The organism is Pseudomonas sp. NPDC087612, assembly GCF_044743505.1.
In the GTDB taxonomy this organism is placed as follows: domain Bacteria; phylum Pseudomonadota; class Gammaproteobacteria; order Pseudomonadales; family Pseudomonadaceae; genus Aquipseudomonas.
Map to the genome: position 1 here is coordinate 113,539 of NZ_JBIUWO010000003.1, position 45,260 is coordinate 158,798.

Here is a 45,260-nt window from a genome sequence, read left to right on the forward strand (position 1 = left end):
GCCTGCACCAGCGCCTGGGTTTCACCCTCAACGGGCAGATGCCCCAGGTCGGGGTGAAGTTTGGCCGCTGGCTGGACCTGACCTTCATGCAGTTGATCCTCAACCCCGATGCCCCGCCGCCGACAATGGAGTGACGCCTGTGAATGCTGCGCAGCTCAACCGTGTAACCCATGAAAGCTTTGCCTATTACCGCGACGGCCTGGTGGCGTTGCTGCTCGATGCCGTGCAACACGGGGCTTCGGTGGGGTTTCTGGCGGATATCGATGCGCAGCAGGCCGAGCACTACTTCGAAGAGGTGCGCCAGCGCCTGGTCAGCGGCGAGCTGTTGCTGTGGGTGGTGGGCAAGGACAAGGAAGTGCTCGGCAGTGTGCAGCTCGGGTTATGTCTGAAACCCAACGGCTTGAACCGCGCCGAAGTGCAAAAGCTGCTGGTGCACAGTGCCGCGCGGCGTCGCGGCCTGGGCCAGCAACTGATCCAGGCGCTGGAACTGACGGCGCGGCAAAAACAGCGCGGCATGCTTTACCTGGATACCGAGGCCGGCTCCGGGGCCGAGGACTTTTATCGCTCGCTGGGGTACAGCAAGGCTGGCGAGCTTCCCGACTACGCCTGTGGGCCGGATGGGGTTTATCGGCCGACAGCGTTGTACTACAAATTGCTTTAGGGACTCATCGCGGGGCTAGCCCGCTCCCACAGAGATTGTGTGATCCTGTAGAAGCGCCCCGCGATCAGCCCTGCACAAACCGCCCCAGGCGCTGCCTGAGCATGCTGTTCTCGCTACGCAGCTGCTGCACTTCTTCCAGCAGCTCCAGCGCCAGCGCCACTCCTTCCCACTCCAGTTGCAAATCGTGATGCAGTTTGGCCGCGCGCTTGGCCAGCACCGGCGCCTGATCGTCAAACAGCCAGTCTTCCGGCGTTCGCCCGGAAGGCTCGACAATGCCGTGTTCGACGATTTCGATCACGTAGGCCGCCGGCAGATCGGCTTCCTGACAGAGGGTCTGCATGTCCAGTTGAACGATCAGGGTACTGCTCATGATCAGCTACTCCATTGTGTCCTCGGGTTGAACGCGGCCTTTTCCGACAACTTGCTCCACAGCTCACGGGCAGCGGCATCGGACTGGCTCGGCATCACCACTTTCAATTGCGCATACAGGTCGCCACGCTGGCCCTGCTTGTTGCTCAGGCCCATGCCCTTGATCCGCAGGCGCTGGCCGTTCTGGCTGTCCGGACGGATGGTCAGGTTGACCTTGCCGGTCAGGGTCGGCATCTCGACCTTGGTGCCCAATGCGGCTTCCCACGGAGCCAGCGGCACGGTGATGATCAGGTCATGACCTTCGACATCGAACAGCGGGTGCGGTGCCATGCGAATGGTCAGGAACAGGTCGCCATTGGCGCCGCCACCAACGCCCGGGGCGCCCTGGCCCTTGAGGCGGATCTTCTCGCCGTCGCTGACGCCGGCCGGGATCTTCACGTTCAAGGTCTTGGTGGTGAAGCCGGTGCGCTGGCCGCTGGCGTTGTGCTGCGGCACCTGGAAGCTGATCTGCTTGGATTCGCTGGACAGGGTTTCCTCAAGGAAAATCGCCAGTTCCATTTCCACGTCCTGCCCCCGCCGTCCGGCACTGCGTTGCTGGCCGCGGCCAAAAGGATTGCCGTTGCCACCGCGCGAACCGAAGATCGAGCTGAAGAAATCGGAAAAATCGCCACCGTCGCCGAAGCCCTCGGCACCTGCCGAACCACGGCTTTGCCAGCCCGGCGGGCCCTGGAACGGCCGGCCATGCTGGCCGTACTTGCGCAGCTCGTCGTACTCGGCGCGTTTTTCCGGGCTGCTCAGGGCTTCATAGGCCTCGTTGGCCTCCTTGAATTTCTCCTCGGCGTCACGCTCTTTGCTGACGTCGGGGTGATACTTGCGCGCAAGCTTGCGGTAGGCGGTCTTGATCGCCTTGTCATCCGCAGTGGGCTCAACGCCAAGAATCTTGTAATAGTCTTTGAAGTCCATCTAAGGAATCACCATGGGTTAATCGAATGCTTGTGTAGATTGGGGTCAAGCATAGCCTTTCAAGGTGCCCATGGGTTTGCCGCAAAGCAGATAATCGGTCTTGATTCTGCTGCCAGCTGGCATAAACTGCGCGGCCGTTTTTCCCCGGAAGTACAATCCATGAGTCAAGCATCCCCGGCCCGTGCCTGCGGCATCGACTTCGGCACCTCCAACTCCACCGTCGGCTGGCACCGCCCGGGCGTGGAGTCGTTGATCGCCCTGGAAGACGGCAAGATCACCCTGCCGTCGGTGGTGTTCTTCAACATCGAGGAGCGCCGCCCGGTGTACGGCCGCCTGGCCCTGCACGAATACCTCGAAGGCTATGAAGGCCGCCTGATGCGCTCGCTCAAGAGCCTGCTGGGTTCCAAGCTGATCAAGCACGACACCAGCGTGCTGGGCACCGCGCTGCCGTTCAAGGACCTGCTGGGCATGTTCATCGGCGAGCTGAAAAAGCGCGCCGAGGCCAATGCCGGCCGCGCCTTCGACGAGGTAGTGCTGGGCCGCCCGGTGCATTTCGTCGATGACGACCAGGCCGCCGACCAGGAAGCCGAGGACACCCTGGCAGAAGTGGCGAAGAAAATCGGCTTCAAGGACGTCTCGTTCCAGTACGAACCGATTGCCGCCGCATTCGACTACGAGTCGAGCATCCAGGGCGAAGAGCTGGTGCTGATCGTCGACATCGGCGGTGGTACCTCGGACTTCTCCCTGGTACGCCTGGCCCCGGAGCGGCACATGCTCGACGACCGCCAGCAGGACATCCTCGCCACCGGCGGCGTGCACATCGGCGGTACCGACTTCGACAAGCAGCTGAGCCTGCAGGGCGTGATGCCGCTGTTCGGCTACGGCAGCCGGATGAAAAGCGGCGCCTTCATGCCCACCAGCCACCACATGAACCTGGCCACCTGGCACACCATCAACTCGGTGTACTCGCAAAAATCCCAGCTGGCCCTGGGCAGCATGCGCTACGACATCGAAGACACCGACGGCATCGACCGCCTGTTCAAGCTGATCGAACAGCGCGCCGGGCACTGGCTGGCGATGGAAGTGGAAGAGACCAAGATCGAACTGACCCACAACGACCGCCGCCTGGTCGACCTCAAGCGGGTGCAGCCGGGGCTCAGCGTCGATCTGACCCGGGCGCTGTTCGAAGAGTCGATCGACAACCTGCTCGAGCGCGTGCGCGGCAGTGTCAGCGAGCTGCTGGCCAAGGCCGGCGTGGGTGTGGCGCAGGTCGATACGGTGTTCTTCACCGGCGGCTCCAGCGGCATTCCGGCGCTGCGCCAGAGCGTGGCGGCGATGCTGCCCAATGCCCGGCATGTCGAAGGCAACATCTTTGGCAGCATTGGCAGCGGCTTGGCGATCGAGGCGCGCAAGCGATACGGTTGAGATAGCCGGGGCCGCGTTGCGGCCCTTTCGCCGGCAACGCCGGCTCCCACAAAGTATTGCTGCACACTATCCCTGTGGGAGCCGGCGTTGCCGGCGATAGCCTTCAGATCACACCAGCTCTTGCTGGCGCAACTCACTCTTCAAATAGGCGTAATAGATCGGCCCGGCCACCACCCCCGGCAGCCCGAACGCCGCCTCGCACACCAGCATCGCCAGCAGCAACTCCCACGACTTGGCACTGATCTGCCCGCCAACGATCCGCGCGTTGAGGAAGTACTCGACCTTGTGGATAACGATCAGATAACCCAGCGCCGCCATCGCCACCCAGATCGACAACGACAGGCCGACGATGGTGATCAGGGTGTTGGACATCAGGTTGCCGATCACCGGCAGCAGGCCGAGCAGGAAGGTCAGCACGATCAGGGTCTTGGTCAGCGGCAGGTGCACACCGAACAGCGGCAGCACCACGGCGAGGAAGATGCCGGTGAAGAAGGTGTTGAGCAGGGAAATCTTGATCTGCGCAAAGACGATGTTGCGAAACGCCTGCACCAAAAGCGCCAGGCGGTTGAACAGCGCCGCCGCCAGGGGCTTGCGCTTGGAGATGTCGGGAATGCGCTGCAAGGCGACGATGGCGCCGAGGATCATGCCGATCAGCAAGGTGACGAACATGTGCGCCGCGCCCTTGCCCACCAGTTGCAGCTCGCCCAGGTGGGTCTTGAGCCATTCGCCGATGGCCACCTTGAACTCCGAGGCACTGGCCGGCAGGTAGGCGTCGATGAACGGCGGCAGTTGCCCGCGCGCCTGGTCGACCAGGAGCATGAACTTGTCCAGCGATGCCCCGGGGTTTTCAGCCTCGTGCAGCAAAAAACTGATGGCGCCGGCAAACAGCAAGGTCAGGGTGCTGACCACCAGGGTGCCGAGCAGCGCGACCGCCAGCCAGCGCGCCCGTTGCCCGGCAATCAGGTGCTGCAGCTTGGGCGTGAGCATGTTGACCAGTTCGAACACCAGCAGCCCGGCCAACAGGCTTGGCAGCAACTTGAGCGGCAACACCAGCAACAGGCCGGTGAAGACGATGATCCAACTGGCCAGGGTGATCTGGCGCTGAGTAAAGGTCATACAACCTCGAAAGGCGACGGCATGGAAAACCGGCAGTCTGCCAGCCTTCGCCCGGCAGGCATAGTGGCACGCAGCGGCGTTGCGGCTGGTAATGCCGCCCTGATGTTTCTATGATTGCCGCCCCCAATGGAATGGCGGCGCCGCGCTGGCGCATTCGCAGGCAGGCGAAACAGGAATCCCTCTGTGCCTTCCCACCTTCAAGGCACAGAGTTCAAAACCATGCGCAAACTGCTTGTCCTGCTTCCCCTGTTGCTGCTTGGCGGCTGTTCGGAAGATTTCGCCACCCTGCATTTCGCCCAGCCGGTAAGCGCCTACTATGGCGACCTCAAACAGCAGTACGGCGATGACCTGTACCAGGCCATCCTGAAACTCGGTATCGACCCGAAAGACGTCGAGGTCGAACTCGACAATGACCACCGCCAGGACTTGCTCATCAGCGTCTCGCGCTCGCTCGATGCCGGTAAGCGTCAGGCCCTGCGCGAGTTGTTCGACGAAATCCCCCGGGCCCGAGCGGCCACGTCCTGGGAAGTCGACGTCACCCTTGAACCGCAGTCACTGGAGCCCCAGTACCAGGTCTGGCGCGAGGCGCTGGAAAAGATCAAGGGCCCGGTCACCCTCGAGATCAAGCTTGGCAGCCGTATCGAAGCGCTTTCCACCGCCACCCTCATGGACAGCATCCAGGCCGCCGAGAAAAAAAGCGAAGTGGCGAGCATCATCACCTGCCACGTGCTGGCCGAAGTCTCGCGCGGACCATTCAAGCTCAGGTCGATCGTGCAGCTCGAGGAAGGCCCGTCGGAACGTGCGCAGGTGGTCATCGAGTACGGTCAGATGCGTTATGCCACGGTGCCTGCACAGTTCGACTTCAAGGATCCGGTCCTGAAGGAACGAATCCGCAACGGCCAGATCAAGGCCTGGCAAGCCGAACGGATGCTGCAGCGCAATCCGTACGGCCCGTTCGAGATGGCCTTCGAAATCGGCTCGCTGGGCAAGCAGAGCGTTAACCTCTACTCAGGCACCGACCAGCGCATCAGCATGCTCCAGAGTGACTGCCGGGAGCTGGCCGACCACGCCGGCCGGCCGTTCTCGCTGTTTATCGGCCAGGGCCTGGACCGGCTGGAGTCGGTGACTTACGCCAACTGACGCAGGTTACTTTTTCTTCAGGCAGTCGCTCATGTACGCCTTGCGCTCATCACCCTTGAGCGCTTTGGTGGTGGCGTCGGCGTTGCAGGTTTTCATTTTGTCCTGCTGGGTCGCAGGCTTGGCTTTCAGGCAGGTGCTCATGAACGCCTTGCGCTCGTCGCCCTTGAGCGCCTTGGTGGTGGCATCGGCGTTACAGGTTTTCATTTTCTCCTGTTGCGCCGTGGCGGCAAATCCTTGGGAACACATCAGCAAACCGAGCAACAGCAACGGCACACGCACCATCTTCATGGCGTTTTCTCCTGGTCGCTGCGCACCACGCGCAGCCTTGGCCGAAGTGTAGACAAATATTCTTACAAACCTCCAGCGCGAGCCTGCCGCCGGTACTGCTCCGGGGTGCAATGGGCCTGGCGCTGGAACATGGCGATAAATGCCGAGGCGCTGCTGTAGCCCAGGTCGAAAGCAATCTGCTGGGTCGGCAGGTTCTGCTCCAGGGCCTCGATAGCACGCAAAAAGCGCAGGCGCAGGCGCCATTCGCCAAAGCTCATGCCCAGCTCGCGAATGAACTGCCGGGCCAGGGTGCGTTCACTGACATGCACGCTGGCCGCCCAATGGCCGAGCGGGCGATTGTCGCCAGGCTCGGCGTGCAGCGCCTGCAATACTTCAGCCAAACCGGCGCTTCGAGCGTAGGGCAGGTAACAGGTCTGGGCCGGGGCGCGGCGCAGTTGGTCAACCAGCACCTGGGCCAAACGCTGGTCGGCTTCATCTTCAGGCACCTTGACGTCACGGGCGGCAAAATCGCCGAGTATGGCTTTGAGTATGTCACTGATCACCAAGGTGCAAGGCTCGCCTGGCAGCCCTTTGCACACCTCGCGATCCAGGTACACCGAGCGATAGACAATGGCCTGGGGGTTGTAGCAGCTGTGCTCGGTATCGGGCGGCACCCACACCGCATAGTGCGGCGGCGAGATGAAGCGCTGGCCGGCGATCTCCAGGTGCATGATGCCGTGGGCCGCATAGTTGAGCTGGCCCCAGGCGTGCCGGTGGGCGGCGCTATGGGTGTCGGCGCCGAATTCGTCATAGCGAAAGTACACCGGGGCCGGCAAGGTCTCGAATTGCGGGATGTTCAGGTACTTTATCGGCATGCTGTCTGGATCTATGCGCAGGTTGTCTGGATACAAGTATAAGCAACGGGACAGACAAGTGGATAATTGCCGCCTGTATCCTCAAGAGTTCCCGTTTCATGAATTATGCGTTTCCGTTACTGGCAATCTTCATCTGGGCCGGCAATACCGTGGTCACCAAGATGTCCGCCGGGGCGATCTTCCCGGCCGAGATCGGCTTCTATCGCTGGCTGCTGGCGGGCCTGCTGTTCACCCCCTTCCTGCTGCGCCCGGTGTTGCGCAACTGGGCAGCCATCGGCCCGAACCTGGGCAAGATCTTCATCCTCGGCGTGCTTGGCATGGCGGTGTACCAGAGCCTGGCCTACTTCGCCGCCGCCATCACCAGCGCCACCAACATGGGCATCATCCTCTCGCTGATGCCGTTGATGTCCCTGGCCCTGGCGATCATCAGCCTCGGCCAGCGGCTGACCATCGGCGCGCTGATTGGCGCCGTGGTGTCGTTCGTCGGTGTGCTGGTGGTGGTCTCGGCCGGTGATCTGGCGGCGTTGGTGCAACACGGCGTAAACAGTGGCGATGCGCTGATGCTGATTGCCACCCTGGCCTATGCGGTGTACAGCACCCTGCTGAAAAAGTGGCAGTTGCGCATCGCGCCGCTGCAACTGCTGTACCTGCAGGTGCTGGTGGCGATCATCGTGCTGTTTCCGCTGTTCGTGCTCTCACCGAAGACCGGCCTGGGCGCTGGCAATATCGGCCTGGTGATCTATGCCTGCGTACTGGCCTCGATGATCGCGCCGCTGGCCTGGATGCAGGCGGTCAGCCGCCTCGGCCCGAGCCGCACGACGCTGTTCTTCAACCTGCTACCGGCAGTCACGGCAGTGATCGCCGCCATGGTGCTGGGCGAGCAACTGGCGCTCTATCACCTGGTCGGCGGGGTGTTGACCCTGGTCGGGGTGATCCTCGCCGAACGCTGGAAAACACCCCTGCACCGCCGCGCTACAGCCCCGCAGCCTTGAGCCTGGCGGCATGCTCGGTGAACAGCCGCACCGGCTCCGCGCCCTTGCCCACCGCCCCTAGCGACTGGTTGACGATGTCCAGGTGATCGAGCGGATAGTCATCGCCGATCACCTGGCCCAGGTGCGAACTGAAGCGCCCGACCATGCCGTCGCACTGGCCCTTTTCCCGTACGAAGGTGCGGGCGAACAGGCGGCAGAAGCGGTTGCTGCCATCCAGGCGGTTGAGACCGCGATCGGTCAGGCCCGGCTGCAAGGTGCCGGACCAGGAGTAGTAACGCACACCATTGACCTGGGCCGGGCCCTCGCCGCCCCAGGTCGTCGGCAGACCCTGTGGATAAGCCTGGTTGAAGCGCGCCACGCCGGCACTGGTGAGCGACTGGTGCGAGGCGTGCACGTCGATCGGCAGTTTCGGTCCGCGCCAGCCGGTTTCCAGCCAACCCATCAATACCGCCAACCCGTGCAGCAAAGCCTTGAGCACACGGCCGCGGGCAGAGTGGGCGGGGTAATAGTCATGCAGGTGATCGGCCAGCTCCGAGCCGTGATTGGGCCCGGCAATCGAGGTGACCGAGGCCACCCATTCCGGCCGTTTGGCCGCCGCATAACGCGCGGTCAGGGCGCCCTGGCTGTGGCCGAGCAGGTTGACCTTGTCGGCGCCGGTACGCTGGCGGATATCGGCGATGATCAGCAGCAACTGCTCGCCGCGCACTTCGCAGGAGTTCAGCGGCGAAACCTGCACGGCAAACACCTGGGCACCGCCCCGGCGCAACGCCGAAACGATCCCGAACCAGTAGGGATACAGCAGCAAGCGGACAAACCCGAGCATGCCCGGCACCAGCAGCAGTGGATAACGCGTGGCGAGCCCTTGGGCCATGGCTGCATTCCCCGTTCCGTGGACAGTCGGCCAACCCTACAGGCAATTCGATGGCAATCGCAATCGAACTCCCGCCGCTCGCTGGGGTTCCAAGCCAATAGACCCTCAGCAAGGAGCTCAACCATGTACAAGCATACCCTGGCCATTCTGCTGACCACCGCCACCCTGGCCGCCTGTGGCAGCCGGCCGGAGAACCCGGTGGACTACGTCACCTACCACGAGGAACCGCTGGTCAAGCAGGTCGAGAACGGCATGACCATGCAGCGGGTGATTGCCATTGGCGGCAGCCCCTCGACGGTGATCGACCTGCCCCATGGCGGTACCTGCAACAACTACATCCTCAACCGTGACGGCAAGCAGCAGGCCTACTACGTGCGCTTCGACGCCACCGGCCATGTCGACGCCAAGGGCTTCAAGACCTGCGAACAACGCCAGGTCGACGACGATGCCGTCGACAAGGCCAAGGCCAAGCTATAAAACTTTTCCGCGTGCCGGGGACTCACAGCTTAAGTAACCAGCGCGCCGACAGAGCGTGAAGATCGATCCGTTTTCAGCCTGGAGATGATGATGAGCAACGTTGAACTGACCGATGTTAAAACCTTGCGCGAACGCGCCCGCCAGCATGTCGAGCAGGGCGCGGTGACCGAGGGTTACAGCGCCGACCGGGAGAAAATCCTGCGCCTGCTCAACGAGTCGCTGGCCACCGAGTGGGTCTGCGCCCTGCGCTACAAGCGCCACTACTACATGGCCAGCGGGATCAAGGCCAGTGTCGCCGCCGACGAATTCCTCGAACATGCCACCCAGGAGCTGCAGCATGCCGACAAGCTGGCCGAGCGCATTGTCCAGCTGGGCGGCGAGCCGGACCTGAACCCCGACAACCTGAGCAAGAACTCCCATGCCCAGTACGTCGCTGGCAACAACCTCAAGGAAATGGTCCTGGAAGACCTGATCGCCGAGCGGATCGCCATCGATAGCTACCGCGAGATCATCCAGTACATCGGCGAAAGCGACCCGACCACCCGGCGCATCTTCGAAGATATCCTGGCCCAGGAAGAAGAGCACGCCGACGACATGGCGGATTTGCTGCAAGGCCTCTGATCCCCTCTTGCCAAAGGGCCGCGCCGCGGCCCATCGCTGACCTGTGGGAGCTGGCCTTGCCAGCGATGGGCCGCAAAGCGGCCCCGCCCCACACATTTACCCCGCCTTCACCGCCCGCGGCGCCTTGCCAGCCTTCATCTGCTCCAGCAACGGTGTGCACTGGTTGGGCACATCACCACTTGGCGCAATCAACGCCAGCAACCCCGCTGCCGGCCCGGCAACCACGCCCAACGCCACCATCCCCGCACCCCGCAGTGCCAGCGGCAGCGCCTGCACGCCGGCACTGGGCTTGGCAAACGGCCCGCGCACATACAGCGGCGAGCGCAACGAGAACAGGCGCACGCCCTTGGATTCGGGGTTGATCTTCAGGTCCAGTTGCTCGCTGGCAAAGTTGGCCGTGCCATCGATGTAGATGATCGCGTTCTCGGTATCGAAGACGAACACCCGGGTCGTGGCCAAACCGTCCTTGATGCCGAAATCGGCTGCCGCGCAGTTGATCTTCACTTCCTTGTCGCCAAACAGCTTGCCGACCACGTAGTTGCCGACGTTGAGCCCGGCGATTTCCATCAAGCCACGACTGATCGCACCGTCATTGATGAGCATTTTCAAGTCGCCATTGGCGGTGGCCAGCAAGGCTGCGACCGAGTTGCCGCGCCCACTGATGTCGGCGTCGCCATTGAGCTCGCCGAAGCTGGTCTTCATCGGCTCGAAGGTCGGGAACAGCTGCTTGAGCTTGAAGTTGCGCGCACTCAATTGCGCCCTGCCCTGCAACGGCACGCTACGGCCATCGAGGCGTACCTGGGCGTCGAGTTTGCCGCCGGCGATGCCAAAGCGCAGCGGCTCCAGGCGCAGCACACCGTCATCGAGGACGAAGTGGCTGGACAGGTCAGTGAACGGCAGCTCGGCACTGTGCACGATGCGCTTACCGCTGAAGGTCACGTCGGCGTCCATGGTCCGCCAGCGTTCGGTACGAAACTCCTCGACCGGCAAGACCTTGCCTGCCGGTTGCTTGCTGGCACCGCCGCGAGCTTTCTGCTGGGCATTGGAGTCGGCGCCGATCAGCGGTGCGAGGTCTTTGAACAGCAACTGGTTGGAAACCAGCTTGCCGGTCAGCTTCGGCCTTGGCTGGCTGGAGACGAACGCCAGGTCGCCATGGATATCGCTGTCGCCGATCTTGCCGTTGAAGCCTTCATAGCGAAACACCGCGCCACCGGGTTCATGCAGCTTGGCGGTCAGATGACCGTCGGTGGCGTAGGGCGGCGAATCGGGCAGGGTCACGCCGGTCAGCGGATACAGGTTAGCGAGGCTTGCGCCCGACAGGCGCAGGCGCAGGTCGAGGGCACCGAGGTTGCGTGGGTCGGTGAGGGTGCCGGCGACGGCGATGCGGGTATCGCCAATGGCCATGTCGGCCTGCAGCGGGAACGGTTGCGAGGCGTCCTGCAGGGCCAGCAAGCCGCCGATCTTGCCGGTACCGGCCAATGCCTGGCCTTTGTAGCGACCCTTGAGTTTGAGGCCGAAGGCGTAGTCCTGGGCGGCACCGGCCTTTTGTGCCGAAGCCTTGCCGACGATATCGCTGAACGGGATCGGCTTGCCCAGTGGGTCGATGAGCACGTCCAGCCGGGTTTTCAGGGTCTGGTCATCGAGGCTGACCTGGCCCTTGTCAAAGCCGATGGCGCCGATGTCCAACACCCACTTCGACGGTTCTGCCTGCTCATCCTTGGGCCCGAAGTCGAAGGTCCAGTTGGCGCGACCATCGGCCAGGCGCTTGAGGCTGGCGGTCGGCTGGTTGAGGTCGATGCGCGCAATGACGATCTGCTGCAGCAGCAGCGGCAGCGGCGCCAGGCGGAACTCAACGCGCTTGAGGCCGACCATCTGCGGCTCTTTGAGCCAGTCGGGGTTGCCCAGGGTCAGGTCTTCGGCGATGAAGTGCGGCCATGGCAGCCAGGCGCGCCAACCACCCTGCTCCGGCTCGCGCTGCCAGCGCACCGCCAGGTTGCCGTTGATGGCGAAGGGCCGGTGCAGCGCTTCGGACACCTTGGCATTAAGGGTGGGCTTGACCCGGTTCCAGTCGAAGGTGGCGATGACGACCACCAGCACCGCCAGCACCAGCAGCAGGCTGGCGAGGGTCCAGGTGATGATTTTGGCGGGGCGCGTCATTGCACGATTCTCCTGATGACTGCATGGCAAAAAGCGGGCGCGTTGAGGGCACTTATCTGTTCGGACTGATGAAACGCCGAGGGGTTTAATCGATTGGCCATGATAACCAGGTTTTTTCTGACCTTTTTCTCAACTTTTGTCGATTGTTAGCGTGTTCGCCGACCTCGGTAACGGCTCCGCCGCAGTTGCTCATGGCGCCACAAACCACGTTCTAGAGCGGCTGGCGCGAAGCATCAATTGCGTTGATTGTTACCATTATCTTTATGAACTTTTATCTGGCGTTTCCCGGCGTAGCATTGGCTCCGTACCCACTTTCCAGCCCCGCCGAGGAGCACCGAATCATGAAACGCCAATTACTGCTGAGCCTGTCCCTGTCCATCCTGGCCGCCAACGCCTTTGCCGTACCTGCCGCCGACCAGGCGCTGACCGCCGAAGCGCGTTCGAGCTCGACGGTCATTGCGCAACCGCTGAACCCGCTGGCCGAAGGCGGTTCCGATCGTCTGATCGACCGCAACAACCGCGTTGCCGAAGGTGGTTCCGATCGCCTGATCGACCGTAACAACCGCGTTGCCGAAGGCGGTGCTGATCGCCTGAACGACCGGGTCAAAGTCGCCGAGGGTGGTGCTGATCGCCTGAAACAGTATTACAAAGTAGCCGAAGGTGGTTCTGACCGTCTGAAAGCACGCTTCGAGGTCGCAGAAGGTGGCTCTGATCGCCTGATCGAAAACCAACGCGCGAGCTGAAGCCTATGCCAGACAACAAGACACACCAGCGCTGTAGCAGCTCCCCTCCCAGCCCGGTCCATTGACCGGGCTTTGTTTTTCTGGCGCCAGGCTATTAGAGTGCAGGGCTGTTTCACTGCCTGCCGATACTTGCCATGCTGCCGCGCGCCGAACAAAAGCAACAGACCCGCCACGCCCTGCTGGATGCCGCCCGCCACCTGATGGAGAGCGGTCGAGGCTTCGGCAGCATCAGCCTGCGCGAAGTGGCAAAAACCGCAGGCATCGTCCCTACCGGTTTTTACCGGCACTTTACCGACATGGACCAACTGGGCCTGGCCCTGGTCAATGAAGTGGGCGAAACCTTCCGCCAGACCATCCGCCTGGTGCGCCAGAACGAATTCGAGCTGGGCGGCATCACCGACGCCTCGGTGCGGATCTTTCTCGATGTGGTGGCGGCCAACCGTGCCCAGTTCCTGTTTCTCGCCCGCGAGCAATATGGCGGTTCGCAACCGGTGCGCCAAGCCATCGGTACCCTGCGCCAGGGCATCAGCTCGGACCTGGCCACCGACCTTGCGCGCATGCCGCGCTGGCAGCATCTGGACGCCGCGGCCCTGGCGGTGATGGCTGACCTGGTGGTGAAAACCGTGTTCGCCACCCTGCCGGAGCTGATCGACGAGCCAAGCGACAACGCCGGTGAACCGATCAGCGCCCAGGAGAAGATCACCCAGCAGCTGCGCTTCATCTTTGTCGGTGCCAAGCACTGGCAGGGGCTCAGTGCGCTGTAGGCAGCCTGCTGTGCTGGCTGTACTGGCCTCATCGCGGGGCAAGCCCGCTCCTGGCCCGCGATGAGGCCGGCAAAGTCAGCGCCTTTTCCTGCTACCATTGCGCGCAAACGCACCGACCGCGACGAAATTTTCCATGCCCGACCTTCATACTGCCCAGCCTGAACTGCCCGCCCTGCTCGCCGAGGTCCAGGCGCACTTTGACCAGCGCATCGTGCCGCTGTGGCAAGGCCCGGGCTGGAATGCAGAGATGGCCCTGCCCTTCGAAGCCCTCGACCCGCAGCCGCAACCCATGCCGGTGCAACGCTACCGGGCCATGGCCTGCGCGCGCCAGCTGTACCTGTTCAGCAGCCGCATCGAGCAACCCGGCGCCAGCGAACGCGCCGCCGCGCTGTTTCGCTCGTTGCAGCGGCATTTCCATGATGCCGAGCACGGCGGCTGGTTCTACAGCATCGACGCCCAGGGCAAGCCGCTGGACCGGCGCAAAGACCTCTACACCCATGCCTTCATCGTCTTTGCCTGCGCGCATTACTGGGGCAAGGTGCATGAGCCACTGGTCGAATCGGCCCTCAATGCCGCGCTGGAAGTGGTAACCGAGCAGTTCGCCCGTGATGACGGCCTGTACGAGGCGAGCCTTGGCGAAGACTGGTCGGACCTGGCCAGCGGCCCGCTGCAGAACCCGCTGATGCATCTGGCCGAAGCCTTCCTCGCCACCCTCTCGGTGCGTGACGACGAGGCCGTCGAACAAGCCCTGCAAAGCCTGGCTGCGGCGATGCAGGCACACTTCATCGACCCCGTACACGGGGTGATGCTGGAGAAACCACGCGGGGCTGTGGATAACTGGTTCGAACCCGGTCACCAGTTCGAATGGTTCTACTTGCTGGAGTCTTCACCGCTGCTACGCGGTAGCGAGCTGCATGCCTCGCTCAGCCGTGCATTTGCCTATGCCGAACAGTGCGGTGTAAAGGACAGCGCCGTGCTGGCCATGCTCAGCGCCGAGGGCCAGGTGCGCGACGCCACCCAGCGCATCTGGGCCCAGGCCGAATACCTGCGCGCCCTGACCTTGCGCCCGGCCAGCGCCGCCACGGTGCTGGCCCAGCTCAAGGCGATGCAGCAGAACTTCCTGCATGCCGGTGGCTGGCACGAGTGCCGCGATGCCAGTGGCAAGGTCAGCCGCGCCGATATGCCGTCGACTACGCCTTACCATCTGGCGACGTGCCTGGAAGGGTTGCAGCGTCAGGTCTGACGCTATCGCCGGCAAGACCGGCTCCCACAACGGCCCTGGTGGCCAGCCCCCCCCCTGTGGGAGCTGGCTTGCCAGCGATTAGGCCCTCACGCCTTGCCCGAACGATCGATCGAGAACCCTGCCCACGCCTGGCTCACCGGCATCAGCTCAAGGCTGTTGATGTTGATGTGCGCTGGCTGGTTCATGATCCAGAAGATGGTCTCGGCGATATCCTGCGGCTGGATCGCCTCAGCGCCGGCATAGGTGGCATCGTAACGCGCCTGGTCGCCAGCGAAACGCACCAGCGAGAACTCGCTCTCGCACAGGCCCGGCTCGATGTTGCTGACCCGCACGCCAGTGCCCTGCAGGTCGCAGCGCAGGCTCAGCGAGAACTGCCCGACGAACGCCTTGGTGCCGCCATACACATGGCTACCCGGATAGGGGTAGTTGCCGGCTACCGAGCCGACGTTGAGGATGGTCGCGCCACGGCCGTGGGCGATCAGCCGCGGCAGCAGCAGGCGGGTGCTGTACATCAGGCCCTTGATATTGGTGTCGACCATGGTTTCCCAGTCGTCCAGGTCGCACTTGGGCGCCGGGTCGGCGCCCAGGGCCAGGCCTGCATTGTTGATCAGCCCGCGCAGCTTGGCGAACGACGGTGGCAGGTTGTTGATGGCTTCTTCCATGGCCTTGCGGTCACGCACGTCGAGTACCAGGCCGTGCACTTCGGTTTGTTGCGACAGCTCGGCACACAGCGCTTCCAGGCGCTCCTGACGGCGACCGGTCAGCACCAGCGACCAACCGGCTTGCGCAAAACGACGGGCGCAGGCTTCGCCGAAGCCGGAAGTTGCGCCAGTGATGAATACGGTAGAGGTCATGCAGGTCTCCTTGATGAGGCTGATCACAGGGGTTGCAGCATGCCCGCGGCCGCGTTCGGCAGCAAGCAATTCGCATCGCTGTACAATAAACGATCAAAGCTGTGAAAGCCCCGGTATAGAAGGCCTGCGACAAGCTTTACGCATGTTATCCACAAGCCCTTCCACAAAATCCGGGGGCAACTCGAAAACCCTGCAAGCCGCGTAATCCGGGGCTTGCGCAAGTATTTCCCTTGACCTCTGGCGCCGGCCTTGACCTAAGGCCGGCAACAGGCGCCGAAGGCGTGGATTTCCATGATGGCTCCAGGCCTGTAACGACGCTGTCTTCGCCGATCTTTCCAAGGCTTGCCCACAGAGTTATCCACAGCCCGCAAGCGCGCTTTAATCGCCATTTGCGCTAAGGACAAAACACTTGACAAACCCCGAAGCGAAAGCCGCGAAAAAACCTGATCAAAAAACAACCACACCTCTGGAAGCCTTGTAAACAAAGGGCTTCAGCAAGCTGCACCCAAGTTACCCACAGTCGGTTCCACACCAATGGTGGACAACTCAAACCCCCATGAAAACGCCCGCTGAAGCGACGTTCTGTCGCGCCCAAAAGAATGTCTGGACAATGTTTTCCACAAAACTGTGGACAAAAAAACGCCCCGTCAGGCGGGGCGCTTTTTGTCACCAACGATCAGTGCCCGCCCAAGTAAGCGTTGCGCACCTCCTCGTTGACCAACAGCTCCTGGCCAGTACCGGTCATGCGGATATGACCGTTGACCATTACATAGGCGCGGTCCGAGAGCTTCAGCGCATGGTTGGCGTTCTGCTCCACCAGGAAGATGGTCATGCCGGTCTGCGCCAGCTCGCGCAAGGTGGCGAAGATCTGCTTGACCACGATCGGCGCCAGGCCCAGCGACGGCTCATCGAGCAGCAGCAATTTGGGCCGGCTCATCAAAGCCCGGGCGATGGCGAGCATCTGCTGCTCGCCGCCGGACATGGTCATGGCGCGCTGGTTGCGCCGCTCCTTGAGCCGCGGGAACAGTTCGAACATGCGCTGCATGTCCTCGCTGGCGAACTTGTCGCCGATCGGGATGGTGCCCATCATCAGGTTCTCTTCCACCGACATGTCGGGGAACACCCGGCGGCCTTCCGGCGACTGGGCAATGCCGTTGGAAGCGATGTAGTGCGACGACTTGTGGGTAATGTCGGTGCCACGGTAGATGATCTGCCCGGCTGCCGCCCGCGGCTGGCCGAAGATCGACATCAGCAGGGTCGACTTGCCGGCACCGTTGGAGCCGATCAGGCTCACCGTTTCGCCTTCATCGATGTGCAGCGAGACTTTCTTCAGGGCCTGGATCGGCCCGTAGAACACGTCGATCTCTTTCAGTTCGAGGATCGGTGTACTCATACCAGTTCCTCTTCATCGGCGCCCAGGTAGGCAGCAATCACCGTCGGGTTGTGACGGATGTCCTGTGGCGCGCCTTCGGCGATCACGTTGCCGTGGTCAAGCACCACGATATGGTCGGAAATGCTCATGACCATGCCCATGTCGTGCTCGATCAGCACCACAGTCAGGTCATGTTCGTCGCGCAGCACGCGGATCATTTTGCTCAGCGCTTCGGTTTCCTGCGGGTTGAGGCCGGCAGCCGGTTCGTCGAGGCAGATGATCTGCGGCCGCGTACACATGGCCCGGGCAATCTCCAGGCGCCGTTGCTGGCCGTACGACAGCTCACCGGCCAGGCGGTTGGCGCAGTCGACCAGGTCGACCACTTCCAGCCAGTAGAAGGCATGGTCGAGGGCATCGCTTTCGGCCTTGCGGTAGCCCTTGGTGTTGAGCACGCCGGCCAGCAAGTTGCGGTTGACCCACATGTGCTGGGCCACCAGCAGGTTCTCGACCACCGACATTTCCCGGAACAGGCGAATGTTCTGGAAGGTCCGCGCCAGACCTGCGCGGTTGACCAGGTGAGTACCGCCAAACATCTTGTAGTGCAGGCGGTTGATGAAGCGCTTGGGCGAGACGAAATCGCCCAGCTGAAAGCGTTCGCCCAGCAGCTGGATGACATTGGTGCGGGTGCCGCGCAGGTTCAGTTCGATCTTGCCGCCACTGGCTTTGTAGAAGCCGGTCAGGCAGTTGAACACCGTGGTCTTGCCGGCACCGTTGGGGCCGATCAGGGCGAAGATCTGGTTGCGTCTGACCTTGAGGCTGACATCGCTGAGCGCCTTGATGCCGCCAAACTGCATCATCAGGTTTTCAACCGAGAGAATCACGTCATCGCTCATGGCGCCACTCCTTTACGCGGGACTACACCGGTACGGCTGATACGAATCAGGCCGCGCGGTCTCCAGATCATCATCAACACCATCAGCACGCCGAACAGCAGCACCCGGTACTCGGAGAAGCTGCGCAATAGCTCCGGCGCCACGGTCAGCACGAACGCAGCAATCACCACGCCGACGGTCGAGCCCATGCCGCCGAGCACGACGATGGCAAGGATCAGCGCCGACTCGAAGAAGGTGAACGACGACGGGTTGACGAAGCCCTGGTAGCTGGCAAAGAACACCCCGGCAAGGCCGGCGGTAGAGGCGCCGAGGGTGAAGGCCGAGAGTTTCACCAGCACATGGTTCAGGCCCATGGACCGGCAGGCGATCTCGTCTTCGCGCAGCGCTTCCCAGGCGCGGCCGACCGGCATGCGGGTCAACCGGTGCTTGATGTACAGCACCGCCAGCACCACCAGGAACAGCACGATGTAGATGAACAGGAATTTCACGTTGGGGTTGTAGGCGATGCCGAAGAACTCGTGGAACGGCACCCCGCCGTCCTTGGCCCGACGGCCGAACTCCAGGCCCATGAAGGTTGGCGACGGCACCGGCATGCCGTTGGGACCGCCGGTGAACGACAGCCAGTTGTTGAGCACCAGACGGATGATCTCACCAAAGCCGAGGGTAACGATGGCCAGGTAGTCGCCATGCATCCTCAGCACCGGAAAGCCCAATATGCACCCGGCCAGCGCCGCAGCGATTGCCGCCAGGGGCAACACGGTCCAGAAGCCCAGGCCCAGGTACTGGTAACCCAGGGCCAGGCCGTAGGCGCCGATGGCGTAGAAGGCCACGTAACCCAGGTCGAGCAGGCCGGCAAGACCTACCACGATGTTCAGGCCCAGGCCCAGCAGTACGTAGATCAGGCCGAGGATGACCACAGTCAGCAGGTACTTGTTGGCGAAGAACGGGAAGACGATGGCAATCACGATCAGTGCCGGAATGATCCAGCGCAGCCGCGACTTGTAGTCCGGCGCCAGCACGTGCACGCCGGAACCACTGCCCTCGAAGCCCTGGAGAATCGACTGGCCCTTGGGCGTCTGCAGGAACAGGCTGAGGAAAAACCGCCCGACCATCACCCCGGCCACCAGCCAGGCGACACGGGTCGGTTCAAGGTTGAAGCTGTAGCCGTCGAGCACCACGCCGACGATGGGCCCGAAAACGATCAGGGAAATCAGCCCGGCGAGGACCGTATCGATCAGGCTGCGCTTGATATCGAATGTAGTTGTTTTGGCAGCAGACATACTTACACCTTCGCCACGAGTGGGCGACCCAGCAGGCCTTGGGGACGGAAGATCAGGATCAGCACCAGTAGCGAGAAACTGAACACGTCTTTGTAGTCGGAGTTGATCAGCCCGGAGAACAGCGACTCGGAAATCCCGAGGATGATCCCGCCGAGCATGGCGCCCGGCAGCGAGCCTATGCCACCGAGCACCGCGGCGGTGAAGGCCTTGATGCCGATGATAAAGCCCGCATAGAAGTCGAAGGTGCCGTAGTTCATGGTGATCAGCACGCCGGCCAGGGCCGCCATGACAGCACCGATGACAAACACATAGGAGATCACCCGGTCGGTGTTGATACCGAGGATCGAAGCCATCTTGCGATCCTGCTGGGTGGCCCGGCACATGCGCCCGAGCTTGGTGAACTTGATGATGTAGGTAAGCGCCGCCATGCCGACGAAGGCCGCCACCAGGATGAAGATCTTGGTGTAGGTCAGTTGCACGAAACCGGTGCCCACTTCGACGCGCCAGGCGCCTTCAAGCAGGGTCGGTACGCCTTGCTGGCGTGCGCCCTGGCTGATCTGCGCGTAGTTCTGCAGGATCAGCGAGATGCCGATGGCACTGATCAGCGGCGCCAGGCGGGTGGAGTTGCGCAGGGGTTTGTAGGCGATGCGTTCGATGGTCCAGCCGTAGACTCCGGTGACCACCACCGTGAAGATCAGCGTCCCGAGCATCAGCAAGGGGAAGGATTCGATACCGAAATACGCCAGCAATGCCAGGCTGATTGCCGCCAGGTACGCGGAAATCATATACACCTCGCCGTGCGCGAAGTTGATCATGCCGATAATGCCATAGACCATTGTGTAGCCGATGGCGATCAGGCCATAGACGGACCCGAGGGTCAGCCCGTTGACCAGTTGCTGCAGGAAAATACCATCCATAACGCAATCTCACGTATTTGAGATTGCACAAGCGCCGACTACGGTGAGCCCCGGATGAAGCGGCCCTCGCAGCGCAGGGTTGTGCAGATCTACGAGAAAAGACAGGTACGGCGCAAAACCGGGTAGCGACCCGGGCTCAGGCCCGGGTCGCCTACCGTTGTTATTTTTGTTTTTCCAGTTGGTGGTACTTGCCGTCCTTGTCCCACTGGTAGACCACATAGTCAGAGACCGTCAGGTCGCCCTTGCTGTCCCACTTTTTCTCGCCCATCACGGTTTGCACCGGGTTGGCCTTGAGCCACTTGGCAGCGTCTTCGCCCTTGTTCGACTTGGCGCCGTTGAAGGCTGCAGCCAGGGCCTGGACCGAAGCGTAGGCATACAGGGTGTAGCCTTCTGGCTCGGTGCCGCCTTTGCGGAACTCCTCGACCACCGCCTTGCTGTCTGGCAGCAGGCGCGGGTCGGCGCCGAAGGTCATGTACACGCCATCGACGTATTGCGCGCCACCGGCAGTGGCCACCAGTTCGTCGGTTACGATGCCGTCGTCGGACATGAACTTGACGTCTTTCAGGCCCGCTTCACGCAGTTGTCGCACCAGTGGACCGGCTTCCGGGTGCAGGCCACCGAAGTAGACGACGTCGGCACCGGCACCACGAATCTTGGTGACCACGGCGCTGAAGTCTTTCTCGCCACGGGTCAGGCCTTCGTACAGCACCGGTGTCACGCCGCGTTTGACCAGTTGAGCCTTGGTCGCATCGGCCAGGCCCTGGCCGTAGGTGTCCTTGTCATGCAGGACGACAACCTTCTTGCCCTTGAGCACGTCGACGATGTAGTCGCCGGCGACGATGCCCTGCTGGTCGTCACGTCCGCACATGCGAAACATGCCAGTCAGACCGCGTTCGGTAACCGCCGGGTTGGTCGAGCCCGGGGTGATGGCGATGACACCGGCTTCGTCATACACCTCAGACGCCGGAATGGTGTTGGACGAGCAGAAGTGCCCGACCACACCGATCACCTTGTCCTGGTCGACCAGGCGGTTGGCCACGGCCACGGCCTGCTTCGGCTCGCAGGCATCGTCGCCCTTGACCAGCACGATCTTCTCGCCGTTGACGCCGCCCGCGGCATTGACCTTGTCAGCCGCTGCCTGTGCACCTTTCATGTACTGCTCGCCAAACGCTGCGTTGGCACCGGTCATCGGGCCTGCTACGCCGATCTTGATGTCGGCCTGAACATACGAAGAAACGCCCAGCGCCGTAGCTACGGCGAGGGCCAGAAAGCCTTTCTTGTAAAACGTCTGCGACATGAGGTGGTGCTCCTGGAGTTTTTTTTGGTTGGCACTACAACTTTCAGCAATTGCTCTGAGCAAGGGCCGTGCCATTGGTTTTTTATTCTGGAAAAACTCGTGAACAAGTTGCGCAGCCAGGATTCACGGCCTTTTTTTACTGGTCGTGCAACCGTCTGCCTCACGACAAGCGCCACCGGACACGAGAAAAAAGAGCATCCGCGAAGTGCCATCATTGCAACCCTGGGTTGTGGTTACGTGCAACCAGCCTGTAACAGGATGCGTAACCGAACTGCACATCCTTGGTGCGCGACTGCTACAGCGGGCACCATTACAGGCTAGCCGCTGCCCGACAAAAGCGCCGCTACCTGTAGCCTGCTACCGAATTACCCCGGCCTCGGCCTGCCCGCGTGGCGGCAAAGGCTGGCACAATGCGCAGGTCTGTGCGCCGTCGCTGGCGGTGATGGCGCGCGCCCCCTTTGGAGCCCCCTATGAGCGAGAGTGCATTTGCCGATCGCATCGTGCAGAACCTGCTCGACACCGATTTCTACAAGCTGACCATGATGCAGGCCGTGCTGCACAACTACCCCAACGTCGACGTGGAATGGGAGTTCCGCTGCCGCAATGGTGAAGACCTGCGCCCTTATCTGGCGCAGATCCGCGAGCAGATCGAGCAGTTGTGCGAACTGAGCCTGGGTAATGGCCAGCTGGGCTTCCTCGAGCAGATCAGCTTCATGAAGCCGGACTTCCTGCGCTTTCTCGGCCTGTTCCGCTTCAACCTGCGCTACCTGCAACTGGGGGTCGAGAACGACCAGCTGTACTTGCGCCTGCGCGGCCCGTGGCTGCACGTGATCCTGTTTGAAGTACCTTTGCTTGCGATCATCAGTGAGGTGCGCAACCGCCATCGCCATCCCCAGGCCAAACTCAGCGACGCCCGCGACCAGCTGTACCGTAAGTTCGACTGGCTCAAAGCCAATGCCAGCAGTGAGGAGCTGGCCGAATTGCAGGTCGCCGACTTCGGCACCCGCCGACGCTTCTCCTACAAGGTTCAGGAAGAAGTGGTACGGGTGCTCAAGGAAGATTTCCCCGCGCGTTTCGTCGGCACCAGCAACGTGCACCTGGCACGGAAACTGGATATCAAGCCACTGGGGACCATGGCCCACGAGTGGATCATGGCCCACCAGCAACTGGGGCCGCGGCTGATCGACAGCCAGATCGCCGCGCTCGATTGCTGGGTGCGCGAGTACCGCGGGCTGCTGGGCATCGCCCTGACCGATTGCATCACCATGGATGCTTTCCTGACCGATTTCGACCTGTACTTCGCCAAGCTGTTCGACGGCCTGCGCCATGACTCGGGCGATCCGGTGCAGTGGGCGGAAAAGGCCATCAGCCACTATCGCAAGCTGGGGATCGACCCGATGACCAAGACCCTGGTGTTCTCCGACGGCCTGAACCTGACCAAGTCGCTGGAGATCTTCCGGGCCCTGCGCGGGCGCATCAATGTCAGCTTCGGCATCGGCACCAACCTCACCTGCGATCTGCCCGGGGTGGCGCCGATGAGCATCGTGCTTAAAATGACCGACTGTAACGGCCAGCCCGTCGCCAAGATTTCCGATGAGGCGGCCAAGACCCAATGCCGCGACGAAAACTTCGTCGCCTACCTGCGCCACGTCTTCAAAGTGTCCAAGGAGTAATTCATGCAAGCCGTCCAGCGAGAGATTGCGCAAGCGCTCAAGGTCCAGCCGCCGTTCGCCGACAGCGCCGCGCTCGAAGCCGAAGTGGCCCGGCGCGTGGCCTTCATCAAGACCTGCCTGCACAACGCACGGCTCAAGACCCTGGTGCTGGGTATCAGTGGTGGTGTTGACTCGCTGACCGCCGCGCTGATGGCGCAACGGGCGATCAATGAACTGCGCAGCGAGACGGCTGATGAGCAGTACCGCTTCATTGCCGTGCGCCTGCCGTACCAGGTGCAGCACGACGAACACGACGCCCAGGCCTGCCTGGAGGTGATCAAGGCCGACGAGGTGCACACTGTCGACATCGCCCCGGCCGTGCGTGCCCTGGCGACCGAGGTCAAGGCCCTGGAAAACGGCGCGCCGGCGATGGTCGATTTCGTCGTCGGCAACACCAAGGCGCGCATGCGCATGGTTGCCCAGTACACCATCGCCGGCGCCCGCCAGGGCCTGGTGATCGGCACCGACCATGCCGCCGAAGCGGTGATGGGCTTCTTTACCAAGTTTGGTGATGGTTCCTGCGACCTGGCACCGCTCAGTGGCCTGGTGAAAAACCAGGTGCGGGCCATCGCGCGCAGCTTTGGCGCGCCGGAGTCACTGGTGGAGAAGGTGCCGACTGCAGACCTTGAGGACCTGGCGCCAGGCAAGCCGGACGAAGCGTCCCACGGCGTCACCTATGCGCAGATCGATGCGTTCCTGCATGGCGAGGCGGTGAGCCAGGAAGCGTTCGACATCATCAGCGCCACCTACCGCAAGACCCAGCACAAACGCGAGATGCCGTTCGCGCCTTGAACGCATCGCGGGGCAAGCCCGCTCCTGTGGGAGCGGGCTTGCCCCGCGATCAGGTACCCGAATTACTTCAGGGTAACAGTGCCTTTCATCATCGAGATGTGGCCAGGGAACGAGCAGAAGAAGCCGTACTTCTCGTCAGCTTTCAGCTTGGACACGTCGATAGTCAGCGAATCCTTCTCGCCAGCGCCGATGATCTTGGTGTGGGCGATCACGCGCTCGTCGCCTTCTTTCAGGTAGCTCTTGTCGATGCCGGCAGCCAGGCCGTCGGTGGCGATCGGCTGCATGTCAGCTTCTTTGCTGATGACCAGGTTGTGGCCCATGACGTTCTTCGGCAACGAACCGGAGTGGGTCAGTTCGACAGTGAAGGTCTTGCAGCTCTTGTCGATTTCGATGGCCTTGGTGTTGAAGGACATCTGGTCGGTGGAGTCGATCGTCGCCTTGCACTCAGCGGCAAATACCTGAGTGCTGGCGAGGGTCAGCAAGGATACTGCGACAACTTTGGCAAACATCGTGAATCTCCATGGCAGGGGTTTTTTATCAGTTTGCAGACTGCCTGAAACCGCAAGGCCGGCCCATGATGTGGGTCAAGCACTGGCCGAAGAGCCAGGCAGTGAATTTGTTCTATGGATTGTATACAGGAAATCTAAGTGCCCATCATGCACCTTTGAGGGAGGATGAGACAACCTCTCATTTAGGAGTAAACGATCATGTCCTTTGGTACTTTCTTCAATGGCCTGCTGGCCGCCTACGCCTGCGGCGCTGCGGGCGCCTCATGCGAATTCGCCCGGCCGGAGTAACGACTGCGGGCTTGGAAGCGAGCGGCCAGCGCCTTACTCTGTGTGCGCTTGTAACCGGAGAGAAGCAATGCCCGTACGTTCCGTTTGTGTGTTCTGTGGCGCCAGCACCGGCGTCAACCCGGCCTACCGCGAGGCGGCCATCGCCCTCGGCCAGGCCATCGCCGCGCGCGGCCTGACCCTGGTGTACGGCGGTGGCGCCGTGGGCCTGATGGGTATCGTTGCCGATGCGGCCATGGCCGCCGGTGGCGAAGTCATCGGCATCATCCCTGAAGCGCTGAAAAACGCCGAGATCGGCCACACCGGCCTGACCCGCCTGGAAGTAGTCGACGGCATGCACGCGCGCAAGGCACGCATGGCCGAACTGAGCGACGCATTCGTGGCCCTGCCCGGTGGCCTGGGCACCCTGGAAGAGCTGTTCGAAGTCTGGACCTGGGGCCAGTTGGGTTACCACGCCAAGCCCCTGGGCCTGCTCGACGTCAACGGCTTCTACAGCAAGCTGGGCAGCTTCCTTGACCATGTGGTGGAAGAAGGCTTCGTGCGCCCGCAACACCGCGCCATGCTGCAACTGGCCGACTCGCCAGCCGAGCTGCTCGAGGCCATGGACAACTTTGAAGCCCCGGTGCTGCCCAAGTGGGTCGACAAGAAGCCTGATTGACCCGCCTCATCGCGGGGCAAGCCCGCTCCTACAAGGCTGTGGCCTCATCCAGCGGCATCACCGTGACCTGCACCTGCGGGTCATGGCTGCCGCCACCGAGGATCACCCCACGCAGCGGCGAGACATCGGAAAAATCCCGGCCCCAGGCCAGGGTGATGTGTTCCAGCGCCGGGCGCAGGTTGTTGGTGGGATCGAAATCGATCCAGCCCTGCCCCGGGCAAAACACTGAAATCCACGCATGCGAGGCATCGGCGCCGATCAGCCGTGGCTGGCCGGGTGGCGGCCGGGTCAGCAGGTAGCCGCTGACATAACGCGCCGCCAGGCCGCGCGAGCGCAGGCAGGCGAGCATCAGGTGGGCAAAGTCCTGGCACACGCCGCGGCGGCGCTCCAGCACCTCCACCAGCGGCGTGGCGACCTGGGTCGCCTCGGCATCGAAGGTGAACTCGCTGAAGATCTTCTCCATCAACGCCTGCACGCCTTCCAGCAATGCCCGGCCAGGCTCGAAAGAGGATTCGCTGAAGGCCACGAAGCGCTGCTTGAGGCGTACATAAGGCGACTCGAATCGATAACGGCAGGCTTCCAGAAGCGCCGCTGCCATCGGCTGACTGGCATAGGTCAGGGCCTCGCGCACCTGCTCCCAGGCCGGCGAGGCGGCAAAGTCCGGCGCCGTCCGCTCGAGCACTTCAACCTGCAAGCGCGCCACCACCCGCAACTGCTCATGCTGGCGCTCGAACGCCAGGCGCGTCAGCGGGTTGCCGAACACGTCCCACTCATCGCGCCGCTGGGTCGGCTGCGGGCTGACCTGCAGGGCCTGGGCCGTGCAGCGTTGCCAGGCGCAAGGCCGTGGCCACAGGTGCGCCAGCTGCTGGGCCAGGGACACCGGGCTGTCGTAGCGGTAATGGGTGTCGTGGATAATCTGGTAGCGCGCACTCATCACAGCGACACCGTCTGCTGGCTGACATCGTCGACGTGAGCGAAATGGCGCAGGGCCAGGCGCTCGGAAATCTCGCCACTGGCCAGGGCCACCCCTTGCAGCAGGTCAGCAAGCCCCGACAGCACCGCTTGTACACTGGCGCTGCCGAACAACGGGTCTTCCAGGCTGCGCAGGTCGAAGTGACGCAATTGCTCGGCCAGTAGCGCCAGAGCCGGGTCGCGCGGGCTGTCGAATTCCTCGCTCAAGCGTTGGTTGGCACGCACCAGCAGTTTGAGCTGGAACAGCACGGCGTGGGGGTTCTGTTCATCGAGCAGGAGCAGATCGAGCACCGGGATCAACTGCGCCACCGCCAGGTAGCGCGAGCGGTAGGTGATGCTGCTATTGCCCAGCTCCAGCAACCATTCAAGCCCGGCCTGGTCGTACACCGCCGGCCCGCGCAGAAACGCCGCCAGGCTGCTGCACAGTGACTGCAATCGCTCGATACGCCGGCCAATCATCAGGAAGCGCCAGCCTTCGTCGCGGGTCATGTCGTCGAGGGCAAAACCCGACAGCGCCGCCAGCGACATCACCAGGCGGTTGAGAAAATCCACCCGCTCGCCAAAGTCCGCCTCGGCATCTTCCAGGCATTGCGCCTCCCGCTGCAGCTCGACCAGCGCCTGCCAGTTCTCCCGCGAGAGCTTGCCGCGCACCTGCGACGCCGCCCAGTGCAGACGCTGCAAATTGGCCCGCAGGCTGAAGGCCCAGTCGCCATCGTCCAGCGCCGCGCGCAGGCGCTCGGGCAACTCGCCCTCCTCCGGCAGCAGCGCCAATTCATCGGCCAGTTCCACCGCCGCCTGCAGGGCCAGCGGATCGTCGCCGTCCAGGTAGCGGGTGAGGATGATCCGCAGCAGGCGCGCACTGGCATCGCAGCGCTCGCAGTAGCGCCCGAACCAGAACAGGTTCTCCACCACCCGCGACGGCAGGTAAGGGTCCTGGCGGATCAGTTCGGCCACGCCGATGGTGCGCTGGGCCCGCCATTGCTCGCCCGCTGGCGCCGCTTCGCCGAGCACCCAGGTGTCCTTGCTGGCGCCACCGCGCTGCATCGACACCACCTCGGCGTCAGCTTGCGCAGCAACCCGGGTCAGGCCACCGGGCAGCACCCGATAACCGTCCGCCGAGGCCACCGCGTACACACGCATGCCAATGGCCCGCGGCTGCACCTGGCCCTTGTCGGCCTGCCACACCGGCGCCTGGGACAACTGCGCCAACTCCTGGGCGACATAGGCGTAGGGCCGTGCCTGGATGCGTTCGGCCAGGGCCTGGCGCTGGGCCGGGTCGAGGTCACGGCCGAACACCGGGCTGAAACTCTGTGACGGGAACGCCGGCTTGACCAATAGCTTCGGCAACTGCTCCAGTGCCCGCGCCATCACCGGTGGCTCACCGCACCACCAGGTGGCGATCGACGGCAGGCTCAGTTCTTCAGCAAACAAGCGCTGGTTGATCGCCGGCAAGAAACCGAGCAGGCCCGGCGACTCAAGCACGCCGCTGCCCAGCGCATTGGCCACCAGCACCCGGCCCTGGCGCACGGCATCGAGCAAGCCGGGCACGCCCAGCGCCGAGTCGGTGCGCAGCTCCAGCGGGTCGCAGAAATCATCGTCCAGGCGCCGCATGATTGCGTGCACCCGGCGCAGGCCGCTCAGGGTCTTGACGTATACGGTGGCATCGCGCACGGTCAGGTCGCTGCCCTCGACCAGTGGATAACCCAGCTGCCGCGCCAGGTACAGGTGCTCGAAATAGCTCTCGTTGAAGCGCCCTGGGGTCAGCAGCACCACCAGTGGCGCCTCCTGGTCACTGGGTGCCAGGCGCGCCAGGGTCTGTTGCAGGGTGCGGAAGAAACCGGCCAGGTGTTGCACCTGCAAGTCGCGGTATAGCTCGGGCAACGCCCGCGAAACGATGGTGCGATTCTCCAGCGCGAAGCCTGCGCCCGACGGCGCCTGGGTGCGGTCTGCCGTCACCCACCAGCGCCCGTCCGGGGCACGGGCTAGGTCCACCGCGTAGACATGCAGGTAGGTGCCTTCAGGTGGCGCTATACCCTGGCAGGGCCAGAGGAAATTGTTATGGCCATAGACCAGCTCGGCGGGCAGCAGGCCTTCGCTGATCAACTGCTGCGGCCCGTAGATATCGGCCAGTACCGCATTGAGCAAGCGCGCGCGCTGTTCGACACCGGCGGCCAGTTGCTGCCATTCGGCGGCGGGCAGCAGGTGCGGCAACAGGTCCAGCTCCCAGGGCCGGTCGGCGCCCTTGGGGTCGGCGTAAACGTTGTAGGTGACGCCGTTCTCGCGCAACTGGCGGGTCAGCGAGGCCTGGCGCTGGGCCAGTTGCGCCGGCCCGCTGCGCTGCAGGTAGGCGCACAACGGCTGCCAGTGCGCACGCACCGCACCCTGGCTTTCGAGCATCTCGTGATAAGTCCCCGCACTCAGCGGGTAAGCATCCAACAGGTCAGGCATGGCAATGCTCGAAGGCCACAGGTCAGTTCAGAGTAGCGCTCAGCCGCGGCGCAAATCCAGGGTAAAGGGTAGTTCCGGGTTCACCTGCGCCGAGGGTATGTCCACTACACCCGGGCTGTGTCCGAGGCGGAAGAAGCGCGCCTGACGCCGGCTCTGGGCTTCGTTGGCATTGACCGGCAGGGTCTGGTAGTTGCGACCGCCCGGATGCGCGACGTGGTACTGGCAACCGCCCAGTGAGCGGCCCATCCAGGTATCGAGCAAGTCGAACACCAGCGGCGCCTGCACCGCAATGGTTGGCTGCAGGCAATTGGCCGGCTGCCAGGCGCGATAGCGCACCGCCGCGACGAACTCACCGACGCGCCCGGTGGCTTGCAAGGGTAGCGCCCGACCGTTACAGGTCAGTTGATAACGCTCCGGCGGCAGGCCGCTGACCTTGACCTGCAGGCGCTCCAGCGACGAGTCGACATAACGCACCGTGGCACCGCCCGCGCCCTCCTCGCCCAGTACATGCCAGGGTTCCAGGGCCTGGCGCAGTTCCAGCTCGATGCCGTTGACGGCATAGTCGCCGACCTTGGGGAAGCGAAACTCCAGGTGTGCGGCAAACCACTCGGCACGCAGCGGGTAGCCTGCGGCGTTGAGCTCGACCAGCACATCGGCAAAGTCCTGTTCGATAAAGTGCCCCAGCATGAACCGGTCATGCAGCTCGGTGCCCCAGCGGGCCAGGCGCTTGGGCGCATAGGGCTCACGCCAGAAACGCGCGACCAGGGCGCGCAGCAGCAGTTGCTGGACCAGGCTCATGCGCGCATGCGGCGGCATCTCGAAGGCGCGCAGTTCCAACAACCCCAAACGCCCGGCCGGGCCGTCCGGGGAGTACAGCTTGTCGATGCAGAACTCGGCGCGGTGGGTATTGCCGGTGACATCGATCAGCAAGTTGCGCAGCAGCCGGTCGACCAGCCACGGCGGGCATTCCTCGCCCGCTGCCGGCATTTGCGCGAAGGCGATCTCCAGCTCATACAGCGCATCGTTACGCGCTTCATCCACCCGTGGCGCCTGGGAAGTCGGACCAATGAACAGGCCGGAAAACAGGTAGGAAAGCGACGGGTGATTGTGCCAGTAGCTGATCAGGCTACGTAGCAAGTCAGGGCGGCGCAGGAACGGCGAGTCGGCCGGGGTGGCGCCACCGAGGACGAAATGGTTACCGCCACCGGTGCCGGTGTGTCGGCCGTCGATCATGAATTTTTCGCTGCTCAAGCGCGTCAGGCGCGCCTGCTCGTATAGGAACTCGGTGCGCTCCACCAGTTCGTCCCAACTGGCCGAAGGCTGCACGTTGACCTCGATGACGCCGGGGTCGGGAGTCACCTTGAAGTTGGCCAGGCGCGGATCGGCCGGAGGCTCGTAGCCTTCGAGGATGACCGGGCAATGCAGCTCGGCCGCGGTGGCTTCGATCACCGCAACCAGTTCGAGGTAATCCTCCAAGCGAGACAGCGGTGGCATGAACAGGTACAGGCGCCCTTCTCGCGGCTCTGCACACAGCGCGGTACGGGTCAGCCAGTCGGCCGAGGCATCGACCTCGGGGGCTGCGTGCTCCTGCTCATCGACCGCCTGCCCGGCGCTGGCCTTGAGCAGTTGGTCACGATCAGGCAGATCGCCGAGCACCTGGTTGGGATCGGTCGGATGCACGTAGGGATATTCCGCGGCCTTGACCCAGGGCTGCGCCGCCAGCGGCAAGCGGTAACCCAGCGGCGAGTCGCCCGGCACCAGGCGGCAATGCTCATCGCGCAAGTACCAGCGTCCGCTCTGCCAGCGTTGCTCGTCGGCGCTGCGGGCCAGCGGCAGCACCTGGCCGATGACCTTGTCCAGGCCCTGGCTGAACACCTTGCGCAGCCTTGCACGCTCCATCTCGTCGTCCAGGCGCGCAGCGTCGGGGCGCACGTTGGACGGCAGGCCGCCCTCGCGCCACAGGTAATAGAGTGAGTCTTCGTAGGCGCCGAAGACATAACGCGCAGGCAGCCTCAGCCGTTCGGCAACGCTGGCCAGGAAGCGCGCGGCCAGCGCGCTGTCGGCGCCGAGGTCCTGGTGTTGGTCGGCGATCAACGCCGGATTGTTCCACAGCGGCACACCATCACGCCGCCAAAAGCAGTTGAGCGACCAACGCGGCAGTTGCTCGCCCGGGTACCATTTGCCCTGGCCGAAGTGCACCAGGCCATGGGGCGCGTAATGCTTGTACAGGCGCTGGAACAGCTCACCGGCCAGGCGCCGTTTGTTCGCGCCCAGCGCTGCGGTGTTCCACTCGGCGCCGTCAGGGTCGTCAATGGCCACGAAGGTTGGTTCACCGCCCATGGTCAGGCGCACGTCCGCTGCTTTCAGGTCGCTGTCCACCTGGCGCCCGAGGGCGACGATGGCCTGCCATTGTTCGTCGCTGTAGGGCAGCGTCACCCGCGGCGATTCCCACAGGCGCTCGACACTCATTTCATGCTCGAAAGTGCATTCGCAGGGCTCGACCAGGCCGCTGATAGGTGCCGCTGAAGTCGGATCGGGGCTACAAGCCAATGGGATATGCCCTTCCCCGGCAAACAGCCCGGAGGTGGCGTCCAGGCCGATCCAGCCGGCGCCGGGCAGGTACACCTCGCACCAGGCGTGCAGGTCGGTGAAGTCCTCTTCGGTGCCCGACGGGCCGTCCAGTGCCTTGATGTCGGCTGTCAGCTGAATCAGATAACCGGAGACGAACCGCGCCGCCAGGCCCAGGTGGCGCGACAACTGCACCAGTAGCCAGGCCGAGTCGCGGCAGGAGCCGGAACCCAGTTCCAGGGTCTGCTCCGGGGTTTGCACACCGGGCTCGAGGCGGATGAGGTAGCTGATGTCCTCGCTCAGGCGCTGATTGAGCGCCACCAGGAAATCGACACTGGCCTGGGGCGTGCGCTCGATGCTGTCCAGGTAGGTGGCGAACTTCGGCGTCAGCGGCAGTTGCTCCAGGTAGGGCAGCAGTTCGTGGCGTTCATCTCGGCCATAACTGAAGGGAATCTGCTCGGCGTAGGGTTCGAGAAAGAAGTCGAACGGATTGAACACCGCCATCTCGGCGACCAGGTCGACTTCCACGCGCAGGCTGTCAGTCTTTTCCGGGAATACCAGGCGCGCCAGGTAGTTGCCCTGTGGGTCCTGCTGCCAATTGATGAAATGTCCGTCCGGCTGCACCTTCAGCCCGTAGGAGAGGATCCTCGTGCGGCTGTGAGCAGCCGGGCGCAGGCGAACAATTTGCGGGCCCAGTTCAACTGCACGGTCGTAGCGGTACTCGGTGACATGGTGCAAGGCGACATGAATCGACACGGCGGGCCTCCTGCGAGCCTGGGCGGTAGTGGAACCGCGCAAGACTTGTGCCATGGGCCCAGGCCTGCGATTCCCTGCATGCAGCCGGTACAGTCGCACCAAAAGCGCACCGTAGCGAGGCCGCCGTGCAAGCCTTGCACAGATTTGAGGCTTTGCCAGCGACGCAAACAAAAACGCCAGCCCGAAGGCTGGCGTTTCAGTTAGCGCGGCAGAACCGGCTGGCGGGCGGGCTTTTTCTTGCCCTTGCCGCCCTTGGCGGCATCCTTGCGCGCCTTGGCCGCTTCCTGGTTGCGGGCAAACGCCGCCGCCTTGGCCTGTTCACGCTTGTCCCACGGCTTGGAGCCATCGCTGGCACGCGGCGGCAAGCCGTTGTGCTGGGTAAGGATCTTCTGCTCTTTGGCCACCTTGTGGCTGCCGGCCGGGGTCGAGTTCTTGCGCCGAGCGCTCTGGTAGCTGTCGGTCGCCGGCTGGTGCAGCGGGATCAACTGGTGCTTGCCCGGGCCGATCAGGTCGGCGCGACCCATGCGCTCCAGGGCTTCACGCAGCATCGGCCAGCCCTTCGGATCGTGGTAGCGCAAAAAGGCCTTGTGCAAGCGGCGCTGCTGCTCGCTCTTGACGATGGTCACCGGGTCGCTCTTGTAAGTGACCTTGCGCAGCGGGTTCTTGCCCGAGTGGTACATGGCCGTGGCCGAGGCCATTGGCGACGGGTAGAACGCCTGCACCTGGTCGGCACGGAAGCCGTTGCCCTTGAGCCACAGGGCCAGGTTCATCATGTCTTCGTCGGTGGTGCCCGGGTGCGCGGCGATGAAGTACGGGATCAGGTACTGCTCTTTGCCCGCCTCTTTCGAGTACTTCTCGAACATGCGCTTGAAGCGGTCATAGCTACCGATGCCCGGCTTCATCATCTGGTTCAGCGGGCCTTCCTCGGTGTGCTCCGGGGCAATCTTCAGGTAGCCGCCGACGTGGTGGGTCACCAGCTCCTTGACGTACTCCGGCGACTCTACCGCCAGGTCGTAACGCAGGCCCGAGGCGATGAGGATCTTCTTCACCCCTGGCAGGTCACGGGCACTGCGGTACAGCTTGATCAGCGCCGAGTGGTCGGTGTTGAGGTTCGGGCAGATGCCCGGGAACACGCACGACGGCTTGCGGCACGCCGACTCGATCTCGGGGCTCTTGCAGGCGATGCGGTACATGTTCGCGGTCGGGCCGCCGAGGTCGGAAATGACCCCGGTAAAGCCGGGCACCTTGTCGCGAATCTCTTCGATCTCGCGAATGATCGACTCGTGCGAGCGGTTCTGAATGATGCGCCCTTCGTGCTCGGTGATCGAGCAGAAGGTGCAGCCGCCGAAGCAGCCGCGCATGATGTTCACCGAGAAGCGGATCATGTCGTAGGCAGGGATTTTTTCCTTGCCGTACGCCGGGTGCGGGATGCGCGCATAGGGCATGCCGAACACGTAGTCCATTTCTTCGGTGGTCATCGGAATGGGTGGCGGGTTGAACCACACGTCCACTTCGCCATGCTTCTGCACCAGGGCACGGGCGTTACCCGGGTTGGTCTCCAGGTGCAGCACGCGGTTGGCGTGGGCATAGAGCACCGGGTCGTTGCGGACCTTCTCGAACGACGGCAGGCGGATGACCGTCTTGTCACGGGTCATGCGCGGGCTGGCGAGGATCTGCACAACCTTGGCTTCGTTGGGGTCTTCGACCTCGCCCTTTTCCTGCTCGATGGCACAGGCCTGGGTGTCCTGGGTGTTGACGTACGGGTTGATGATCTTGTCGACCTTGCCCGGACGATCGATACGGGTCGAGTCGACCTCGTACCAGCCTTGCGGGGTATCACGGCGTACGAAGGCGGTGCCGCGAATGTCGGTGATGCTCTCGATCGACTCGCCGAACGACAGGCGCTGGGCCACTTCGACGATGGCCCGCTCGGCGTTGCCGTACAGCAGGATGTCGGCGCAGGCGTCGATCAGGATCGAATGACGGACCTTGTCCTGCCAGTAGTCGTAGTGAGCGATGCGGCGCAGGGAGGCTTCGATGCCGCCGAGGACGATCGGCACATGCTTGTAGGCTTCCTTGCAGCGCTGGCTGTACACCAGGCTGGCGCGGTCCGGACGCTTGCCGGCCATGCCGCCCGGGGTATAGGCGTCGTCGGAGCGGATCTTCTTGTCAGCGGTGTAGCGGTTGATCATCGAATCCATGTTGCCGGCCGCGACGCCGAAGAACAGGTTCGGCTCGCCGAGCTTCATGAAGTCGTCTTTGGACTGCCAGTCCGGCTGGGCAATGATGCCCACGCGAAAGCCCTGGGCTTCCAGCAGGCGGCCAATGATGGCCATGCCGAACGACGGATGGTCGACGTAGGCATCACCGGTCACGATGATGATGTCGCAGGAATCCCAGCCGAGCTGATCCATCTCCTCCCTGCTCATCGGCAGGAACGGTGCTGGCCCGAAGCATTCGGCCCAGTACTTGGGATAGTCGAAAAGTGGTTTGGCTGCTTGCATGTCAGTGACCGGTGGCTAATCGATGAAAAATCGCGGGCGCGGAATATAGCACAAAAATTGACCAATTCCGACGCTCAAGGTCGGAATTATCCAAATTGCCCTTACTCGTCGTCGTCGAAGTTGTAACTGCCCGGCGCGAGGTTTTCGAAGCGTGTGTACTTGCCGATGAAGGCCAGGCGGATAAAGCCGATCGGGCCGTTGCGCTGCTTGCCGATGATGATTTCGGCAATGCCCTTGTGCTCGGTCTCCGGGTGGTACACCTCGTCGCGGTAAACGAACATGATCACGTCGGCGTCCTGCTCGATCGCACCCGATTCGCGCAAGTCGGAGTTCACCGGGCGCTTGTTCGGCCGCTGTTCGAGGGAGCGGTTGAGCTGCGACAGGGCAACTACCGGGCAGTTGAACTCTTTGGCCAGGGCCTTGAGCGAGCGGGAGATCTCGGAAATCTCGTTGGTACGGTTGTCGCCGCTGGAGCCCGGGATCTGCATCAGCTGCAGGTAGTCGATCATGATCAGGGCGATGTCGCCGTGCTCGCGCACCAGGCGGCGGGTCCGGGCGCGCATTTCCGACGGGCTGATGCCGGCGGTGTCATCGATGAACAGCTTGCGGTCGTTGAGCAGGTTGACCGCCGAGGTCAGCCGCGGCCAGTCGTCGTCTTCAAGCTGGCCGGAGCGCACCTTGGTCTGGTCGATGCGCCCGAGCGACGACAGCATACGCATGATCAGCGATTCGCCTGGCATCTCCAGGGAGTACACCAGCACCGCCTTGTCGCTGCGCAGTACCGCGTTCTCGACCAGGTTCATGGCGAAGGTGGTCTTACCCATCGACGGCCGGCCGGCGACGATGATCAGGTCGGCCGGCTGCAGGCCGCTGGTCTTCTCGTCGAGGTCGGTGTAGCCGGTGGACAGGCCGGTGATCGCGCTGTCGGTATTGAACAGCGTGTCGATGCGGTCGATGGCCTTGGTCAGCAGGTCGTTGACGCCCACCGGGCCGCCGGTCTTCGGCCGCGCTTCGGCGATCTGGAAGATCTGCCGTTCGGCTTCGTCGAGGATCTCGGCAGCATTGCGCCCTTGCGGGTTGAAGGCGCTGTCGGCGATCTCTTTGCTGATGCTGATCAGCTGACGCAGGGTTGCCCGCTCGCGGATGATCGCGGCATAGGCCTTGATGTTGGCCACCGACGGGGTGTTCTTGGCCAGTTCGCCCAGGTAACCCAGGCCGCCAACCTGCGAACTCAGGCCTTCCTTGTCCAGCTGCTCGTGCAGGGTTACCACGTCGAACGGGGCGTTCTGGTCGGCGAGCTTGTGGATGGCACGGAAGATCAGGCGGTGGTCATGCCGGTAGAAGTCGCCGTCGGAGACTTGATCGAGCACGCGCTCCCAGGCGTTGTTGTCCAGCATCAATCCACCGAGAACGGCCTGTTCGGCCTCGATGGAATGCGGCGGCACCTTCAGGGCAGCGGTTTGCAGATCATATTGCTCGGGGGCGGTTATCTCGTTCATGGCCACGCAGGAATCAGGGTGATGAAAAAGACAAAGGGCACGACCTGCAAAGCAGGATCGTGCCCGATGTTAACCGGCTGACACCCAAGGTGCCAGCCGATCGGTACAGCTTAGGCTGCGACAACAACCACGCGAACGGTGGCTTCAACGTCGCTGTGCAGGTGCACGGCAACGTCGTATTCGCCGACGTTACGGATGGTGCCGTTCGGCAGACGAACTTCAGCTTTAGCCACTTCAACGCCGGAGGCGGTCAGGGCGTCAGCGATGTCGTGGGTGCCGATCGAACCGAACAGCTTGCCTTCGTCACCGGCGGTGGCAGTGATGGTCACTTCCAGCTCGGCCAGTTGGGCAGCGCGGGTTTCAGCCGAAGCTTTTTTCTCTGCAGCCAGTTTTTCCAGCTCAGCACGACGCTCTTCGAACGCAGCCAGGTTGGCAGCGGTAGCAGCGGTGGCTTTGCCGAATGGCAGCAGGAAGTTACGACCGTAACCGGCCTTAACATTTACCTTGTCGCCCAGGTTGCCCAGGTTGGCGACTTTTTCCAGCAGGATCAGTTCCATTTGGTAATAACCTCTTAACTTTTAACCTTCACCGTTCGCGGAATCGTTATCGGCACCTTTTGGGGGCGCCTTGCGACCGCGAAAATCAATCAGGCTGTCGACAATGGCCAGGACCACGAGCAACGGATAAGTCAGCTGCATAAACAGCACCAGCGTCACGTACAACCCGACCAGCCAGAACTTGGCCAGTCGTCCTTGCGCCACCAGCCCATGCAGCAGGGCGAGCCCTGCAAACATCAGCGGTATGCTGCACAGGGGTGTCAACATCGCCAGCTCAGGACCGAAATTCGGCCCCACCAGCATGAGCACCACCAGCACCAGCGCCGGCACCAGGGGGAGCCTGACCGCTTGAAACTCGCGACCAAAACCACCCGGGTTATACAACAACGCCTGCCAGTAACGGCCCAACATCAGGGCCAGCACACTGACGGCTTGCAACAACGCCGCAATCAGGCCGACGAGCACCGGTGCAATAAGGCTTCCAAGGCGGCCCCGCTCCTCTACCGATAACTGTTGGTAGAGACCGTCGAGCATCTGCGGCAGGGCTTTTTCAAGCGCTCCAGCCAGAGCTTCAATCGGTTCGCGGAACACCGAACCCAGTACAACCCCGTACACCAGGCCCATGCCGATGCTGAACAACAGCACCCGGTTCCAGGACTGCCCGGCGCGCAACAGCGCCGCCAGACCCAGCGTACCCAGCAACACCATCAAGGTGCGCGGCTCGCCGAAGAACCACCAGGCCATCGCCGGCAACAAAGCCCAGGCGAGGACACCGGAAGCGTCCTTGAAACCGCGCCGCAGGAACACCAGGCTCCCGGCGGCGGCACTCAACCAGAACAACAGCGGCAAAGCCGCACAACCCACCACCACGAGGGTGGCTTGCACGCGACCGCGCATGATGAAATCAGCCAAGGCGCGCATGCATTTTATCCTTTGCTACTTGTCGACGACCCGGTCTCAGCGGCCGTGGCTGTCGGTGTAGGGCAGCAGGGCCAGGAAGCGGGCGCGCTTGATAGCGGTAGCCAGCTGACGCTGATAACGAGCTTTGGTACCGGTGATACGGCTTGGAACGATTTTGCCGGTTTCGGATACATAAGCTTTCAGGGTGTTGAGATCTTTGTAATCGATCTCTTTCACGTCTTCAGCAGTGAAGCGGCAGAATTTACGACGACGGAAGAAACGTGCCATGTAATAGGCTCCTCAAAAGGTCCGTGGATTACTCGTCAGCGTTATCGCTGTTGTCGCTGTCATCACTATCAGCGCTTTCGGCGCTTTCGTGCTCAGGACGGTCGCGACGCTCACGGCGCTCACTGCGGTTCTCTTCAGCCTTGAGCATCTCGGACTGGCCGGTAACGGCTTCGTCGCGACGGATGACCAGGTTACGGATCACGGCATCGTTGTAGCGGAAGTTGTCTTCCAGCTCGGCCAGGGCCTTGCCGGTGCACTCAACGTTCAGCATCACGTAGTGAGCCATGAGAACATTGTTGATTGCATAGGCCAGTTGACGACGGCCCCAGTCTTCCAGACGGTGGATTTTACCGCCGTCTTCTTCGATCAGCTTGGTGTAACGCTCAACCATGCCGCCGACTTGCTCGCTCTGGTCAGGGTGGACCAGAAAGATGATTTCGTAATGACGCATGAATGCTCCTTACGGGTTGTAGTCTGCCACCAGAGTGGTCAGACAAGGAGTGAAGGACACTTGTATGTCTTGCCCTGGGAAGAGGCGCGTGAACGCCTGCCAACATGGCAAGGGGCGCAATTGTAGAGAAGCGCCGAAAGACAAGCAAGGTAATTGGTGATTATTTGAACAGCCTTAAAAGCATCGCGGGTCCAGCCCGCTCCCACAAGGACCTGTGGGAGCGGGCTGGACCCGCGATAGATGCAACGCCGAAATCAAGCCTGGCGCTTTGCCTGGCGCTGACGAACGGCCTCGAACAGGCACACGCCCGTCGCCACCGACACGTTCAGGCTGCTGACGCTGCCTGCCATCGGCAGCTTGACCAGAAAATCACAGTGCTCGCGGGTCAAGCGGCGCATGCCCTTGCCCTCGGCGCCCATGATCAGGATGGTCGGGCCGGTCAGGTCCTGCTGATACAGCTCTTGCTCGGCCTCGCCCGCAGTACCGACCACCCACAGGCCACGTTGCTGGAGCTTCTCCAGGGTCCGCGCGAGGTTGGTGACCGCCACCAGCGGAATGACTTCTGCCGCACCACAGGCCACTTTCCGAACCGCTGGGGTCAGGGTCGCCGACTTGTCCTTGGGCACCACCACCGCCAGCGCACCGGCGGCATCAGCGGTGCGCAGGCAGGCGCCGAGGTTGTGCGGGTCGGTGACACCGTCGAGTACCAGGATCAACGGCGCGCCTTCAGTGCGGTCGAGCAGCTCTTCGAGCATCGCCTCGCCCCAGACCTGGCTCGGGCTGACTTCAGCCACCACGCCCTGGTGCACGCCTTCAACCCAGGCATCCATCTCGCGGCGCTCGGCCTGGCCGACCGCCACGCGATTTTGCCCGGCCAGCTCCAGCAGCGCCTGCAGGCGCGGCTCGCTACGCCCTTCCGACAGCCAGATCTGCTTGACCCGCTTGGGGTGGTGACGCAACAGGGCTTCCACAGCATGCACGCCGTAGATTTTTTCCAACTGACTCATGACTTGGCCTTGGGTTTACGTGACGCGGAGCCGGCTTTCGGCGGCCCTTTACGGTGCTTGCTCGGTTTTTCCGATTTGCCCGACTTCGACGCAGGCTTGCCGCCTGCGTGCTTGGCATCGGACATCAAGGCCTTTTTCATTTCCCGGCTCTTGCGCACCTCGGCGTTGTTGGCCACGGCATTGGCTGGGAAATAGGCTTCGGCAGTTTCGTTCTTGCGGCTGCGACGGGCAGGCTCTGCAGCCTTGGCCGGCGCCTCGGCCTTCTTGTCGAGCACCGGCACCGGCTTGCCGTCTTGCGGGCGCACGCCTTCACCACGCTGCTTGCGGCCAATCGGCGCCTTGAGGGTGTTCTCGGCCATCTCGAAGTCGATCTTGCGCTGCTCGAGATCGACGCGCATCACCCGCACTTCGACGGTATCGCCCAGGCGGAAGCTGCGCCCGGTACGCTCACCGGCCAGGCGGTGGTGCACAGGGTCGAAGTGGTAGTAGTCGCCCGGCAGGGCACTGACATGGACCATGCCTTCGACGTAGATGTCGGTCAGTTCGACGAACAGGCCAAAGCCGGTCACCGCGGTGATCACACCCGGGAAGCTCTCGCCGACGCGGTCTTTCATGTACTCGCACTTGAGCCAGTTGACCACGTCGCGGGTGGCCTCGTCGGCACGCCGCTCGCTCATCGAGCACTGCTCGCCGAGCTGCTCCAGGGTCGCCTCGTCGTACGGGTAGATGCGCGCCTTGGGGATGCTCATGGCACCGGCACGCTTGACGTGCGGGGTTTCCTGACGCGAACGGATCACGCTGCGGATCGCCCGGTGGGTCAGCAGGTCCGGGTAGCGGCGGATCGGCGAGGTGAAGTGGGTGTACGCCTCGTAGTTCAGGCCGAAGTGGCCGTTGTTGTCGGCGCTGTACACCGCCTGGCTCAGCGAGCGCAGCATCACGGTCTGGATCAGGTGGAAATCCGGGCGGTCGGCGATGCTCGCCAACAATGCCTGGTAATCCTTGGGCGACGGACCGTCCTTGCCCTTGTGCAGGGACAAGCCCAGCTCGCCGAGGAAGGCGCGCAGTTTTTCCAGGCGCTCCGGTGGCGGGCCGTCGTGAACACGGTAGAGGGCCGGGATTTCGTGCTTCTTGAGGAACTCGGCGGTGGCCACGTTGGCCGCCAGCATGCACTCTTCGATCAGCTTGTGAGCGTCGTTGCGCACGGTCGGGCGAATTTCGGCGATCTTGCGCTCGGAACCGAAGATGATCCGCGTTTCCTGGGTTTCGAAGTCGATCGCGCCACGGGTATGACGGGCCGCCAGCAGCACCTTGTACAGCGCATAGAGCTGCTTGAGGTCCGGCACCACTTCGCTGTACTGCTCGCGCAGGGCCTTGCCTTCGCGGGTACGAGCGTGTTCGAGCATGCTGCTGACCTTGTTGTAGGTCAGGCGTGCATGGGAGTGGATCACCGCTTCATAGAACTGGTAATCGACCATCTGCCCGGACTTGTTGATGGTCATTTCACAGACCATCGCCAGCCGGTCGACGTGCGGATTCAGCGAGCACAGGCCGTTGGACAGCTCTTCAGGCAGCATCGGTACCACGCGCTCGGGGAAGTACACCGAGTTGCCGCGCACCTGGGCTTCGGCATCCAGGGCAGAGCCCAGGCGCACGTAGCTGGAAACGTCGGCAATCGCCACGTACAGGCGCCAGCCACCGGAGAACAGGCGCAACTTGCCCAGGCTCTCGCAGTACACCGCATCGTCGAAGTCGCGGGCGTCTTCGCCGTCAATGGTGACGAACGGCAGGTGACGCAGGTCGACGCGGTGCTCTTTGTCTTTCTCTTCGACTTCCGGCTTGAGCTTGCGCGCTTCCTTGATCACCGCTTCGGGCCAGACGTGCGGAATGTCGTAGCTGCGCAGGGCAACGTCGATTTCCATGCCCGGGGCCATGTAGTTGCCGATCACTTCGGTAACGTCGCCCTGGGGCTGGAAGCGCGGGGTCGGCCAGTGGGTGATCTTGACTTCGACGAACTGGCCGATTTTGGCACCGCCGTTACGCCCCGGGGTGATCAGCACTTCTTGCTGGACCTTGGGGTTGTCGGGGGTGACAAAGCCGATACCGCCTTCTTCGAAGTAGCGGCCAACGATGCTTTCGTGGGCGCGGGAGATCACTTCGACCACCACGCCTTCGCGGCGGCCACGGCGATCCAGGCCGGAAACCCGGGCCAGGGCGCGGTCGCCATCGAACACCAGGCGCATTTGCGCAGGGCTCAGGAACAGGTCGTCGCTGCCGTCATCCGGGATCAGGAAGCCAAAGCCGTCACGGTGGCCGGCGATGCGGCCGAGGATCAGGTCGAGCTTGTCTACCGGGGCATAAGTGCCGCGCCGGGTATAGATCAGCTGGCCGTCACGCTCCATCGCGCGCAGACGGCGGCGCAGGGCTTCGATCTGGTCTTCGGTGGTCAGCCCGAACTCTTCGACCAGCTGCTCACGGGCTGCCGGCGAGCCGCGCTCGTCCAGACGCTGGAGGATCAGCTCACGGCTAGGAATAGGGTTTTCGTATTTTTCCGCTTCACGAGCGGCCTCGGGATCGAGGGTCTGCCAATCGGCCATTAGGAGGGGTTCACCTTGTCTATATAAGGGTTAGTTTGGCATAGGCGTATTGAAACCGGAAATTTCAGGCTTGGACAGCCCTGTCAGAGCCCCCTGGATGCTGCCAAAACCATCATAAGGAACAACGACTTGAATTTTTTAAGATTTTTTCTGAACGGGGGTTTACAGCTCTCAGGAGCATCCGTATAGTGCGCACCACAACGACGGACACCGTCGTTATAGTTGAGAAGCAGCACGATGTGAAGCATCATGTTCCTCAGCGAAATGCCCAGATGGTGAAATTGGTAGACACGCCAGCTTCAGGTGCTGGTGACCTTACGGTCGTGGAAGTTCGAGTCTTCTTCTGGGCACCAATTTCAAATCTTAGAACTGCCGCTGGCTTCTGAGATTTACTGCAACACGCTACACTGTTTTCGTTACAAGCTACACCGCTTCATTTTGCCCAGATGGTGAAATTGGTAGACACGCCAGCTTCAGGTGCTGGTGACCTTACGGTCGTGGAAGTTCGAGTCTTCTTCTGGGCACCAATTCAGATCAAACCCGCGAAAGCGGGTTTTTTCGTTTCTGCCCTACCCTTTTCCTCGCCTGCAATCCCGAAACGACCGATAGCCTGCTCATGAATTTTCCCTCACAAGGGCATTTGAGAAGCGATATCGATTATCATTGTTTCCAGATATGTAGCCGCAAGCGAGGAAGTACCCGCATGACGTTCCGCAATAACCCCCTGTTGCGCGGCCTGGCCGTCTCTGTTTTCGCCATGCTGCTCGGCACCCCAGCCGCCATGGCCGCCGACCCGGTGTCGCTGACCCTGTACAACGGCCAGCACAAGGAAATCGGTGAAGCCATCGCCAAGGCCTACGAGGCCAAGACCGGCATCCACATCAATATCCGCAAGGGCAGCAGCAACCAGCTGGCCAGCCAGATCATCGAAGAAGGTGATCGCTCCCCCGCCGACGTCATCTACACCGAAGAATCGCCACCGCTGAACAACCTCGGCGAACTGGGCCTGCTGGCCAAGATCGATGATTCGACCCTGCAGGTCCTGCCCAAGGAATACGTCGCCGCCAACGGTACCTGGATGGGCGTTACCGCACGCACCCGCGTGGTCGCCTTCAACCCCAAGGTAATCGACGAGAAAGACCTGCCACCTTCAGTGATGGACTTTGCCGACCCCGAGTGGGACGGCAAGATCGGTTTCGTGCCGACCAGCGGCGCCTTCCAGGAACAGGCCGTGGCCATCCTCAAGCTGCACGGTCGCGAGGCCGCCGAAGAATGGCTGACCGGCCTCAAGGCCTTCGGCAAGACCTACACCAACAACATGGTTGCGCTCAAAGCCGTGGAGAATGGCGAAGTGGCGGCCGTGCTGGTCAACAATTACTACTGGTACGCCCTGAAGAAAGAGCGCGGCCAGCTGGATTCGAAACTCTATTACCTGGCCGACGGCGACGTCGGTGGCCTGGTGACCATCTCCAGCGCCGCGGCGGTAAAAGCCAGCAAGCACCCGAAAGAAGCCCAGGCCCTGCTGGCCTGGATGGCCAGCGAAGAAGGCCAGCGGGTAATCACCCAGACCACTGCCGAGTATCCGCTGCATAAAGGCATGGTCTCGGACCAGGGCCTGAAGCCCTTCGAAGACCTGCGTCCGCCGAAAATCACCCCGGCCGACCTGGGTAACGCTGAAGAAGCTCTGGAACTCGAACGCGAAGTTGGCCTGCTGTAATGAGCGCAGCCCTGCCCGCGGTCGCACTGGCCAGCCGTTATATTCCCAAGCGCAAGCGCCCGTCGATCTGGGTGGTGCTGCCGGTGCTGCTGCTGGTCGGGCTGAGCCTGCTGCCGCTGCTGTACGTAGCGCTGAAAACCTGGGAAGCCGGCTGGCGCGAAGCCTTGCACTTGCTCTGGCGCCCGTTCGTCTGGGGCCTGATGCGCAACACCCTGATGCTGATGGCCGGCGTCACCCTGGCCTGCATGGCCTTGGGTGTATCCCTGGCCTGGCTGCTGGAGCGCAGTGACCTGCCCGGACGGCGCCTGTGGGGCGTGATCCTGTGCCTGCCGTTTGCCGTGCCAGCCTTTGTCAGCGGCTTTACCTGGGTGTCGCTGAGCCCGCGCTTCGAAGGCCTGGGCGGTGCCATCCTGGTGATGAGCCTGTCCAAGTACCCACTGGTGTTCCTGCCGGTTGCAGCGACCCTGCGCAACCTCGATACCTCACTGGAAGAGTCGGCACGGACCCTGGGGCAGACGCGCTGGGGCGTGTTCTGGCGCATCACCCTGCCACTGCTGTGGCCGTCGATCATTGGTGGCAGCCTGCTGATTGCCCTGCACATGCTGGTGGAGTTCGGCGCCCTGTCGATCCTCGGCCTGCAGACCTTTACCACGGCGATCTACCAGCAATTCGAGCTGGAGTTCAGCAACGCCAACGCCGCGATGCTCTCGGCAGTGCTGTTGTTCATGTGCCTGCTGATGCTCTGGCTGGAGCTGCGTGTGCGCGGCAAGGCCCGCCATGTGCGCATCGGCCAGGGCGTGGCGCGTCGCGGTGCGCCGATTCGCCTGCGCGGGTGGATGCCGGTCGGGCAGCTGTATTGCCTGATCCTGGCGCTGCTGGGCAGCGGTATTCCACTGGGCATGCTCGGTTACTGGCTGAGCGTTGGTTCGTCGGCGGCCTTTCCGGTGGCCGATATCAGTCGCGCACTGTTCTCATCGTTGTCGCTATCGCTGGGTGGTGCCGGATTGAGCTTGCTGCTGGCACTGCCGGTGAGTTTCCTGGTGGTGCGCTACAAGGGCCGCCTGGCGATCTGGGCCGAACGCCTGCCGTACCTGCTGCACGCCCTGCCCGGCTTGGTGATCGCCCTGACCCTGGTGTACTTCGCCCTGCACTATGTGCCGGCACTGTACCAAACCACTGGCTTGTTGCTGCTGGCCTACGCGCTGCTGTTCCTGCCCCTGGCCCAGGCGCCGGTGCGCACGGCCTTGAACAAGGCGGCGCCACAGCTCGAAGAAGCCGCCCGCACCTTGGGCGCGACCCAGTTCACGGCGTTTTGCCGGGTGACCCTGCCAATCATCTTCCCGGCCCTGGCGGCGGCGTTCGCACTGGTGTTCCTGGACGCCATGAAGGAGCTGACCGCAACCCTGCTGCTCAGCCCGACCGGCATGACCACCCTGGCCACCGAAGTGTGGGCGCATACCGCCAACGTCGAGTTCGCGGCGGCAGCGCCCTATGCGGCATTGCTGATCCTGGTCTCGGGGTTGCCGGTGTATCTGCTCACTACGCGGATGTACCTCAACCGCGCGTGATACCTGAAAAGCATCGCGGGGCAAGTCGAGTGGGGGGGGGGGGGGGGGGGCGCGCGGGGGGGGGGGGGGGGGGGGGGGGGGGGCCGCGCGGGGGGGGGGGGGGGGGGGGGGGGGGCGCCCCCCCCCCCCCACAAACCACAAACACCCACACGGGGGGGGGCGAACACGCACACCCCCC

Annotated in this window: 40 protein-coding genes and 2 tRNA genes (1 of these 42 running past the window's edge); 17 read left to right on the forward strand and 25 right to left on the reverse strand. The window is 62.9% G+C overall.

Features of this window, described 5'->3' with window-relative positions:
- Together ACIOVF_RS06810 and ACIOVF_RS06815 are read left to right on the forward strand one after the other, a co-directional pair.
- Window positions 1–134, forward strand: the 3' end of a protein-coding gene (locus ACIOVF_RS06810) for a GNAT family N-acetyltransferase (protein ID WP_401288391.1). The gene continues 394 nt to the left of window position 1, outside the view; 134 of the gene's 528 nt are visible here — the last part of the coding sequence; its start codon lies beyond the left edge, outside the window; it ends in the stop codon at window positions 132–134.
- Window positions 135–139: 5 nt separating this feature from the next.
- Window positions 140–661, forward strand: a complete 522-nt coding sequence (locus ACIOVF_RS06815) for a GNAT family N-acetyltransferase (RefSeq protein ID WP_401288394.1) — start codon at window positions 140–142, stop codon at window positions 659–661.
- 64 nt (window positions 662–725) lie between these two features.
- Here ACIOVF_RS06815 and ACIOVF_RS06820 read toward each other — a convergent pair whose 3' ends face one another.
- Window positions 726–1,031: a chaperone modulator CbpM gene (locus ACIOVF_RS06820; RefSeq protein ID WP_045196932.1), complete on the reverse strand. Its 306-nt coding sequence runs from the start codon at window positions 1,029–1,031 to the stop codon at window positions 726–728.
- Between the two features lie 2 nt (window positions 1,032–1,033).
- Window positions 1,034–1,993: a curved DNA-binding protein gene (cbpA, locus tag ACIOVF_RS06825; RefSeq protein ID WP_045196930.1), complete on the reverse strand. Its 960-nt coding sequence runs from the start codon at window positions 1,991–1,993 to the stop codon at window positions 1,034–1,036.
- A gap of 159 nt (window positions 1,994–2,152) precedes the next feature.
- Between cbpA and ACIOVF_RS06830 the strand changes: the two genes are divergently transcribed.
- Window positions 2,153–3,418: an Hsp70 family protein gene (locus ACIOVF_RS06830; RefSeq protein WP_195885570.1), complete on the forward strand. Its 1,266-nt coding sequence runs from the start codon at window positions 2,153–2,155 to the stop codon at window positions 3,416–3,418.
- Between the two features lie 108 nt (window positions 3,419–3,526).
- On the opposite strand, the gene ACIOVF_RS06835 is transcribed toward ACIOVF_RS06830, so the two are convergent.
- Complete coding sequence (locus ACIOVF_RS06835; protein ID WP_045196927.1) at window positions 3,527–4,534, reverse strand: AI-2E family transporter; 1,008 nt, start codon at window positions 4,532–4,534, stop codon at window positions 3,527–3,529.
- Between the two features lie 219 nt (window positions 4,535–4,753).
- Between ACIOVF_RS06835 and ACIOVF_RS06840 the strand changes: the two genes are divergently transcribed.
- Window positions 4,754–5,674, forward strand: coding sequence for a hypothetical protein (locus tag ACIOVF_RS06840; RefSeq protein ID WP_156160190.1), 921 nt, complete (start codon window positions 4,754–4,756; stop codon window positions 5,672–5,674).
- A 6-nt stretch (window positions 5,675–5,680) separates the two neighbouring features.
- On the opposite strand, the gene ACIOVF_RS06845 is transcribed toward ACIOVF_RS06840, so the two are convergent.
- Window positions 5,681–5,962: a PsiF family protein gene (locus ACIOVF_RS06845; RefSeq protein WP_045196923.1), complete on the reverse strand. Its 282-nt coding sequence runs from the start codon at window positions 5,960–5,962 to the stop codon at window positions 5,681–5,683.
- A 62-nt stretch (window positions 5,963–6,024) separates the two neighbouring features.
- Entirely contained in the window at window positions 6,025–6,816 is a 792-nt protein-coding gene (locus tag ACIOVF_RS06850) for a helix-turn-helix transcriptional regulator (protein ID WP_045196920.1), read from the reverse strand.
- Window positions 6,817–6,914: 98 nt separating this feature from the next.
- On the opposite strand from ACIOVF_RS06850, the gene ACIOVF_RS06855 reads away from it, so the two are divergent.
- Complete coding sequence (locus tag ACIOVF_RS06855; protein ID WP_045196919.1) at window positions 6,915–7,808, forward strand: DMT family transporter; 894 nt, start codon at window positions 6,915–6,917, stop codon at window positions 7,806–7,808.
- On the opposite strand, the gene ACIOVF_RS06860 is transcribed toward ACIOVF_RS06855, so the two are convergent.
- Complete coding sequence (locus tag ACIOVF_RS06860; protein ID WP_045196917.1) at window positions 7,789–8,679, reverse strand: triacylglycerol lipase; 891 nt, start codon at window positions 8,677–8,679, stop codon at window positions 7,789–7,791. The two genes, ACIOVF_RS06855 and ACIOVF_RS06860, sit on opposite strands and share 20 nt — an antisense overlap.
- Window positions 8,680–8,802: 123 nt before the next feature.
- Between ACIOVF_RS06860 and osmE the strand changes: the two genes are divergently transcribed.
- Both osmE and ACIOVF_RS06870 read left to right on the forward strand, forming a co-directional pair.
- Window positions 8,803–9,156, forward strand: a complete 354-nt coding sequence (osmE, locus tag ACIOVF_RS06865; RefSeq protein WP_045196915.1) for an osmotically-inducible lipoprotein OsmE — start codon at window positions 8,803–8,805, stop codon at window positions 9,154–9,156.
- Window positions 9,157–9,246: 90 nt separating this feature from the next.
- The gene (locus tag ACIOVF_RS06870) at window positions 9,247–9,777 is read left to right on the forward strand and encodes a bacterioferritin (RefSeq protein WP_045196913.1); all 531 of its coding nucleotides are present in this window, start codon (window positions 9,247–9,249) and stop codon (window positions 9,775–9,777) included.
- A gap of 96 nt (window positions 9,778–9,873) precedes the next feature.
- On the opposite strand, the gene ACIOVF_RS06875 is transcribed toward ACIOVF_RS06870, so the two are convergent.
- A complete protein-coding gene (locus ACIOVF_RS06875) occupies window positions 9,874–11,934 on the reverse strand; it encodes an AsmA family protein (RefSeq protein ID WP_401288405.1) in 2,061 nt (686 codons plus the stop codon).
- Window positions 11,935–12,275: 341 nt separating this feature from the next.
- Between ACIOVF_RS06875 and ACIOVF_RS06880 the strand changes: the two genes are divergently transcribed.
- From ACIOVF_RS06880 to ACIOVF_RS06890, 3 genes are all read left to right on the forward strand, one after another.
- On the forward strand, window positions 12,276–12,677 hold the full coding sequence (locus ACIOVF_RS06880; RefSeq protein ID WP_401288408.1) for a hypothetical protein: 402 nt from the start codon (window positions 12,276–12,278) through the stop codon (window positions 12,675–12,677).
- Between the two features lie 134 nt (window positions 12,678–12,811).
- Window positions 12,812–13,441 carry a TetR family transcriptional regulator gene (locus tag ACIOVF_RS06885; RefSeq protein ID WP_045196907.1) on the forward strand — a complete coding sequence of 210 codons (630 nt, stop codon included), beginning with the start codon at window positions 12,812–12,814 and terminating at the stop codon, window positions 13,439–13,441.
- A 133-nt stretch (window positions 13,442–13,574) separates the two neighbouring features.
- Window positions 13,575–14,684, forward strand: coding sequence for an AGE family epimerase/isomerase (locus ACIOVF_RS06890; protein ID WP_401288411.1), 1,110 nt, complete (start codon window positions 13,575–13,577; stop codon window positions 14,682–14,684).
- A gap of 86 nt (window positions 14,685–14,770) precedes the next feature.
- Here the strand turns inward: ACIOVF_RS06890 and ACIOVF_RS06895 are convergent, their stop codons facing one another.
- The 6 genes from ACIOVF_RS06895 to ACIOVF_RS06920 all read right to left on the reverse strand — a co-directional run bounded on the left by ACIOVF_RS06895 (window position 14,771) and on the right by ACIOVF_RS06920 (window position 21,297).
- On the reverse strand, window positions 14,771–15,538 hold the full coding sequence (locus tag ACIOVF_RS06895) for an SDR family oxidoreductase (protein ID WP_093376681.1): 768 nt from the start codon (window positions 15,536–15,538) through the stop codon (window positions 14,771–14,773).
- A 676-nt stretch (window positions 15,539–16,214) separates the two neighbouring features.
- A complete protein-coding gene (locus ACIOVF_RS06900) occupies window positions 16,215–16,931 on the reverse strand; it encodes an ABC transporter ATP-binding protein (RefSeq protein WP_038997425.1) in 717 nt (238 codons plus the stop codon).
- Window positions 16,928–17,803 (reverse strand): ABC transporter ATP-binding protein, encoded by an 876-nt coding sequence (locus ACIOVF_RS06905; protein ID WP_038997426.1) that lies wholly within the window; start codon window positions 17,801–17,803, stop codon window positions 16,928–16,930. The genes ACIOVF_RS06900 and ACIOVF_RS06905 overlap by 4 nt, the downstream gene beginning before the upstream one ends.
- Window positions 17,800–19,083: a high-affinity branched-chain amino acid ABC transporter permease LivM gene (gene livM, locus ACIOVF_RS06910; RefSeq protein ID WP_045196897.1), complete on the reverse strand. Its 1,284-nt coding sequence runs from the start codon at window positions 19,081–19,083 to the stop codon at window positions 17,800–17,802. Before livM ends, ACIOVF_RS06905 begins: the two co-directional genes overlap by 4 nt.
- A 2-nt stretch (window positions 19,084–19,085) precedes the next feature.
- Window positions 19,086–20,000, reverse strand: a complete 915-nt coding sequence (locus ACIOVF_RS06915; RefSeq protein ID WP_010221625.1) for an ABC transporter permease subunit — start codon at window positions 19,998–20,000, stop codon at window positions 19,086–19,088.
- 160 nt (window positions 20,001–20,160) lie between these two features.
- Complete coding sequence (locus tag ACIOVF_RS06920) at window positions 20,161–21,297, reverse strand: branched-chain amino acid ABC transporter substrate-binding protein (RefSeq protein ID WP_045196895.1); 1,137 nt, start codon at window positions 21,295–21,297, stop codon at window positions 20,161–20,163.
- A 470-nt stretch (window positions 21,298–21,767) separates the two neighbouring features.
- Between ACIOVF_RS06920 and pncB the strand changes: the two genes are divergently transcribed.
- Both pncB and nadE read left to right on the forward strand, forming a co-directional pair.
- Window positions 21,768–22,970, forward strand: coding sequence for a nicotinate phosphoribosyltransferase (gene pncB / locus ACIOVF_RS06925; RefSeq protein ID WP_045196893.1), 1,203 nt, complete (start codon window positions 21,768–21,770; stop codon window positions 22,968–22,970).
- Between the two features lie 3 nt (window positions 22,971–22,973).
- Entirely contained in the window at window positions 22,974–23,801 is an 828-nt protein-coding gene (nadE, locus tag ACIOVF_RS06930; RefSeq protein ID WP_045196892.1) for an ammonia-dependent NAD(+) synthetase, read from the forward strand.
- A 62-nt stretch (window positions 23,802–23,863) separates the two neighbouring features.
- Here nadE and azu read toward each other — a convergent pair whose 3' ends face one another.
- Window positions 23,864–24,310, reverse strand: a complete 447-nt coding sequence (azu, locus tag ACIOVF_RS06935) for an azurin (protein WP_045196890.1) — start codon at window positions 24,308–24,310, stop codon at window positions 23,864–23,866.
- Between the two features lie 355 nt (window positions 24,311–24,665).
- On the opposite strand from azu, the gene ACIOVF_RS06940 reads away from it, so the two are divergent.
- The gene (locus tag ACIOVF_RS06940) at window positions 24,666–25,253 is read left to right on the forward strand and encodes a TIGR00730 family Rossman fold protein (RefSeq protein ID WP_045196888.1); all 588 of its coding nucleotides are present in this window, start codon (window positions 24,666–24,668) and stop codon (window positions 25,251–25,253) included.
- A gap of 28 nt (window positions 25,254–25,281) precedes the next feature.
- On the opposite strand, the gene ACIOVF_RS06945 is transcribed toward ACIOVF_RS06940, so the two are convergent.
- The 11 genes from ACIOVF_RS06945 to rnr form a co-directional block, all read right to left on the reverse strand.
- The gene (locus tag ACIOVF_RS06945; RefSeq protein ID WP_258596141.1) at window positions 25,282–26,187 is read right to left on the reverse strand and encodes a transglutaminase family protein; all 906 of its coding nucleotides are present in this window, start codon (window positions 26,185–26,187) and stop codon (window positions 25,282–25,284) included.
- A complete protein-coding gene (locus ACIOVF_RS06950) occupies window positions 26,187–28,673 on the reverse strand; it encodes a circularly permuted type 2 ATP-grasp protein (protein WP_401288420.1) in 2,487 nt (828 codons plus the stop codon). The genes ACIOVF_RS06945 and ACIOVF_RS06950 overlap by 1 nt, the downstream gene beginning before the upstream one ends.
- 39 nt (window positions 28,674–28,712) lie before the next feature.
- Window positions 28,713–31,997 (reverse strand): DUF2126 domain-containing protein, encoded by a 3,285-nt coding sequence (locus tag ACIOVF_RS06955; RefSeq protein ID WP_401288423.1) that lies wholly within the window; start codon window positions 31,995–31,997, stop codon window positions 28,713–28,715.
- Window positions 31,998–32,197: 200 nt separating this feature from the next.
- The gene (locus ACIOVF_RS06960; RefSeq protein ID WP_045196880.1) at window positions 32,198–34,501 is read right to left on the reverse strand and encodes a YgiQ family radical SAM protein; all 2,304 of its coding nucleotides are present in this window, start codon (window positions 34,499–34,501) and stop codon (window positions 32,198–32,200) included.
- A gap of 101 nt (window positions 34,502–34,602) precedes the next feature.
- On the reverse strand, window positions 34,603–36,000 hold the full coding sequence (gene dnaB, locus ACIOVF_RS06965; protein ID WP_401288426.1) for a replicative DNA helicase: 1,398 nt from the start codon (window positions 35,998–36,000) through the stop codon (window positions 34,603–34,605).
- Between the two features lie 110 nt (window positions 36,001–36,110).
- A complete protein-coding gene (gene rplI, locus ACIOVF_RS06970) occupies window positions 36,111–36,557 on the reverse strand; it encodes a 50S ribosomal protein L9 (protein ID WP_045196876.1) in 447 nt (148 codons plus the stop codon).
- 21 nt (window positions 36,558–36,578) lie between these two features.
- On the reverse strand, window positions 36,579–37,478 hold the full coding sequence (locus tag ACIOVF_RS06975) for a hypothetical protein (RefSeq protein ID WP_045196874.1): 900 nt from the start codon (window positions 37,476–37,478) through the stop codon (window positions 36,579–36,581).
- 36 nt (window positions 37,479–37,514) lie between these two features.
- Window positions 37,515–37,745, reverse strand: a complete 231-nt coding sequence (rpsR, locus tag ACIOVF_RS06980; RefSeq protein ID WP_009403887.1) for a 30S ribosomal protein S18 — start codon at window positions 37,743–37,745, stop codon at window positions 37,515–37,517.
- A 28-nt stretch (window positions 37,746–37,773) separates the two neighbouring features.
- Window positions 37,774–38,196, reverse strand: a complete 423-nt coding sequence (rpsF, locus tag ACIOVF_RS06985) for a 30S ribosomal protein S6 (protein WP_401288430.1) — start codon at window positions 38,194–38,196, stop codon at window positions 37,774–37,776.
- Window positions 38,197–38,450: 254 nt separating this feature from the next.
- Window positions 38,451–39,203 (reverse strand): 23S rRNA (guanosine(2251)-2'-O)-methyltransferase RlmB, encoded by a 753-nt coding sequence (rlmB, locus tag ACIOVF_RS06990; RefSeq protein ID WP_045196868.1) that lies wholly within the window; start codon window positions 39,201–39,203, stop codon window positions 38,451–38,453.
- The gene (gene rnr / locus ACIOVF_RS06995) at window positions 39,200–41,797 is read right to left on the reverse strand and encodes a ribonuclease R (RefSeq protein WP_045196866.1); all 2,598 of its coding nucleotides are present in this window, start codon (window positions 41,795–41,797) and stop codon (window positions 39,200–39,202) included. Before rnr ends, rlmB begins: the two co-directional genes overlap by 4 nt.
- Window positions 41,798–42,063: 266 nt before the next feature.
- Here rnr and ACIOVF_RS07000 point away from each other — a divergent pair.
- From ACIOVF_RS07000 to ACIOVF_RS07015, 4 genes are all read left to right on the forward strand, one after another.
- Window positions 42,064–42,150, forward strand: a tRNA-Leu gene (locus ACIOVF_RS07000).
- 87 nt (window positions 42,151–42,237) lie between these two features.
- Window positions 42,238–42,324 (forward strand) — tRNA-Leu (locus ACIOVF_RS07005).
- Window positions 42,325–42,500: 176 nt separating this feature from the next.
- A complete protein-coding gene (locus tag ACIOVF_RS07010) occupies window positions 42,501–43,514 on the forward strand; it encodes an extracellular solute-binding protein (protein ID WP_045196863.1) in 1,014 nt (337 codons plus the stop codon).
- Window positions 43,514–45,082 (forward strand): iron ABC transporter permease, encoded by a 1,569-nt coding sequence (locus ACIOVF_RS07015; protein ID WP_045196861.1) that lies wholly within the window; start codon window positions 43,514–43,516, stop codon window positions 45,080–45,082. Before ACIOVF_RS07010 ends, ACIOVF_RS07015 begins: the two co-directional genes overlap by 1 nt.
- Window positions 45,083–45,260 lie beyond the last annotated feature (178 nt).

Bases quoted from the DNA above. Each gene is read 5' to 3' on its own strand.
- ACIOVF_RS06820 (WP_045196932.1), bottom strand. From the start codon at position 1,031: ATGAGCAGTACCCTGATCGTTCAACTGGACATGCAGACCCTCTGTCAG.
- cbpA (WP_045196930.1), bottom strand. From the start codon at position 1,993: ATGGACTTCAAAGACTATTACAAGATTCTTGGCGTTGAGCCCACTGCG.
- ACIOVF_RS06830 (WP_195885570.1), top strand. From the start codon at position 2,153: ATGAGTCAAGCATCCCCGGCCCGTGCCTGCGGCATCGACTTCGGCACC.
- ACIOVF_RS06835 (WP_045196927.1), bottom strand. From the start codon at position 4,534: ATGACCTTTACTCAGCGCCAGATCACCCTGGCCAGTTGGATCATCGTC.
- ACIOVF_RS06840 (WP_156160190.1), top strand. From the start codon at position 4,754: ATGCGCAAACTGCTTGTCCTGCTTCCCCTGTTGCTGCTTGGCGGCTGT.
- ACIOVF_RS06845 (WP_045196923.1), bottom strand. From the start codon at position 5,962: ATGAAGATGGTGCGTGTGCCGTTGCTGTTGCTCGGTTTGCTGATGTGT.
- ACIOVF_RS06850 (WP_045196920.1), bottom strand. From the start codon at position 6,816: ATGCCGATAAAGTACCTGAACATCCCGCAATTCGAGACCTTGCCGGCC.
- ACIOVF_RS06855 (WP_045196919.1), top strand. From the start codon at position 6,915: ATGAATTATGCGTTTCCGTTACTGGCAATCTTCATCTGGGCCGGCAAT.
- ACIOVF_RS06860 (WP_045196917.1), bottom strand. From the start codon at position 8,679: ATGGCCCAAGGGCTCGCCACGCGTTATCCACTGCTGCTGGTGCCGGGC.
- osmE (WP_045196915.1), top strand. From the start codon at position 8,803: ATGTACAAGCATACCCTGGCCATTCTGCTGACCACCGCCACCCTGGCC.
- ACIOVF_RS06870 (WP_045196913.1), top strand. From the start codon at position 9,247: ATGAGCAACGTTGAACTGACCGATGTTAAAACCTTGCGCGAACGCGCC.
- ACIOVF_RS06875 (WP_401288405.1), bottom strand. From the start codon at position 11,934: ATGACGCGCCCCGCCAAAATCATCACCTGGACCCTCGCCAGCCTGCTG.
- ACIOVF_RS06880 (WP_401288408.1), top strand. From the start codon at position 12,276: ATGAAACGCCAATTACTGCTGAGCCTGTCCCTGTCCATCCTGGCCGCC.
- ACIOVF_RS06885 (WP_045196907.1), top strand. From the start codon at position 12,812: ATGCTGCCGCGCGCCGAACAAAAGCAACAGACCCGCCACGCCCTGCTG.
- ACIOVF_RS06890 (WP_401288411.1), top strand. From the start codon at position 13,575: ATGCCCGACCTTCATACTGCCCAGCCTGAACTGCCCGCCCTGCTCGCC.
- ACIOVF_RS06895 (WP_093376681.1), bottom strand. From the start codon at position 15,538: ATGACCTCTACCGTATTCATCACTGGCGCAACTTCCGGCTTCGGCGAA.
- ACIOVF_RS06900 (WP_038997425.1), bottom strand. From the start codon at position 16,931: ATGAGTACACCGATCCTCGAACTGAAAGAGATCGACGTGTTCTACGGG.
- ACIOVF_RS06905 (WP_038997426.1), bottom strand. From the start codon at position 17,803: ATGAGCGATGACGTGATTCTCTCGGTTGAAAACCTGATGATGCAGTTT.
- livM (WP_045196897.1), bottom strand. From the start codon at position 19,083: ATGTCTGCTGCCAAAACAACTACATTCGATATCAAGCGCAGCCTGATC.
- ACIOVF_RS06915 (WP_010221625.1), bottom strand. From the start codon at position 20,000: ATGGATGGTATTTTCCTGCAGCAACTGGTCAACGGGCTGACCCTCGGG.
- ACIOVF_RS06920 (WP_045196895.1), bottom strand. From the start codon at position 21,297: ATGTCGCAGACGTTTTACAAGAAAGGCTTTCTGGCCCTCGCCGTAGCT.
- pncB (WP_045196893.1), top strand. From the start codon at position 21,768: ATGAGCGAGAGTGCATTTGCCGATCGCATCGTGCAGAACCTGCTCGAC.
- nadE (WP_045196892.1), top strand. From the start codon at position 22,974: ATGCAAGCCGTCCAGCGAGAGATTGCGCAAGCGCTCAAGGTCCAGCCG.
- azu (WP_045196890.1), bottom strand. From the start codon at position 24,310: ATGTTTGCCAAAGTTGTCGCAGTATCCTTGCTGACCCTCGCCAGCACT.
- ACIOVF_RS06940 (WP_045196888.1), top strand. From the start codon at position 24,666: ATGCCCGTACGTTCCGTTTGTGTGTTCTGTGGCGCCAGCACCGGCGTC.
- ACIOVF_RS06945 (WP_258596141.1), bottom strand. From the start codon at position 26,187: ATGAGTGCGCGCTACCAGATTATCCACGACACCCATTACCGCTACGAC.
- ACIOVF_RS06950 (WP_401288420.1), bottom strand. From the start codon at position 28,673: ATGCCTGACCTGTTGGATGCTTACCCGCTGAGTGCGGGGACTTATCAC.
- ACIOVF_RS06960 (WP_045196880.1), bottom strand. From the start codon at position 34,501: ATGCAAGCAGCCAAACCACTTTTCGACTATCCCAAGTACTGGGCCGAA.
- dnaB (WP_401288426.1), bottom strand. From the start codon at position 36,000: ATGAACGAGATAACCGCCCCCGAGCAATATGATCTGCAAACCGCTGCC.
- rplI (WP_045196876.1), bottom strand. From the start codon at position 36,557: ATGGAACTGATCCTGCTGGAAAAAGTCGCCAACCTGGGCAACCTGGGC.
- ACIOVF_RS06975 (WP_045196874.1), bottom strand. From the start codon at position 37,478: ATGCGCGCCTTGGCTGATTTCATCATGCGCGGTCGCGTGCAAGCCACC.
- rpsR (WP_009403887.1), bottom strand. From the start codon at position 37,745: ATGGCACGTTTCTTCCGTCGTCGTAAATTCTGCCGCTTCACTGCTGAA.
- rpsF (WP_401288430.1), bottom strand. From the start codon at position 38,196: ATGCGTCATTACGAAATCATCTTTCTGGTCCACCCTGACCAGAGCGAG.
- rlmB (WP_045196868.1), bottom strand. From the start codon at position 39,203: ATGAGTCAGTTGGAAAAAATCTACGGCGTGCATGCTGTGGAAGCCCTG.
- rnr (WP_045196866.1), bottom strand. From the start codon at position 41,797: ATGGCCGATTGGCAGACCCTCGATCCCGAGGCCGCTCGTGAAGCGGAA.
- ACIOVF_RS07010 (WP_045196863.1), top strand. From the start codon at position 42,501: ATGACGTTCCGCAATAACCCCCTGTTGCGCGGCCTGGCCGTCTCTGTT.
- ACIOVF_RS07015 (WP_045196861.1), top strand. From the start codon at position 43,514: ATGAGCGCAGCCCTGCCCGCGGTCGCACTGGCCAGCCGTTATATTCCC.